Annotated in this window: 54 protein-coding genes (2 of these 54 running past the window's edge); 25 read left to right on the forward strand and 29 right to left on the reverse strand. The window is 51.4% G+C overall.

Features of this window, described 5'->3' with window-relative positions:
* From pepT to SH449x_RS26455, 8 genes are all read right to left on the reverse strand, one after another.
* Window positions 1-445, reverse strand: partial view of a peptidase T gene (gene pepT / locus SH449x_RS26420; RefSeq protein ID WP_482379076.1) — the beginning only. It extends 782 nt beyond the left edge of the window; the window shows 445 of its 1,227 coding nt (coding positions 1-445); its start codon is at window positions 443-445; the stop codon falls past the left edge of the window.
* Entirely contained in the window at window positions 442-756 is a 315-nt protein-coding gene (locus tag SH449x_RS26425; protein ID WP_482379077.1) for a hypothetical protein, read from the reverse strand. Before SH449x_RS26425 ends, pepT begins: the two co-directional genes overlap by 4 nt.
* A gap of 120 nt (window positions 757-876) precedes the next feature.
* Window positions 877-2,166 carry an MFS transporter gene (locus tag SH449x_RS26430; RefSeq protein ID WP_482379078.1) on the reverse strand — a complete coding sequence of 430 codons (1,290 nt, stop codon included), beginning with the start codon at window positions 2,164-2,166 and terminating at the stop codon, window positions 877-879.
* Window positions 2,163-3,086 (reverse strand): dihydrodipicolinate synthase family protein, encoded by a 924-nt coding sequence (locus SH449x_RS26435; protein WP_482379079.1) that lies wholly within the window; start codon window positions 3,084-3,086, stop codon window positions 2,163-2,165. The genes SH449x_RS26430 and SH449x_RS26435 overlap by 4 nt, the downstream gene beginning before the upstream one ends.
* Complete coding sequence (locus tag SH449x_RS26440; RefSeq protein WP_482379080.1) at window positions 3,070-4,506, reverse strand: neutral/alkaline non-lysosomal ceramidase N-terminal domain-containing protein; 1,437 nt, start codon at window positions 4,504-4,506, stop codon at window positions 3,070-3,072. The genes SH449x_RS26435 and SH449x_RS26440 overlap by 17 nt, the downstream gene beginning before the upstream one ends.
* Complete coding sequence (gene dgoD / locus SH449x_RS26445) at window positions 4,469-5,647, reverse strand: galactonate dehydratase (RefSeq protein ID WP_482379081.1); 1,179 nt, start codon at window positions 5,645-5,647, stop codon at window positions 4,469-4,471. Before dgoD ends, SH449x_RS26440 begins: the two co-directional genes overlap by 38 nt.
* A 155-nt stretch (window positions 5,648-5,802) precedes the next feature.
* Window positions 5,803-7,230, reverse strand: coding sequence for a DUF1501 domain-containing protein (locus SH449x_RS26450; RefSeq protein ID WP_482379082.1), 1,428 nt, complete (start codon window positions 7,228-7,230; stop codon window positions 5,803-5,805).
* 27 nt (window positions 7,231-7,257) lie between these two features.
* Window positions 7,258-10,239 (reverse strand): PSD1 and planctomycete cytochrome C domain-containing protein, encoded by a 2,982-nt coding sequence (locus SH449x_RS26455; protein ID WP_482379083.1) that lies wholly within the window; start codon window positions 10,237-10,239, stop codon window positions 7,258-7,260.
* Between the two features lie 316 nt (window positions 10,240-10,555).
* Here SH449x_RS26455 and SH449x_RS26460 point away from each other — a divergent pair, with 316 nt between their 5' ends.
* From SH449x_RS26460 to SH449x_RS26490, 7 genes are all read left to right on the forward strand, one after another.
* On the forward strand, window positions 10,556-11,710 hold the full coding sequence (locus SH449x_RS26460; RefSeq protein ID WP_482379084.1) for a Re/Si-specific NAD(P)(+) transhydrogenase subunit alpha: 1,155 nt from the start codon (window positions 10,556-10,558) through the stop codon (window positions 11,708-11,710).
* An 88-nt stretch (window positions 11,711-11,798) separates the two neighbouring features.
* On the forward strand, window positions 11,799-12,290 hold the full coding sequence (locus SH449x_RS26465) for an NAD(P) transhydrogenase subunit alpha part 2 (protein WP_482379085.1): 492 nt from the start codon (window positions 11,799-11,801) through the stop codon (window positions 12,288-12,290).
* A 60-nt stretch (window positions 12,291-12,350) separates the two neighbouring features.
* Window positions 12,351-13,733: an NAD(P)(+) transhydrogenase (Re/Si-specific) subunit beta gene (locus tag SH449x_RS26470; RefSeq protein WP_482379086.1), complete on the forward strand. Its 1,383-nt coding sequence runs from the start codon at window positions 12,351-12,353 to the stop codon at window positions 13,731-13,733.
* Window positions 13,734-13,875: 142 nt separating this feature from the next.
* Window positions 13,876-14,607 carry a hypothetical protein gene (locus tag SH449x_RS26475; RefSeq protein ID WP_482379087.1) on the forward strand — a complete coding sequence of 244 codons (732 nt, stop codon included), beginning with the start codon at window positions 13,876-13,878 and terminating at the stop codon, window positions 14,605-14,607.
* Between the two features lie 175 nt (window positions 14,608-14,782).
* Window positions 14,783-15,970, forward strand: coding sequence for a BtaA family protein (locus tag SH449x_RS26480; protein ID WP_482379088.1), 1,188 nt, complete (start codon window positions 14,783-14,785; stop codon window positions 15,968-15,970).
* A gap of 68 nt (window positions 15,971-16,038) precedes the next feature.
* On the forward strand, window positions 16,039-17,244 hold the full coding sequence (argJ, locus tag SH449x_RS26485; RefSeq protein ID WP_482379089.1) for a bifunctional glutamate N-acetyltransferase/amino-acid acetyltransferase ArgJ: 1,206 nt from the start codon (window positions 16,039-16,041) through the stop codon (window positions 17,242-17,244).
* A 362-nt stretch (window positions 17,245-17,606) separates the two neighbouring features.
* Window positions 17,607-18,308, forward strand: coding sequence for a DedA family protein (locus SH449x_RS26490; RefSeq protein WP_482379090.1), 702 nt, complete (start codon window positions 17,607-17,609; stop codon window positions 18,306-18,308).
* 11 nt (window positions 18,309-18,319) lie between these two features.
* On the opposite strand, the gene SH449x_RS26495 is transcribed toward SH449x_RS26490, so the two are convergent.
* A complete protein-coding gene (locus SH449x_RS26495; protein ID WP_482379091.1) occupies window positions 18,320-19,177 on the reverse strand; it encodes an ABC transporter permease in 858 nt (285 codons plus the stop codon).
* Window positions 19,178-19,179: 2 nt separating this feature from the next.
* Window positions 19,180-20,190 (reverse strand): ABC transporter ATP-binding protein, encoded by a 1,011-nt coding sequence (locus SH449x_RS26500; protein ID WP_482379092.1) that lies wholly within the window; start codon window positions 20,188-20,190, stop codon window positions 19,180-19,182.
* Window positions 20,191-20,244: 54 nt separating this feature from the next.
* Here SH449x_RS26500 and queC point away from each other — a divergent pair, with 54 nt between their 5' ends.
* Window positions 20,245-20,937: a 7-cyano-7-deazaguanine synthase QueC gene (gene queC, locus SH449x_RS26505; protein WP_482379093.1), complete on the forward strand. Its 693-nt coding sequence runs from the start codon at window positions 20,245-20,247 to the stop codon at window positions 20,935-20,937.
* Between the two features lie 35 nt (window positions 20,938-20,972).
* Here queC and SH449x_RS26510 read toward each other — a convergent pair whose 3' ends face one another.
* Window positions 20,973-21,995 carry a type IV pilus twitching motility protein PilT gene (locus SH449x_RS26510; protein WP_482379094.1) on the reverse strand — a complete coding sequence of 341 codons (1,023 nt, stop codon included), beginning with the start codon at window positions 21,993-21,995 and terminating at the stop codon, window positions 20,973-20,975.
* 137 nt (window positions 21,996-22,132) lie between these two features.
* Between SH449x_RS26510 and SH449x_RS26515 the strand changes: the two genes are divergently transcribed.
* Entirely contained in the window at window positions 22,133-22,612 is a 480-nt protein-coding gene (locus SH449x_RS26515) for a DUF1569 domain-containing protein (RefSeq protein ID WP_482379095.1), read from the forward strand.
* Here SH449x_RS26515 and SH449x_RS26520 read toward each other — a convergent pair.
* Entirely contained in the window at window positions 22,609-22,872 is a 264-nt protein-coding gene (locus tag SH449x_RS26520) for a DNA-directed RNA polymerase subunit alpha C-terminal domain-containing protein (RefSeq protein ID WP_482379096.1), read from the reverse strand. The genes SH449x_RS26515 and SH449x_RS26520 overlap by 4 nt on opposite strands.
* 340 nt (window positions 22,873-23,212) lie before the next feature.
* Here SH449x_RS26520 and SH449x_RS26525 point away from each other — a divergent pair, with 340 nt between their 5' ends.
* The gene (locus tag SH449x_RS26525) at window positions 23,213-23,524 is read left to right on the forward strand and encodes a hypothetical protein (RefSeq protein ID WP_482379097.1); all 312 of its coding nucleotides are present in this window, start codon (window positions 23,213-23,215) and stop codon (window positions 23,522-23,524) included.
* A 605-nt stretch (window positions 23,525-24,129) separates the two neighbouring features.
* Here SH449x_RS26525 and SH449x_RS26530 read toward each other — a convergent pair.
* From SH449x_RS26530 to SH449x_RS26540, 3 genes are all read right to left on the reverse strand, one after another.
* Window positions 24,130-25,332: an outer membrane protein assembly factor BamB family protein gene (locus tag SH449x_RS26530; protein ID WP_482379098.1), complete on the reverse strand. Its 1,203-nt coding sequence runs from the start codon at window positions 25,330-25,332 to the stop codon at window positions 24,130-24,132.
* Between the two features lie 58 nt (window positions 25,333-25,390).
* On the reverse strand, window positions 25,391-26,842 hold the full coding sequence (pyk, locus tag SH449x_RS26535) for a pyruvate kinase (protein WP_482379099.1): 1,452 nt from the start codon (window positions 26,840-26,842) through the stop codon (window positions 25,391-25,393).
* Window positions 26,843-26,937: 95 nt separating this feature from the next.
* Entirely contained in the window at window positions 26,938-27,930 is a 993-nt protein-coding gene (locus SH449x_RS26540; protein ID WP_482379100.1) for an NADPH:quinone reductase, read from the reverse strand.
* 126 nt (window positions 27,931-28,056) lie between these two features.
* Between SH449x_RS26540 and SH449x_RS26545 the strand changes: the two genes are divergently transcribed.
* Genes SH449x_RS26545 through SH449x_RS26560 form a run of 4 tightly spaced genes read left to right on the forward strand, consistent with a single transcriptional unit; the run spans window position 28,057 to window position 34,282 of the window.
* Entirely contained in the window at window positions 28,057-29,301 is a 1,245-nt protein-coding gene (locus SH449x_RS26545) for a hypothetical protein (RefSeq protein ID WP_482379101.1), read from the forward strand.
* A 14-nt stretch (window positions 29,302-29,315) separates the two neighbouring features.
* The gene (locus tag SH449x_RS26550) at window positions 29,316-31,175 is read left to right on the forward strand and encodes a S1C family serine protease (protein WP_482379102.1); all 1,860 of its coding nucleotides are present in this window, start codon (window positions 29,316-29,318) and stop codon (window positions 31,173-31,175) included.
* Entirely contained in the window at window positions 31,175-32,272 is a 1,098-nt protein-coding gene (locus SH449x_RS26555) for a S1C family serine protease (protein ID WP_482379103.1), read from the forward strand. The genes SH449x_RS26550 and SH449x_RS26555 overlap by 1 nt, the downstream gene beginning before the upstream one ends.
* Window positions 32,273-32,296: 24 nt before the next feature.
* Window positions 32,297-34,282 (forward strand): S1C family serine protease, encoded by a 1,986-nt coding sequence (locus SH449x_RS26560; RefSeq protein ID WP_482379104.1) that lies wholly within the window; start codon window positions 32,297-32,299, stop codon window positions 34,280-34,282.
* Here SH449x_RS26560 and SH449x_RS26565 read toward each other — a convergent pair.
* Window positions 34,267-35,679 carry a TIGR01777 family oxidoreductase gene (locus SH449x_RS26565; protein ID WP_482379105.1) on the reverse strand — a complete coding sequence of 471 codons (1,413 nt, stop codon included), beginning with the start codon at window positions 35,677-35,679 and terminating at the stop codon, window positions 34,267-34,269. The two genes, SH449x_RS26560 and SH449x_RS26565, sit on opposite strands and share 16 nt — an antisense overlap.
* Window positions 35,679-36,812, reverse strand: a complete 1,134-nt coding sequence (locus SH449x_RS26570) for a sigma-70 family RNA polymerase sigma factor (RefSeq protein WP_482379106.1) — start codon at window positions 36,810-36,812, stop codon at window positions 35,679-35,681. Before SH449x_RS26570 ends, SH449x_RS26565 begins: the two co-directional genes overlap by 1 nt.
* A gap of 242 nt (window positions 36,813-37,054) precedes the next feature.
* Here SH449x_RS26570 and SH449x_RS26575 point away from each other — a divergent pair, with 242 nt between their 5' ends.
* Both SH449x_RS26575 and rplS read left to right on the forward strand, forming a co-directional pair.
* Window positions 37,055-38,059, forward strand: a complete 1,005-nt coding sequence (locus SH449x_RS26575) for a helix-turn-helix domain-containing protein (protein WP_482379107.1) — start codon at window positions 37,055-37,057, stop codon at window positions 38,057-38,059.
* A 143-nt stretch (window positions 38,060-38,202) separates the two neighbouring features.
* Window positions 38,203-38,553 (forward strand): 50S ribosomal protein L19, encoded by a 351-nt coding sequence (rplS, locus tag SH449x_RS26580; RefSeq protein WP_482379108.1) that lies wholly within the window; start codon window positions 38,203-38,205, stop codon window positions 38,551-38,553.
* 219 nt (window positions 38,554-38,772) lie between these two features.
* On the opposite strand, the gene SH449x_RS26585 is transcribed toward rplS, so the two are convergent.
* From SH449x_RS26585 to SH449x_RS26610, 6 genes are all read right to left on the reverse strand, one after another.
* On the reverse strand, window positions 38,773-39,123 hold the full coding sequence (locus SH449x_RS26585; protein WP_482381856.1) for a DUF2752 domain-containing protein: 351 nt from the start codon (window positions 39,121-39,123) through the stop codon (window positions 38,773-38,775).
* A 91-nt stretch (window positions 39,124-39,214) separates the two neighbouring features.
* Window positions 39,215-39,529 (reverse strand): CD225/dispanin family protein, encoded by a 315-nt coding sequence (locus SH449x_RS26590; RefSeq protein WP_482379109.1) that lies wholly within the window; start codon window positions 39,527-39,529, stop codon window positions 39,215-39,217.
* Between the two features lie 368 nt (window positions 39,530-39,897).
* Window positions 39,898-40,800: a hypothetical protein gene (locus SH449x_RS26595; protein WP_482379110.1), complete on the reverse strand. Its 903-nt coding sequence runs from the start codon at window positions 40,798-40,800 to the stop codon at window positions 39,898-39,900.
* A gap of 173 nt (window positions 40,801-40,973) precedes the next feature.
* Entirely contained in the window at window positions 40,974-41,903 is a 930-nt protein-coding gene (locus SH449x_RS26600) for a sugar phosphate isomerase/epimerase family protein (RefSeq protein WP_482379111.1), read from the reverse strand.
* A gap of 225 nt (window positions 41,904-42,128) precedes the next feature.
* On the reverse strand, window positions 42,129-42,905 hold the full coding sequence (locus SH449x_RS26605) for a TatD family hydrolase (RefSeq protein ID WP_482379112.1): 777 nt from the start codon (window positions 42,903-42,905) through the stop codon (window positions 42,129-42,131).
* A gap of 40 nt (window positions 42,906-42,945) precedes the next feature.
* Entirely contained in the window at window positions 42,946-44,133 is a 1,188-nt protein-coding gene (locus tag SH449x_RS26610) for a phosphatidate cytidylyltransferase (RefSeq protein ID WP_482379113.1), read from the reverse strand.
* Window positions 44,134-44,253: 120 nt separating this feature from the next.
* Between SH449x_RS26610 and hemC the strand changes: the two genes are divergently transcribed.
* The 5 genes from hemC (at window position 44,254) to SH449x_RS26635 (ending at window position 48,279) form a co-directional block, all read left to right on the forward strand.
* Window positions 44,254-45,180, forward strand: a complete 927-nt coding sequence (gene hemC, locus SH449x_RS26615; RefSeq protein WP_482379114.1) for a hydroxymethylbilane synthase — start codon at window positions 44,254-44,256, stop codon at window positions 45,178-45,180.
* A gap of 159 nt (window positions 45,181-45,339) precedes the next feature.
* Window positions 45,340-45,594, forward strand: coding sequence for a hypothetical protein (locus tag SH449x_RS26620; protein ID WP_482379115.1), 255 nt, complete (start codon window positions 45,340-45,342; stop codon window positions 45,592-45,594).
* A 19-nt stretch (window positions 45,595-45,613) separates the two neighbouring features.
* Entirely contained in the window at window positions 45,614-46,351 is a 738-nt protein-coding gene (gene hisA / locus SH449x_RS26625) for a 1-(5-phosphoribosyl)-5-[(5-phosphoribosylamino)methylideneamino]imidazole-4-carboxamide isomerase (protein WP_482379116.1), read from the forward strand.
* Between the two features lie 229 nt (window positions 46,352-46,580).
* Entirely contained in the window at window positions 46,581-46,736 is a 156-nt protein-coding gene (locus SH449x_RS26630) for a hypothetical protein (RefSeq protein WP_482379117.1), read from the forward strand.
* A 163-nt stretch (window positions 46,737-46,899) separates the two neighbouring features.
* A complete protein-coding gene (locus tag SH449x_RS26635) occupies window positions 46,900-48,279 on the forward strand; it encodes a phospholipase D-like domain-containing protein (RefSeq protein WP_482379118.1) in 1,380 nt (459 codons plus the stop codon).
* 82 nt (window positions 48,280-48,361) lie between these two features.
* Here the strand turns inward: SH449x_RS26635 and trhA are convergent, their stop codons facing one another.
* From trhA to SH449x_RS26650, 3 genes are all read right to left on the reverse strand, one after another.
* Window positions 48,362-49,009 (reverse strand): PAQR family membrane homeostasis protein TrhA, encoded by a 648-nt coding sequence (gene trhA / locus SH449x_RS26640; RefSeq protein ID WP_482379119.1) that lies wholly within the window; start codon window positions 49,007-49,009, stop codon window positions 48,362-48,364.
* A 99-nt stretch (window positions 49,010-49,108) separates the two neighbouring features.
* The gene (locus SH449x_RS26645; RefSeq protein WP_482379120.1) at window positions 49,109-50,278 is read right to left on the reverse strand and encodes a glycosyltransferase family 4 protein; all 1,170 of its coding nucleotides are present in this window, start codon (window positions 50,276-50,278) and stop codon (window positions 49,109-49,111) included.
* Window positions 50,275-51,342 carry a DMT family transporter gene (locus SH449x_RS26650; protein WP_482379121.1) on the reverse strand — a complete coding sequence of 356 codons (1,068 nt, stop codon included), beginning with the start codon at window positions 51,340-51,342 and terminating at the stop codon, window positions 50,275-50,277. The genes SH449x_RS26645 and SH449x_RS26650 overlap by 4 nt, the downstream gene beginning before the upstream one ends.
* A 206-nt stretch (window positions 51,343-51,548) precedes the next feature.
* Here SH449x_RS26650 and SH449x_RS26655 point away from each other — a divergent pair, with 206 nt between their 5' ends.
* The gene (locus tag SH449x_RS26655; RefSeq protein ID WP_482379122.1) at window positions 51,549-52,736 is read left to right on the forward strand and encodes an iron-containing alcohol dehydrogenase; all 1,188 of its coding nucleotides are present in this window, start codon (window positions 51,549-51,551) and stop codon (window positions 52,734-52,736) included.
* Window positions 52,737-52,746: 10 nt separating this feature from the next.
* On the opposite strand, the gene SH449x_RS26660 is transcribed toward SH449x_RS26655, so the two are convergent.
* A complete protein-coding gene (locus SH449x_RS26660; RefSeq protein ID WP_482379123.1) occupies window positions 52,747-53,043 on the reverse strand; it encodes a hypothetical protein in 297 nt (98 codons plus the stop codon).
* Window positions 53,044-53,217: 174 nt separating this feature from the next.
* Here SH449x_RS26660 and efp point away from each other — a divergent pair, with 174 nt between their 5' ends.
* From efp to SH449x_RS26675, 3 genes are read left to right on the forward strand one after another with little or no spacing between them, the layout of a single operon-like run.
* Window positions 53,218-53,790: an elongation factor P gene (gene efp, locus SH449x_RS26665; protein ID WP_482379124.1), complete on the forward strand. Its 573-nt coding sequence runs from the start codon at window positions 53,218-53,220 to the stop codon at window positions 53,788-53,790.
* The gene (locus SH449x_RS26670) at window positions 53,790-54,509 is read left to right on the forward strand and encodes a hypothetical protein (RefSeq protein WP_482379125.1); all 720 of its coding nucleotides are present in this window, start codon (window positions 53,790-53,792) and stop codon (window positions 54,507-54,509) included. Before efp ends, SH449x_RS26670 begins: the two co-directional genes overlap by 1 nt.
* Window positions 54,510-54,552: 43 nt before the next feature.
* Window positions 54,553-55,362, forward strand: coding sequence for a PspA/IM30 family protein (locus tag SH449x_RS26675; protein ID WP_482379126.1), 810 nt, complete (start codon window positions 54,553-54,555; stop codon window positions 55,360-55,362).
* Between the two features lie 4 nt (window positions 55,363-55,366).
* Here the strand turns inward: SH449x_RS26675 and SH449x_RS26680 are convergent, their stop codons facing one another.
* A complete protein-coding gene (locus tag SH449x_RS26680) occupies window positions 55,367-56,542 on the reverse strand; it encodes an HD-GYP domain-containing protein (RefSeq protein WP_482379127.1) in 1,176 nt (391 codons plus the stop codon).
* A 378-nt stretch (window positions 56,543-56,920) separates the two neighbouring features.
* Window positions 56,921-57,492 carry the 3' portion of a peptide chain release factor N(5)-glutamine methyltransferase gene (gene prmC / locus SH449x_RS26685; RefSeq protein ID WP_482379128.1) on the reverse strand. Its footprint extends 334 nt past the window's final position, so the window shows 572 of its 906 coding nt (coding positions 335-906); its start codon lies off the right edge, out of view; it ends in the stop codon at window positions 56,921-56,923.

Raw genomic sequence — 57,492 nt, forward strand, 5'->3', positions numbered from 1 at the left:
TGACCGCGATACCCGCTTTGTCGTCGGCTCCGAGGAGAGTCGTCCCATCGGTGGTGACTAGCGTGTGCCCGATTAAGTTCTCGAGCTCGGGCGAATCGACAGGATCTATAACGAGCCCCTCTCGCAGGTGGATAGGGCCTCCTTGGTATGCTTTGATCACTTGCGGATTGCAATGTTCCCCTGGTGCCTCGGGAGACGTATCGAGGTGAGCATTGAGCAGAACAGCAGGGGCAGACAAGTTGGTAGGATTGATGGTTGCCCAAACCAATCCGAACGCATCGTGCTCCACCTCGGTTGCTCCCATGGCTAACAATTCCTCGGCGAGCAGCTTTCCAAGTACCAATTGCCCAGGCGAGCTAGGATAGGTGTTCGACTGAGGATCAGCCGCAGTGCCAAATCTTACGTAAGTTAGGAACCGTTCCAGCAATCTCTCGCGGTTGATCATTTGCCGATCTCCGCCAGTAGTTCACCCATTTCGGCAGCAGCGTGATGATCGTTTTGCGACCGAGCTTCTTCGATGCCATCCCGCAAAAAGGTTCGAGCCTCCTCAATCCTATCATGCTCTACTAACTGCTGGGCGGCCATGAAAAACGCAGGTACATATTTAGGTGTGGCTTGGTAAGCAAGCTCTTGCAACAGTCCGATACTTCTCTCCGCCTCTCCCGCCTTGCGATATTCCATGGCTAAGGTGTATCTTAAAAACGTATCGTTGGGCTCCGACTCAAGCATCGCAAGAATCTTTTCAAGTCTGGTCATATCAGAGTCTACTTAATCAACAGAGGATGATAGGTGGCAAAGGAACTGAGCGAGCATAATCAGATTGTCTTAGGAGTCTAGAAAAAAGGCAACCGCTGACTAAGCAAAAGGTGAGCTCCTTTAAGCTTGGTATGCACGCGGTGATATCATGCACCAACACAAAGCACCCAGCGCGTAAACCCCTGCAAATAAACCTAACACTAAATCCCAATTCCCTGTCCAACCCACAAGTTTAGCTACCACGATAGGGCAAGCGGTTGCGGCAAAATTTCCGCACATATTCATAACACCAAAAACTCTCGGTACGCGTGGACCAGCAATGTCGATAGCGGTCGCAAATGCGCATGGACCAGCGAACGCCGCGCACAATGCACCTGCCGAAAGTACTCCCACCGCCAGATTGACATCTTCGATAAGCCACGCGATCAAGACGAGCAACGAACACAACGCCAACGAGATTCCTCCGACCCCACTGCGGCTGGCCCGCAAGCTCTTGGTACGCTGCCATACCCAGTCGGTGACGTATCCTCCAAGAAGACTACCAACTAGGCTTCCTCCCAAAACGAGACCTTGCAATACTCCTGATTGGGCTACTGAAACACCGCGAGTTTCTTGCAAATAGGTTGGGAACCAGCTTGAAAAGAACATGTAGCCTGCTGCTCGAAAAATTTGTTGTCCACACAGGAACCACAAAGTGGCACTCGACCACAATCCATGCGAATCGGAGTGGGGACAGGCTTCAACTATCTGGGATTTCTCGCTGAGATTGTCTGCTTGCCCAGTATCTTGAGCCCCACGAATCGTCTCTCTTTCAGCATCATTCACCCTAGGATCCTCGTGGGGAGTATTGCGAAATCGCCACGCAAATCCGATGGCCCAAAGGAAACCAGGAATCGCGAAGCAAACGAATACCCATCGCCAACCGATGACAGCCAGCAGTAGGCCGGCAACTGCGCTGGAAAGAATGGCTCCTAATTGCATTCCCGAAGCAATCAGCCCGCACGAAAACGAACGTCGTGACATCGGCATCCAGACTCCGATCGCTTTACACGAAGCCGGAAATATTCCTGCCTGTGCGATCCCCATCAGCAGTTGCATGGTGAGCAACACAAAAAATACCGCGCTCGCGGCTATCCCCAGAGTCGCTAGTGACCAGCCCACTGCGAACAAAGCTAACGCCCAACGAATGCCAATCTTCTCACTGCACCACCCACTGGGGACTTGAAACAAACCATAGGTCAGAAAGAAAGTGCCCATGAACCAAGCAGACTGATCCTTGGTCCAACCCAGATCGGTTCGAATGGAGCTTTCTGCAACGCTGACGACGTTCCTGCAAAGATAAGACAGGGCGGCTGCTGTGATCAGCCAAGCCATCACCTTGTAACGAACGTTCGTCGGCTGTTCGCTCATGCCGCTAGTGCCGCCATGAGTCTCGCAAAGAGACGGTCCACCTCGAGCTGAGTCTCGTCATCCATGACCCAACCCACCGGCTGCCGCTGCAAAGTGTTTCGAAAAATACCTCGCTTCTGCAACAAATACTTTTCTATTGCCAAGAACCCGTCCAATCCCGCTTGTAATTGCAAGGCGACGACGGCGCTGATGGGAAACGCAATCTCGTAAATCCGTTCATCATCGTTCGCTTCGAGCGCATTCCACAACGCGACAATTCCATCCAGCAGATCGGTGCCGGGCATCGTGCCTACAATGCCACGGCGATAGCAATCGACCAAACAAATCCCACCAGAACCTTCGAGGACTTTTGCTTGCCCACCGGTCGCCACTCTCAATCGACTCAGGTTCGGTCCTAAGGGACTCGCCTCCGGTTTGAAAAGTATCTTCTCTGGTCCGAACCGTTGCAGCAATTGGATATAAACATCCAGATCGATACTAGCTCCCACATAGCTCGAGGCATCTTGAACCACCAAAGCAATGTCAATTTCAGACGCGATAGCAGAGAAGTAATCTATCGTAGCCCGCGAACCAAGCCTGGTCGCGATCGGTGGAATAGCCATCACGGCGGTCGCGCCGAGCGCCTCAGCATGGCGAGCGTAATCAATGGCGTCGCGAATGCTCTCAGCTCCCACGCTAATGATGATCGCCCCATGTCCTTTTGCCAATTCACAAATCCGTCCTGCTAACTCTAACCGACCATGATGTCCGAGTCGCAAAACTTCACTGACCATGGCCATGACCACTCCGTTGGCTCCTACGGAGAAAGCCCAGTCGATCTCTTTGCGGAGTACCTCTACGTCGATGTCGCCACTCGCTGTAAATGGCGTATGCAAAACCGGCAATACGCCTGATATAGGAAAATCAATCTTGGACGACATGAGAAATCAGCTCCGACATGGCTTCAAGTGTTTTTTCAAAGCTACCCCGATCAAACGGAGTTTGCCAAACAGGATAGACATCGAGATCGTACATCTCCGTTGGCGGTAAATAACCAATCGAACCGTTGATCAAATTCATACAAACGAGGGTTCGATCTACGAATCTCCGACGCAACTCTTGCTGCAACTCCGAGTAGGGTTCACAGCAACTGCCTACAATGATCGCATCCCCTAAACGCCAAACATAAATGGGTAACGCAAAGGTGTTTGCATCACCGATGCCACGGCGAATATCTCGCTTGCGTCTTAAACGCTCCTCTATTGCGCGATCCTCGCATGCCGCACGTTCCTGTTCCAAGACTTCCGCACTCGGCCAGTCTTTGATCGGCAGTTCTACCTGCGTGCATGCCGATCTTATGATGGTCGATGGTTCGACGGAAAAATGTTTCCAAACAGCCAACGGAGCCCCCGACTCGACGGTTTCCGCGTACCGCAAGGCTGTTCCTGCTGGTTCCATTTGCTCGAGTACGGACAATGTCGCATAAGCTAACTGTCTGCCGTGCCGGTCCGCCACCTCGAGATCGCCGACATATTGCAGGCGTGGAGCTAGGTCGCCGCATGCCCCTAGCATAAATAGTGAGGGCGAGTGAGTTACGGCCTCGACTGTCGCCCGCATCGCGCCGATGTAATCGGGCGAGATGGCAGAATTGTCCCAAGCCAACGTAGTCGGATGACAAGCGTAATTGGTCAGTGTGCCCCTAATGCGGCCACTCTCGTCACTAATCCGACCGACCACCAATGTGTCGTCTGCGGGGTTTTCCGGGTTTAGCCCACAAATGACACGCGACGATCCATAGCTGGGGTCTGGCAAGTCGCGATTCGCAGCCAACATGCAATGTCCAACCCCCCATTCGAGCAATCCATCAAAGAGAAGTTGCTGAGCCTCTGAAACTACAGAAACCGCTCTTTCTAAGAGCTGCTCCATCCACGCGTTCAGAAGATCGCTTCCAGGCAATTCCGCTTCGGCTTGCATAAGAGGCGGCCCTGCATGAGTATGGCTCAAGGCAAAGATCACGTGGTGTTCGGCGAACCCGCAACGTTCTTTAAGACGCCCCATAAACTGTTGATAGGTTTGAGGGGTTTTCCACCAACCCAGATCTGCATCGAGATAGAAAAGTAGGGGTGAGTTGTCGTCACCTACAACGACCAAGGCTGTCAACGTGAGAGGTCGATGAATGGAAGTCGCCGTATCATGGAGGGCCGCGCCCCAGTTCCTGGAATAAATTCCGAGGGGAGGAGTAATGTCCACTCTCGCGATGCCGAACCTCGCTCGTAAGGCATTTCTCTGAGATAGAAATTGTAAGGCAGAAGACTCTTTCATATCACCAATCTCCAACACTACCGTCGCCGTAGAATACATGTTGCAAAACCTCTTGTTGGAAAGGATGTTTGCGAACTTCTTCCTCGTTGACTTCGACCCCAAGTCCCGGTTTCTGATTAGGCTGAACCGTACGTGTTGCGGGATCAACGACGTAGCCTTCCTGTACAATGTCGCTTCTCCACGGAACATCATTGTGCACCGATTCGCAGATGATGTAGCTCGGCTGAGAGAAACCGAACTCCAGAGAAGCTGCAGTACTGATGGGGCCTTGAGGGTTATGCGGAGCTAACGCGATGCGGTGTGCATCGGCTAAAGCTGCAATACGGCGAGCTTCGGTGAATCCGCCACAATGCGTCAGATCCAATTGGCATATCTCACAGCCTCGCGCGGTGAATAAATCTCGAAACGCAGACAGATGAGTCAGGCGTTCTCCGGTTGCGATGGGCGTGGAAACGGAGCGATTGATGGCTGCTAAACTTTCGATACTCTCAGGCCAGCAAGGCTCTTCAAGGAAATAGAGGCCGTAAGGTTCGAGTGCCTTGGCGAACTGCATGCCCATCGCAGGTGACGGTCGTGCATGACAATCGACCATGATGTCGACATTGTCACCGACCGCGTTCCGCATTGCCTCGACACAGGCTTCGGCAGCTTTGACTCCCTTTCGGCCTTCGATAGGCATCGTCGGAGGGACCGCCATCGACTTGAATGCTGAGAAACCTTCCGCGACAGCTTGCTGAGCCAGATCCGCAAATTGCTTAGCATTGTCGACGGGTGTTTCGTAGAAATGCTCTAGATTGCCTCCACCGAGATGGCAATAGAGTCGCACAAAATCCCGGACGCGACCACCAAAAAGTTGGTGGCAGGGGACATTGAGAACTTTGCCCAGGATATCCCACAAAGCGAGATCAATTCCTGCGATGGCGGTGGACCGCGTGATACCGCTACCGTGCCAAAAGTGTTGTCGCCACATCGTTTGCCAAAGGTGTTCGATTCGCGTCGGATCTTGGCCAATCAGCAGTTGAGACAGATCCTCTATGGTACCGACGATCCCTCGCGTATGCCATTCTAGGGTCGCTTCTCCCCAGCCGAATAGACCAGGCTGATCTGTGAGAACTTTTACGAAAACCCAATTCCGCATGCGAGCGTGACATACCAATGTTTCAATTGCGGTGATCTTCATTTTGATAGAGGATTCATTCCTGTACTACGCGAATTCTTCGGTTAGCTCGGTTTTTGAAATGCATCGTTACTAGCCTAACGGGAGAGGATTATAGCTACATAACGTCTTTTGGGTAACGGACCACAGGCGGTGACCATAGCAACCGGGATCCGATTTCAACGCAATATGTCATGGATCACGCGACCGTGAACGTCCGTGAGTCGTCGATCAATTCCGTTCTGTCGAACACTAAGTCGCAGATGGTCGATCCCCAATAAATGCAAAACCGTGGCATGCAAATCGTAACACCATGTTTTGTTTTCTACCGCTTGATAGCCCCAGTCGTCACTTCGACCATAGGAAACTCCCGGCTTGATGCCTGCTCCCCAAAGCCACGTAACAAAGCTACCTCCATTATGATCTCGCCCTAGTCCGCCTTGAGCAAACGGGGTTCGACCAAACTCAGTCGTCCATATCACGAGCGTATCGGAATCGAGGCCGCGAGCTTTCAAGTCCTTTAATAGGGCTGCAATCGGGCGGTCGACACTCTGAGTCATCGGCGGCAGTTCGGTTTGAATGTTGCCGTGGTTATCCCAATTGTTGGTCGCTCCTTGGGGGCCACTCCAGACCTGGACAAACCGCACACCACGTTCCACGAGTCGTCTAGCCAACAGGCAGCGTCTGCCAAAGTCGTCCGTGGCTGCCGTTCCTATACCGTACTCGCTGAGGGTATGCTCCGTTTCTCTGGTTAAATCCAATGCTTCCGGCGCGGAGAGTTGCATCTTGGCAGCTAGCTCGTAGCTGGCTATCCGTGCCTCGAATCGCGAGTCACCTGGGTACTTCTGGCTATGCTCTTTGTTTAGCAAACGCAATAAGGCTTGGCCATCCTGATCGGCATCCGAGTTGGCGAAGGAATAACGAGAATTCGGCATCAGGTCGGGAATGGTCACAGGATCGTTAGCCTGCAAGACAACTCCCTCGTGCACGGTCGGAAGAAAACCGGCGCTAAAACAACCTTGCTGGTTATACGGCAAGCCACGAGCATCGGGGAGGACAACAAAGGTTGGTAAGTTGTCCGTTAGATTGCCGAGGGCGTAGGATATCCATGCTCCCATGCAAGGAAAGCCCGGCAGCAAAAAACCAGAATTCATCATGTAGGTCCCTGGACCATGCACATTTGTCTTGGTCGTCATCGCCATGAGGAACGCCATTTCGTCCACCAATTTGGCTTGTTCAGGGAATAGCTCGCTCACCCAGCGACCTGAGTCACCATGCTGTGCAAATCGGTACGGACTTTTCATCAATGCTCCAGCCGGCGCTGTAAACCCCTCCGGCTTTTCTTTAGGACCTAGCATTTGACCGTGCAAGCGATCGAGCTCTGGCTTGTAGTCGAACAAATCCATCGGGCTTGCACCACCGGTCATAAATAGCTGGATGATACGCTTGACCTTTGCGGGATGATGTTCGATCGGAGCTGTGTTCGGCTCAGTGCTCCTTTTTTGTTCGCCGTGTGCTTCACGCTCGAGCAATTGTGCCAGAGCCAGGGCAGCAAACCCACCCCCCGATTGCATCAGCAACTGTCGTCGATTCGATAGATTGTCCATGGTCAATCGCCGATCTTACCAAGCGGGTTAAGGGAGGAATAAAAACTCGTTGGAGTTGAAAACGATTCTGCACAAAGCAGCCAAGCCATGGTTCTCAGCGTAAAGTCTCATGGCAGCGCCCTCGCTGGTATCTGGTTCACGTTGATATGCCCATCGTGTCAACAAGCGAATCTGTTCCTCGAGATCGGCGCTTTCATGACCAAGTCGTTCGGCAGTCTGCTGCGCATGGTATAGCACGAACGAATTGTTAAGAAGCGCGAGAGCCTGCAAGGGAGATGCGGAGTTCGTCCTGGTAGGAGCCAAAAGGCCCAAGTCAGGAAAATCCATGGCCGACATGAGAGGGTCGGGAATTCCTCGCCACACATAACGGTAAATGCTGCGGCGGTTCGAGTGAGGGGTGGACCAATCGTAGGCGGCATAATCCAGTTTGGGAGTCGACTGTGGACCAGGTTGCTGTTTAAAGTGCTGGATCGCGGACCCTCCTTTCGCTAGGTCTAGCCGACCGGAAATAGATAGTACGTAATCCCGAAAGGCATCAGCATCAAGCCGTAAGCGATTTTGTTTCCAAAGAAGGCGGTTTTGGGCATCGACAGATTGGGCTTCGTTGCGATCCTCAGAGGATTGTTGATAAGTTTGACTGGTGACGATAAGCCGATGAAGCTTTTTGAGTGATCCTCCGGCGTCATCGCGAAACCAAATTGCCAACCAATCGATCAATTCTGGGTGCGATGGAACGCCACCCATGCGACCGAGATCGCTCGGGGTGTCGCACAGCCCCTGACCAAAATGGTAGTGCCAAACTCGGTTGACCGCGCTACGCCAAGTCAGCACATTGTCGGGATGCGCCAACCAGTTGGCGAGGGCGGCTCTCCGTTGAGGCTCGCTATCTAGATTAATCGATTCGAAACGTGCAGGGGAGTGAGTCAGTACGGAGAGTGCTCCGGGCAGAACCTGTTGGCGGGGCTTTGAGATTTCACCACGCTCGAGCAGGTGGACTTGTTTGGGAGCCACGATCGAGGCTGCTTGATAGGTCCCATTTCCCGCAGGAATGGAAACATGGGGGCCAGCAGCATATACCAGTTGCTGAGCTGGCAGCATCGCGAGCTCTCGGTCTGCGGCTTGTTCGGCGAAATACGCCGACAACGTCAGGTGTTGTTCTGGAGAACGTTGTGCCTCAGCTACTTTCAACGCATGCTCGACTTCTTTCGGAAATGCAACGGTGCGTTCGGGTGGAGCATCGGTGACGCTGAGACGAAAGGCTCCGATTAAATGAGAGCCGCCATGCAACTGCTTCAAGGTAATCGTGAGTAAGCTGTGCTCGTCGACCGGTAGCGGTTCTGCGAAATCAAAGACGGCATGATGCGGTTTTCCTACTTCAGGATAAATCCCCCAAGCAGTTCGCGAGTCTCCGTCAATTGCTCTTTCGATACCCCAATCCGCTTGATTGAAATCCGCACTAGCGCGGACGATAGGAACCTTTTTGCCCATAGGCTGATCGGGATGAAAAAGTGAGATGGATACTTCGGAGAGGTGCAGGTTACCATTTTCGCAGCGGCCCGGTCCTTTCATTGGCAGCGAATCATGCGGTAGAACGTCCAACCTGAGTGCAGTGACCTGTTGCAGCGAGAGGTGTGAACTCAGCACATATGTATCTGTCGCAGGTGACACTCCTGATACCGCGTAGGTATGTTCCCCCTCTTTGGTAATCGTTGCCCCTTCGAGAGAAAGGTACGAGTCGAACTCGAGAGGCGTCCACGTGGCTAGCTCTTGCTGATGTTCAATCTCACTGCGAATAAGCTGCCTGGTAAAATCGCTTGCGAGGATGAGTGGGTTGCGATTTTGTGCTGCTTGCTTGATTTCTAAAAGCTGCTTTCGTTTTGCGGCGGTGGCTGGATCGGAATCATAAGTGATATTCCCTTTGATGATGCCCGAAAAAACCGCTTGCAAAGCGTAGTAGTCCTCTTGAGTGATGGGATCGAACTTATGAGCATGACACCGCGCGCAGTTGGCTGTCGCGCTGACAAAAGCAGCCATGGTCTGGGTGAGCATATCATCGCGATCGAGGTAATCAAAAGTGATCGGCCCAGTGGAATAGGTGCTCAAGTCAAATGTGCCGGCCCCGAGAAAACCCAAAGCAGGAATCAGATTGGTCGCCTCGGGCTCGAATACAACTACTGCAATCTGTTGGCGAATAAACCGATCCCAGCGGGTATCGCTGTTCAATGCTTGTATAACATAATCGCGATAGGGCCAGGCGTTATCGCGTCCGACATCATGTTCGTATCCGTGAGAATCGGCAAAATGAATTGTATCGAGCCAATGCCTGGCCCAGCGCTCGCCATACTGCGGCGAATTTAGTAGGTGATCCACAATACGAAGATAATTCTCTTCGCTTGGAGTTCTCAGAAACTCTTGAGTTTCATCCAGATCAGGAGGCAATCCGACAAGATCGTAGTAGAGGCGACGGATTCGTTCGCGCGGGGTGGCAATGGTAGAACGTTCAAGACCGCTTGAGTGGAGTTGGGCATAGATAAATGCGTCGATGGGATTGGGGCGGTCTAACGGTATAGGTGGGGCGACGAGTGGTTTCAAGGACCACCAATCCAAAGGATCGACTGATTCCGGTTGAACATGTCTATCATCGTAAGCTCCATGTTGGACCCAATCTCTAAGGATCTGGATTTCTTGGGGCGAAAGCTTTTCTTCCGGCATCATCAAGTCGGGATCCGAATGCTCCACTGCACGAATGAGGAGGCTTTCATCAGGCCGAGAAGGGATGATTGCCGGGCCGCGACTACCTCCCTGAGCCCATCCGCTTTTCCAATCGAGAACCAATCCCCCTTCCATTTGACCACTGCCGTGCGAATGACACGCGTAGCAATGTGCTCTCAAAAGAGGTTCCACTTTTTCTGTAAAGAAGTCCTTGGCATCATCCGCGCGAATGATACCGAGAGGGGGGATGCACGCGGTGGCAATGATAAAGCATAGAATGCGGAGTTCGGCAAACATGAGGCTTCGAAAGCTCAAGCTAGGTAAGTCGGGAATCGAGGGGGCGACTCCACGTGTCTAGGTGGGGATTAGTTATCTAGGTGGGAAGTTAGTTATTTAGGTGGGAAGGAGGAGCGAGATGACTTGCTCATTGTAACCGATTTGAGAGTTATGATCTTTCCATTTGCCCAAGCCATCTACCTAATTTTTATAGATGCTCGAGCCTTAGTCCTACACTTCGAGACCTCTTCTTTTCAGGACCCCTGGTTCTTTCAGCCGCTAAACAACGCTACAATACACAATAGTCTCTATATCTTTCGCACGTAGTGAGGGTGCTATGCGGATCGGAGTGGTGAAGGAATTGTTGCCGGGTGAGCGACGAGTCTCCTTGGTGCCGAAGAGTGTGGAAACTCTTCGCAAGGCTGGACTTCAAGTCACTGTGGAATCCGGTTGTGGCACTGAGGCGGGCTTTCCTGACAGTCTTTACATCGATGCCGGGGCTGAGGTAGCTGAGAATCGCAGCCAAGTTTACGGGGCGGATATTATCCTGCAAGTTCGTGGTTGCGGAGCGCAGCGAGCGACTGAAAGCCCGGATCTGAATCTATTGGGGCCTGAAAAAACTCTCATTGCAATGCTGGATCCCTTAGGTGAGCCGGGTATCCTCAGCGAATATGCCAAAACAGGAGCCAGTCTATTTTCTCTCGAATTGATCCCTCGGATTACTCGAGCTCAGAGCATGGATATTCTATCGTCTCAAGCCACTATTGCGGGGTATCGCGCCGTGCTGATGGCAGCGAACGAGTTGCCCAAGTTGTTTCCTATGATGATGACCGCCGCCGGGACCTTGGCGGCAGCGAGGGTGTTCGTTATTGGCGTGGGAGTCGCGGGACTTCAAGCGATCGCGACCGCAAGAAAACTGGGAGCGATAGTTCATGCGTATGATGTCCGGCCCGCATGCCGAGAGCAGGTCGAGAGTTTAGGTGGCAAGTTTGTGGAGCTCCAACTAGAAAACCAGTCCTCGGAAGACAAAGGCGGCTATGCAAAAGCTATGGATGAGGAATTTTATCGCAAACAAAGAGAGTTGCTAACGAGCGTCGTGAGGCAGAGCGACGTTGTCATAACGACCGCCGCCATCCCCGGCAAAAAGTCACCACTACTCGTTACTGCAGAGGCAGTGGAATCCATGGTTCCCGGTTCTGTGATTGTTGATCTTGGAGCCGAGCGCGGTGGCAACTGTGAATTAACCCAGCCCGACCACAGAGCCATGGTAAATGGTGTTTGCATTCTGGGCCCAACCAACATTTCTGCCGAGATTCCTCACCATGCTAGTCAGATGTATTCCAATAACGTGACGAAGTTTCTTTTGAATATGATCAAGTCTGGGAGGCTCGAACTCAACCTAGATGACGAAATTGTCCGTGAAACCCTTGTGGCACGCGATGGCCAGATCACCAATGCGCGGGTCGCAGACCTGTTGGCACCTGCCGCATAACAACTAATTGCTTGTCCTATTCCGAAGCCGAGTTCCATTGGGAAACTTGGCGAATCCCTCCAAGCCACTAGAAAGCAAAGATCGCAAAATGTTGCCACCACTTCAAGGCAAGATGGGTAGGTTCGCGAAATCGATTCTCGGTTGTCTCGTGTTGTTTTTTATCGTAGGTGAATTACCTGTTCGAGGACAACCTGCCGCTTTACCGGACGATCCAGCAGCATCGGCCAGGAGTTTGGCGGAATCGCAATTAGCCTCAGAGACTGCAGCGAAGAGTTCAGGTTGGACGCGTCTACAAGTGTTAGCTGGCAGCATGACCGTCTTCGTCCTTGCCGTGTTTATTGGCTTTGAAGTCATCTCAAAGGTCCCTCCGACGTTACATACACCATTGATGTCTGGATCCAATGCTATCAGCGGCATCACCGTGGTGGGGGCCATTATCGCAGCGGGCCAAGTTGGCAGTATGGCGGGCAATTATCTTGGGCTGCTGGGAATTTGTCTGGCGACGGCGAATGTCGTCGGAGGATTTTACGTCACGCATCGCATGCTGAAGATGTTCAAAAGCAAATCTCGGGCAGCTTGATCTTAATTCCGGGGTGATTGGTAAGGGCTCCTTAGTGTTTTTCCAAAAACGATTGTTATCATGACCGCAATTCTCGCTTTCGCCTATCTGATCTCGGCCATTCTGTTCATTCTTGGTCTCAAGAAAATGTCTTCTCCGCGCACAGCGGTTACGGGCAATATTTTGGGGGCGTCAGGGATGACGGTTGCGATTGCGGCTTCGTTGCTGGAGCCGAGTATGACTGGCTATCTGCTAGTAGCTCTAGGAATTTTGGTCGGGGGCTCGGTCGGGTTGTATTTGGCCATTACGGTCAAGATGACCGGTATGCCTCAATTAGTGGGAATTCTCAACGGGTTGGGGGGAGGTGCCTCGACCTGCGTTGCTGCGGCAGCTCTGTTTCACGACTTTGATCAGCCGCTCGATTCTTTAATTGCGATAGGGCTAGCTGCTTTTATTGGCTCAGTAACGTTTACGGGAAGCTTCATTGCTTACGCAAAGCTCGAAGAATGGAAGCGATTCAAGAAGCCGATGAGCGTCTCCTATCAGCAGACTGTAAACGTAATTTTGTTGGTGCTAGCTGGCTTTCTTATTTACTCCCTAACTGCGTCTGAATCCACAGTTTCGTCGGTTCTGTTCTTCATCGCGATAGTGATCATCGCTGGGGTGTTGGGGGTGTTCTTGGTGAATCCGATCGGTGGTGCCGACATGCCCGTGGTCATCTCGCTTATGAACTCCTATTCCGGTCTAGCAGGGGCCGCTTCCGGATTTGTGATCAACAATCATGCGCTCATTATCACAGGTTCTCTCGTGGGAGCATCTGGTATGATTCTGACCAAAATCATGTGCAAAGCCATGAATCGGTCACTTGGCAATGTACTCTTTGGTGTCATGGCAGCTGGGAGCGATAGCCGTTCGGCCGATGATGTCTATGTGAATGTGCGAAGTACGACAGCGGATGATATTGCCATGATATTGGATGGAGTTCAACGCGTTGTGATTGTGCCAGGGTATGGAATGGCCGTTGCTCAAGCGCAGCATGCCGTTAGAGATCTGAGCAAGCTTCTCGAATCCAAAGGTACCAAGGTGGAGTATGCCATTCATCCGGTTGCAGGCAGAATGCCTGGGCACATGAACGTGTTGCTAGCAGAAGCCGACATAGATTATGCCAAGCTGAAAGAGATGGACGAAATCAATCCGACTATGGAGACTGTCGATGTCGCGATCGTCATTGGTGCGAACGACGTCGTGAATCCGGTCGCCAGAACCGATCCAAAGAGTCCGATCGCCGGCATGCCAATCATTGACGTTGATAAGAGCAGAACCGTTATCGTTATCAAGCGAAGCCTAAGCCCAGGATTTGCTGGCATACCCAACCCACTGTTTGCAATGCCTAACACGTTAATGTTTTACTCAGACGGACAAGCTGCCGTGATGGAGATCGTGAAGGCCTTTAAATCGCTGTAATCATGCAGATCCGACATCAAAAACATTCAGAACCTCTCACCGAGTGGGGAAAACCGCGATATAATCAAGAGAAGGTTGAGGGTCAGAAGGTCGTAGTTACGCGTTCCTACTAGTGGAATCCAGAAAATAAGGACACATGGTTATGAGTCAACTGCCAATGATGGAGTCGGAGGACGGAGCTGTTTGCTGCCGCTGGTCGCGCCGATGGTCACAAGCAATGTTAGGCTTTGGTGCGGGAGTCGCTGTTGCTGTCGTAGCTCTGGTTGGCTACGTCGCAGGAACCTGGAGCAGCGATTCATCGAGCATGAGTCGCGAGAGAGACTCTATTCCACCAATTCCACAGGAATTTCTAAGGGCGGCCGCTACTCACGGTTCCTCTAACCTAGCAGTTTGCACCGGGCAGGTCGACGATGAGGCAGAGGGGTTCTTCACGCTCGATTTTCTCACGGGAGAGTTAAAAGGTTGGGTTTACTACCCACGCTATGCAAGACTAGGTGGTTTCTTTGTTACCAATGTGCAGCCTTTTCTGGGAGTGAGTAAGAATCCCGAATATCTCTTAGTCACGGGGAATGCAATTACGGTCGGGCAATCCTCGAACGCTCGTCCCGCGCAGACCATGGTTTATGTCGTTGATGCCAAGAGTGGTTACTTCGCAACATTTACCCTTCCATGGAATCGTCCGGCGGCAAATTCTGGTACCCCTCAGAATGGAACCTTTGTTTTCGTGGATGGCGGGCAGGTTCGTGAACCGCAGGCCGGGGCAAAGAAACCCATTAATCCACCTGCTGCTCCCGGGGGAGCACCTGGAGCAGCACCTGGGGCAGCCCCAGGAAATCCTGGCGTTGGAGCACCCGGGCCTGGCCAGCAAAAATAAAGTCGGGGGGCTGCTTTCGCGCAAGTGAATTGCAAACGAGTGAATATTTCGCAAAATCACTCTTAGTCCGATTAAAAGAAAACGCGTGCGAGATTAGAATCTCCCGCGTTGGGTGGCGGACTATGCAAAAGGTTTGCCGAACGTTTTCAGCTTCGAACAAATCCGAATTTCTAATATGGCCATCAGCGAATGGGTAAGTGGACGCGTTTTTCAGTTTGTCCACGGAAACAACCTCGTCTACAATACGTGTTGGGAAGACCCACGGTTAGACAGGGAGGCGTTACAGCTCACCAATCAGGATACCGTCCTCGTTATTACCTCTGCGGGTTGCAACGCGCTTGACTACTTGTTAGCTGGTGCGGGCTCGGTGCATGCTGTCGACATGAATCCTCGGCAGAACGCGCTACTGGAACTGAAGGCGTCGGCGATTAGAAACCTCGATTACTCCAGGTTTTTCCAGATGTTCGGGCAAGGTCGGTTGCCGGACGTTGAAACCGTTTATGTGAATCATTTACGCAAATCTCTGACAAAACGTTCTCAAAAATACTGGGACCGTTGGATTCGTTTTTTTGATCATCCCACGAAATCCTTTTTCTTCAGAGGGACTTCGGGCGCATTTGCTAAGATGATCGGCTCCTATATGACTAAGGTTGCACGGTGCAAATCAGATGTTATCCAACTCCTCGATGCACCGAGTCTCGAGGAGCAACAGCGAATCTACAAAAAGGTGCATCCCAAGATTTGGTCAAAATCGCTTCGATTTGCCATGAATCGAGATACAACACTTAGCATGTTAGGTGTTCCGAAGGCGCAGCGTCGGCAAATCGATCAACAGTACCCTGGTGGAATCGTGAAGTTCGTTGAAGATTCGCTCGAGGCTGTCTTCGCAAAACTCCCGATCCAGGACAATTATTTTTGGAGGGCTTACGTCACGGGTTCGTACACGCCAACATGCTGCCCTGAGTACCTCAAGGAAGAGAACTTTCAATTGCTAAAGTCAGGCCTCCTGGATCGACTGAGAGTTCACACCCACTCAGTACAAGGGTTTCTGGAGCGATACGAAGGGACGATCAACCGATTCGTGCTGCTAGATCATATGGATTGGCTCAGCGATCACTTTTTTCCTTGGTTGGAATCCGAGTGGCAAGCGATTCTGATGCGCGCAGCGCCCAACACGCGAATCCTGTGGCGTTCTGGTGGCTTGCGAACCGATTTTATCAATGATGTTTTCGTAACCCACGGCGGGGAAAAAGTTCGCTTGAACGATCTTCTCTCTTATGACGTCGATACCGCAGAGCGGCTACATCAATTGGATCGAGTCCACACGTACGGTTCGTTCTATATTGCCGATCTTAAGATCTAAACAGGTTCGGCTTAGTTGCTTAGTACACATACTTCCTTAGTACACATATCTCCTACACTGGCATTGCAATGGTTCATCTACCAGTTGGCTTCAGGTTTGCTGGCGTTTCTGCGGGTATCAAGACAAAGCCAAACACCAAGGATGTTACGCTGATCGTGTCCGACAGCCCTTGTGTTGCTGCGGGCGTCTACACGACCAACAAGATCGTGGCTGCACCTGTCGTGTTGTCACGCACTCGAACTCCATCGAATTCCTTTCGTGGTATCGTCGTGAACAGCGGAAATGCGAACGCTTGTACTGGCGAGCAAGGGTTTCGGGATGCTGTTCGCATGGCGGAGCTAGCAGCCTCTTCCGTTCAGTCGGATGGTTCGGTTCGGAGCGAGCAGTTTCTCGTTATGAGCACCGGTGTCATTGGTCGTTTTTTGCCCATGGATAAGATCGAACGAGGGATTAAACAGGCGTCAACAGAGTTGCAGTCAAGCGATCAGGCCTTTCTTAACGCATGCGATGGAATTCTAACGACTGACATAGGACGCAAAATTTCAGAGCGGACGTTCCAGCTCCGAGGAAAGGAAACGCACATTGTTGGGATGTGCAAAGGAGCCGGCATGATTGGTCCCAAGATGGCGACTATGCTGGCGATCGTTATAACCGATGCTCCGCTCAAGGAGTCGCAAGCCCAGCGGCTGTTGCAAGATGCAGCTAACAAATCTTTTAATTGTATTAGTGTCGAGGGGCACATGAGTACCAACGACTCCATGGTGCTGCTGGCGGCTCAACCTACAGAAAGTCATCCTGCGCTGGCGGGCGAACAAGAATCGGAGTTTGCGGCTCAGCTAACCTCGTTATCGATCGAACTCGCCAAGAAAATTCCGGACGATGGAGAGGGGGCAACCCATCTGATCGAGATTTCGATCACCGGAGCCAACAATGATCACGACGCCGACGCAGTCGCTCGCAGTATCGCGCTGAGCAATCTGGTCAAAACCGCGATCACCGGCGGCGACCCCAACTGGGGCCGCATCGTTTCAGCAGCAGGTTATGCTGGAGTGCCTATACGTCCGGAATACACGTCGCTTGCGATCAACGATTTACCCCTTTTCCAAAACGGAGAACCACTACCTTTTGATGCAGTGGTTGTAAGCAACTCCATCAAGGGTCAGAAGCTCACAAGGATCCATCTCCAAGTCGGGATGGGGCCTGGAACGGCTATGCACTGGACCACGGACTTGAATACCGAATACGTGCGATTCAATTCCGAATATACCACCTAGGGGGCTTGGTGCGAATTTTCCGTGCAACAAATTGGTAGCGTTTTCGCTTTGAGGACCTGGTTAGAGTAAGTCGGAAATATACTTGCCGACTCCCCTACGCCTAGGGTAGTGGACGAGGCAACGAGTCCTGCGCATCCGTGGTAGTGGACGAGGCAACGAGTCCTGCGCATCCGTGGTAGTGGACGAGGCAACGAGTCCTGCGCATCCGTGGTAGTGGACGAGGCAACGAGTCCTGCGCAGCGGGTCTCGTTGCCTCGCCCACTACGAAGTGATTACCTGATCCTGCGTTTTTAAGCTTGACCCATATTTCGCCTTTGCAGCGAACAACTTTGTTCGATCCTATAACACAAGCCTAACCTGTCATGTCATTGACCGATATCGTTGACTGGATTCTTCATCTCGATCGGCATTTGAACGAATTGATCGTTGCGATTGGGCCGTTTTGGGTTTATCTCGTTGTGTTCGCGATTGTCTTCTGCGAGACAGGCCTCGTTATTTTCCCGTTTTTGCCTGGCGATTCCCTTTTGTTTGCGCTCGGGGCTCTAGCCGCTAACTCCGAGTTGAGCCTATCGGTGCTGCTCCCCATTCTGCTGATCGCAGCGATCGCGGGAGATGCATTAAACTACTGGATCGGTGCCTTCATTGGTCCCAAGGTTTTCAAGTACGAAGACTCTTGGTGGCTCAATAAAGCTCACTTGATCCGGGCACAAAAGTTCTACGAAAAGTATGGTGCCAAGGCGATCGTGCTTGCCCGTTTTGTCCCCATCGTTCGCACCTTTGCTCCGTTTGTAGCCGGTATTGGTAGAATGAATTTTTTCAAGTTTTGGTTGTACAACATCCTCGGAGGAACGATTTGGGTCGTTGGTTTCCTGGTCGCTGGTTACTGGTTCGGTAATTGGAAGATCGTAAAAGACAATTTCTCCCTTGTTACACTTGGAATTATTCTCGTCAGCATCCTACCGATCGCCTATGAGCTTTGGGCGCACCGACGGGAAAAGAAATTATTGGTCAAGTCCGGTGAAGAATCTGAATCTTCTGAACCGAGTGGTGCACCGAAGACATAGCGGCAGTTGACCTAGCCGCCGTAGCCGCTGTAGCGTTGCAGGCCCCTGGCCCAGAGAAAGCGGCTAAGCCCAAAGAAGAAGACCACCCAAAAGATTAGCATTCCAAATTCGATGAGGAGCTTTGTGCCTGTGATTTTTCCAAGCAGCACCGCAGCGGGAAAGTAGGCCAAATACTTTACGGGGAGATAGCCTACGATCTGGGCCCATGGAGAAGGCAAAATATCAAGAGGGAACATGTGTCCAGACAAGAAGAACTGAAACAGCATGTAGACAAACAGAAGGGATGAGACTTCGAGCATCCAGAAGCCAACTAGCCCCAAACAAGTCTCGAGATAGAAACCAAGGGCGAAACTCAGCGGCAGAGACAAAAAGAACACTGCCCAAGACGTCGGGGAAATACTCAGTCCGGTAAAAAAGTCTCGGCAAAGAAAAAACACGAGTGCAAAGGGAAGAATTGCTACGGTGTAGTAGGCCAGTTTGTGAGCCACGCGAGACCAGAATAGAAACGACAAAAAGTCGACGGGCTGGACGAGGAACTTTTTGACCTCGCCGTCGCGAATTCTAGTAGCGACATAGGAAGACAAGCCAGGCATCGACGAAAACGCACGGCCCACCGTGGTCAACAGATAATAGGCAACCATATCGCGAAAGCTATAGCCACTGATCGTGCCACCGCTCGGGGAATTCTCTGTGTTGGCTTCCCCATTTCCCGCCTCGATCGACTGAAAGATTGCCCACCAAAGAAAAATCTGCGTGATCAGCGGCAAAAACCGCATCAGGGTGCCGATCGCGAAATCTCCTCGGTAAGCCAATCTCTCTGCCAACGCCGTCTTCAAAATCGTAAGTCGCAGTTCCATTCCGGGGCTCATGATTAGAATTCCCCTTTGCTAAAGCTACCAGCAGGCGTTGCAACTCGGGAATAGAGATGAGCAATAACTTCTTCGAGCGGAGGGTCCTCCACGGCAACGTCAGCCACGGTGTATTCATTAAGAATGCGAGTCAGGATTTGCGAGACCCGATTTCGCTCACATCGCAAAGAAACCTTAGGCAGGTTTTTCGTTTGGATCGTACCGAATCGCTCTAATCCAGCGTCCGTCTGTCCCTCCTCCAACTCGAGGGTCACGATTTTTTCCTTGGAGAAGACATCGATGATACCGGCCAGCGATCCGTCGTATTGGACAGATCCCTCGGCGATGACAACGACTCGTTTGCAAAGTGCTGCGACATCTTTCATGTAATGGCTGGTCAAAAGTATCGTGATGCCCCGTTCCTCTTGATACTGCTTGAGGAACTGTTGGATCTTGTGCTGAGCAACGACATCCAGCCCGATCGTCGGTTCGTCTAGGAAGAGCACCTCCGGGTTGTGGAGCAACGCCGCGATAAGCTCCATCTTCATCCGTTCCCCTAACGAAAGTTCCCGAACGGGCCGCCCCAGCAGTCGTTTCACGTCGAGCAAACTGGTTAGCCGATCGAGCGTCTCCTCAAACTGTTGTGTGTCCAGGCGATAGATCTTTTGGTTTAATCGAAAGGACTCCTGGGCCGGTAAATCCCACCATAGCTGATTCTTTTGTCCCATCACCAACGCGAAACGACGGCGATACTCCAGGCTACGTTCCCACGGGACATAACCCATAACGGTTGCCGTCCCTGAGGTCGGGTAGATAACGCCCGAAAGCAGTTTGAGGGTAGTCGTCTTGCCGGCGCCGTTTGGACCTAAAAACGCAACGAATTCGCCCCGTTCCACTGTTAGATCGACGCATTTGACTGCCTCGATCGTTTTGTACTCGCGGCGAAAGAGTCCTCGAAACGCTTCGCCAAGACCTTCTTTCTTTTGGTAGACTCGGTACGATTTGGCCAGGTTTTGGATTTCGATAATTGACATGCCGCGAGATTATAGTCGGTCGAGACACTCTTCCTAGGAAGGAAACATACGAGTATGCAAAATTCAGGCCAGCGTGCCGTGATACTTCTTAGCGGAGGTTTGGATTCGGCAACTTGTTTGGCGCTTGCCAAAAGCCAGGGGTTTGCTCCCTATGCCATAAGCTTTCGCTATGGGCAACGCCATGGGATAGAACTCGAGCGTGCGGCATGGGTCGCAGCCCATCTTGGCGCTATGGAACACATCATCATCGACATCGACCTTGCAAAGCTTGGTGGCAGTGCACTGACCGATCGCAAAATTGCCGTTCCCAAACACCAAACGGTAGAGCAAATTGGTAGCGATATTCCCTTGACCTATGTGCCTGCTCGGAACACCGTTTTCCTGTCTTACGCCCTGGCGTGGGCCGAGGTTTTGGAGTCCAAGGATATCTTTATCGGTGTTAACGCGTTGGATTACAGTGGCTACCCCGATTGCCGACCGGAATACATCGAGGCTTTTGAGACGATGGCCAATCTCGCTACGAAGAGGGGCGTTGAGGGGAATCGACTTACCATTCACTCCCCTTTGATCCATCTCACCAAAGCTGAGATCATCAAAAAAGGGCTCGCACTGGGAGTTGATTACGGGCTTACTATTTCCTGCTATGACCCTGCTTCAGACGGGACTCCCTGCGGTCGATGCGACTCGTGTTTATTGCGTGCCAAGGGATTCACTGAAGCGGGGAGCGGCGATCCTGCGCTAAGATAAATTGCAGTGGAGGATCGGGAATGAACTATTCGGGTTTAGTTTCTGTTGATTCGCCTCAACGACTCGTCCATCGTGATCATTCCCTCGCTACGACCTGTCAGGATGTAATTGTCGATCGATTCGAGTTTTCCAAGCCGGATCGCGGCTGCAATAGGCGGAATGTTGTACATGATTTCTAAAGCTAAGTCTTGAGGCTCATCGGGAATCGGGCTGGGAATGAGTTTCTGGCAAACAATCGCCCTTAGATTGGCAGCCAGCATGGAACGAGCCTCTTGCTGAAGCGTTGATGGGAACAAATCGGTGTATCGCGATATGGCACCCTTGGCATCTCGGGTATGCATCGTGGACAGAACCAAGTGACCGGTTTCTGCAGCGGTCAGCGCCAGCCTAGCGGTTTCGGAGTCCCGAATTTCCCCGAGCAAAATGATATCGGGATCTTGCCTTAAGCAGTACTTGAGGCCATCTGCGAAACAGTCCAGATCGCTACCTATCTCGCGCTGAGTTACCACGGAGCCGTTTTTAGCTGGAAGTTGAAATTCGATTGGATCCTCGATCGTGACAATCCGCTTGCCTCCTTGCTGGCTAAATCGGTCCACCAACATCGCCAGTGTTGTGCTTTTTCCTGAGCCTGTGATACCGGTGCAGAGAATCAAGCCGTCAGAGAACGAACATAGCTTGTTAGCGGTTTCGATTGGAAACGACGACCACGCATAGTCAGGGATCTGGTCGGGAATAATCCGAATGCAAGCCCCGAGCTGTCCTTGGCTTAGAAATAGGTTAATGCGAAGACGATAAACCAACCCCAGAACCTGGACGCTTACCGCGAGATCTGCGTTCTTTTGCTGGTGAAACGTTTCCAAAATCTCGAATGAAACGAAATCTTGAATCAACGATCGAATGTCCGGCTCGCTTAAAGGAGGATGGTTCAAAAAGCTCATCCGTCCTTGTTGGCGTATGACGGGCGCAAAGCCAGCAACGAGATGCAAATCCGATGCCTTTTTGGCCGTAATCTGCTCCAGCCAATCGCGCATGGTGTCGTTTAAGGGTTGGTGCATCATGGGGGGCGGCAGGTTAGAATAAAGAGGTTCCGACGAGGAGCGTTGGACTTTGCTGTGAAGCTTGCAAACCCACACAGATTGGGATGGTTTCCCAAAAAGCTTCAAGTTTTCTTGGCTTTACGAGAATGAGTTGGGGCATGGTAACTAGGCAAAACGACCTCAAGTTTAGCAGTCTGGAAGAAGTAGATAGCTATATTAGAAAGCTGGAACGCGATGGCTACGTTTCCAATGGCAATTGGAACCTCGGTCAGATATGCGAACACTTAAGGGACTGGATGCTTTACCCGATCCATGGTTTTCCAAAAAGTGGCGTCCTTATTGGGGCCGTGCTGTTTTGTATGAGGAAGACCGTCGGGAAAAGAATGTTTCATGCCGTTTCCACGACCCAGCGCATGAAACCTAGTCAGCCAACCATCCCTGTTACGGTACACAAAAATGATATCGCTGAGTCGCAGGCTGTCGAACGCCTTGCGAACGCAATTCGCGAGCTAAAAGATTTTCGAGGAGAGCTCCATCCGTCTCCTCTGTTTGGCAAGCTGACGCACGCGGAGTACGTCAGCCTGCATCTAGCCCACTGTGCGCATCATTTATCGTTCCTCACGCCAAGGACACCCTAGCGGGGTTTTCGCCAAGGTCGGTGGTAGCCGATTTTCTCCAGTGCGACGTAGACTTCTTCGAGAGTCTTCTCGCCAAAATTTGCGATGCTGAGCAAGGTGTCTGGCGAGCTGTTTAGCAAATCGCGAACGGTGAATATTCCCTTCTCTTCCAGGCAGTTCGTCGTTCGAACTTGTAGGCCGATTTGGGCGGTGCTCAGATCCAACCGCTCTCGCAAAATCCTAGCTTGTTCGTCGGCTTGGCTAATGGGTACACGAGTCATGGTTTCACTTCTCCGAGGTCATTGGACATTCCTGTCCGAGTTAAAGAAACGCAAATCATTCGCCATCGATAACGGCCACACCAGCCGCTTCGAAGTAGTGATGTCGGGAATATACCAAAAAGCGGGATTGTGACAGCAACTTTTGAAAATTTTTTTGATTGCTGTTTGCTAGCACATGCGATCGTGAGGCCACTCAATCGCCCGGGTCTCTTTCTTTTTTGCTGACCCAGGCTTTTTCTTTTTTGCTCGTGACCAGACGTGTCACTGTGCTGCTGATGATGGGTGCATGCGGGTAACGGAGCCCGCAGAAAGCCGACCCAAGAAACGGAGAAAAGCAATCATGTCAGCCGCCACTTTGACCGCTCCTCAGTATGTCCAAACTCAATTCCGATGGGACGAGGATCGGGTTGTGACAGTTAAAGAGAATACCGTTAACCTGGCTCCAGAAAGGCAGTCTGCGGTCTCTTGCCCACCACGAACTATTCCGAACGGATCCGAGACTGTTCAGACTTCGGCTAGGAATCCAAAGCAACGCTCGGGTGGCTGCGTACACGTCGGAGCACCGCTGGTGAGCGTATTGAACAAATACGGCTTTAGCCTCGACGATCTACTTGTTGAAATCGAACGGCAAAAGATGGCGGTTGTTAAGTGATGTTGCGTAAGTCAGGGGATTTCGCAAAAAAGGGAGGTCCTGTATGAGTCGCATCATCATCGCAAACATCATCGAATGGGTGAGACTCCTGAACCCATTCTCGATGAAAGGGGGGAAATGGTGTCAGCCACAAACGTCCATCATAGGAGTGCGTGAACACGCCCTTGGTTCCTCAGAGCGTGCTACCCGGAGCAGTGATGGTTGATCAAGAGCGTCGTCTATAATAAGAAATCATCGCAATTGTCGCGATACAACTTACGACTGAAGCAACCAACGGTGCGTAACCAAAGAAGACCGAATCAATCGCTTTCGATGTTGGACCTCCATGCTTTTCTATGTAGGAAAAGAGGACGAAAGTCGTTATACCGTGACAAAACAAGCAGCACATGAAACCTAGAACGATCATGAAAAGGCTTGGCAGCGGTTCGTCTGGTATTCGCGAGTCTTCGCCTATAGGCGCTGGCGGATCATATGGTCGTGGTAGTGATTCTTCAGTTGATTCTGTCATTCTTGGGATTTTGTCATGTACGAGCCTAAATCTAGTTTAGAACTGTATAGATAGGATTCGACAGCATTTTCGATCCTGCGTTGTCTAGCTATAAACTCTAGGGCTTCCCCCCGAAACAAACGACTAAACCCTTTTCCGTCGCGATGACCAACTTGCCCTCAGATGCTGCAGGAGAAGCCAAGATTTGACCAGTAAGCTGGTAAGACCAGACTTCATTGCCGGTTGCCAAGTCTAGACTAGAAACTTTACCGTCCGACGCTCCCAGCCACACCCTCTCACCGCTGATCACAGGTGAGCTGTCGGACCGTTTGCGAAGTACCGACTCCCACTTTAGCTGACCATTCGCCGCATCGAGGGCTATCAGTCTTCGGTTGCGACTTGGTACCACCACTGTCCCTTTTAAACTCTCTCCATCAGGTTCAGCCAGAGTTGCCGGTGAACTGCGAACGTCGAGTCCCAACGAGCTGTCGGGTGTGTAACTCCAGACTTGCTCCCCTGTGGCTACACGAACTGCGTAAACCGTACCAGGTTGTGTCGGGATGATGACAGTGTCACCAACGACATTCGGAGTGCACAATGTGGGGGCCATCAAGGGGATAGGCGTTCCCTCGGATTCGCCCGACGAGAGATTCACTTTGTGCAACTGGCTGTCGCAACCTCCGAGAAAGGATAGATTCTTCCAGACTGCGGGAGACGATTTCAGCTGATCCCCTGTTTCATAAACCCACTTTTCTTTACCTGATTCGAGGTCTAGGCATACCATCGCACCATAATCGCTGGCGTACAAGACATCGTTGCCAAGAATGAGAGCACCATTCGCCATAGGCTGTTCGGTTTCCCTGGACCATACTTCCTTGCCTGCGAGGTCTAGGCAGTAAATGTTGCTGTCGAAATCACCAACAATGATACGATCCGATCCGCAGGCGGCTGGCACAACTACGCCCTGTTTGAGCTTGTGCTTCCAAGCTAATTTGCCAGTGGCTAGTTCTATCGCATAGAGGGTCCCCTTAAAGTCCCCAATGATGACTAGTCCGTTAAAGATAACCGGTGTGGCTTCAAAACCTTCGTCAGGCTTTTCCGTTTTGAATTCCCATATTACTGAGGGATTTTCTGGAATTGCCTTGTCCGCAACCCCCGTTCCGCTGATGTTGCCACGAACGAACGGCCAATCCGCCCAAGCGTTCTGGCTTACGATGATTCCCGCAACAGAAATCAAACTAACCGCCAATGCGATCGCAAACGATTTTAAACTTCGATGCCTTGTTAAGACGCTTAGACTTCGGCACAGTTGCTTGTTCATAGTTCGGTTGGAATCACGATGAAGGATTTCGAAATCAAGTCCCAGGGCAAGGAAGTCACTAGAATTTAATGGGCGGCACTTCATGCACCACCAACAGGTTATGAGTGTTCACCAAAACTCCAGTTCCCGTGACGTACACCACTCGGTCACCCGGTACTAGCATGCCTCGTGCGACACCCCATTGGGTAACTTTTTCAATCAGCTTTTCCGGGTTTTCCAAATTTTCCACATGGTGAGGCATGATTCCCCAGAAAAGGGTCATCCGTCGCAGTACCGAATCGGAGTCACTCACGCCGACGGTTGGGATGTAGTTCCGCTGCTTCGCCTTGACCCAAGCCGTTCCGCCAGTGTGACTAACCACTACAACAAGCTTCGCGTCGATCGCTTCGGCTATGTTGGCTGCGTTGTGGGTCACAGCGGAAGTTACCGGGTGGACGCGACTGGAGAAGCGGGTCTTGGACTCGACCGGTTGCGATTTAAGAAGTTCTTCGGTACGAATCATGATGCGGTTCATAGTTTCTACCGCCAAAACAGGGTGGTCCCCAATGGCAGTTTCGCCACTGAGCATGCATGCGTCGGCCCCGTCGAGAATCGCGTTCGCCACGTCGCTAGCCTCTGCTCGCGTGGGGCGGCGATTGTGGTGCATGCTTTCCAGCATCTGAGTTGCTACGATGACTGGCTTTAACTTTTCACGGCAAATCCGAATGATATGCTTTTGTGCGACGGGCGTATCTGCCACGTCGATCTCAACGCCGAGATCCCCTCGGGCGACCATCACGCCGTCCGCTGCGTCTACGATCGCCTCCAGCTGTTCGAGGGCTTCTCGTTTCTCGATTTTGGCGATCACCAATGCGGAAGCGTCCATCGAGGCAAGCAGGTTTTTTAACGATAGAACGTCCTGCGCTGAACGCACAAAAGATAAGCTGATGAAGTCGATTTTGTGTCGAGCAGCCCAGAGTGCGTTGTCGACATCCTCAGGCCTCATGGACGAAACAGAAAGGGAAGTGCCTGGCAGATTGATACCTTGCTTGGATCGGATGGTTCCCTTTACCAAGATTTCACAGCGAACCGAATCTCGCTGCTTTTCCACTACGTGCATGCTGATCATGCCATCGGCCAGCATGACTCGATCCCCTAGCGACAATTCATCGATGAGACGGGTGTAGTTGCTGGTCAGTTCTCGCTCGCTACTGGGGCTTTCGCCACGAACAAATGTTACGAAATCGCCAATATCTACCTCGAGCGGTGTCTCGGTAAACAGTTTGCCTAGCCGAATCTTGGGACCAGCCAAATCGAGAAGAACCCCTACATGAAAGCCAGTCATCTCGCGAGCACGAACAACTTTGTTGTACATTCTCTCAAAGTCAGCTTGCGTTCCGTGCGCCGCATTAATTCGGAATATATCGACACCATGCTCGATCATTTCGGCTAGAGTGGCTTCGTCCTCGCAAGCAGGGCCGATCGTGGCCACAATTTTCGTGCGTGCTTCATTGAGGGAGTTGCGTGTCATCGATTACCTACGTTCTTCGTTAACGAGTAGAAAAGATCAACGTTTTTCGCTGAAATTTTGGGTGAAAATTATGTTGAAAAGGGAACAAAACCGCATCACGGAACCAAGACCAGTTTCCCGGCCAAGGCACCGCTCTTTTGTATGGTGTTTGACTCTTGTAGTTCGTGAGCTTGTCGTGCTTCGGAAAACGGAAGCACTCGATCGATCTGAGCCTTTAGTGCTCCTGTGCGAAGCCAATGATTTAAATCGGAAGAGGCTACGGATTGTTTCTCTGGCGGTTCATTAAACATAGCAAACCCGTACAACGAACATCCCTTGACGTAGAACGGACCAACGGGGAAAGCTGGTCTCGCGTCTCGACCCGCCATGAGAATCATCCGCCCCCCCATCGCCATCGACTGCACGGCCTGATCAAAATCGGGATCTCGCAAAGTCTCCCAATAGACATTTAGGCCAGTTGGGGCCAGTTTTGTTAGTTCTTCGGTCACGTCTTGGAATCGATAATTAATGACATGATCTGCCCCAAGTTCGCGACATCGCTCTGCTTTCCGTGAGTCGCCAGCCGTCGTGATCACTGTCGCATTCATAGCTTTCGCGATCTGCAAGACCATGGCCCCGACACCTCCGCTCCCACCTCGAACAAATATGGTCTCGCCAGGTTGAAGCTGGGCTTTCGAAACTAGGCCTATGTGTGCCGTAATGCCAACCAAGGCGATTGCAGCCAAATCACGATCCGAAACATTCTCCGGAGCAGGGTAAACCCACTTGGCGTCCACGGATATCTTCTCGGCAAAAGTGCCCTGCCGGCCCATGAGGCCCTGATTTGACCCCCAAACCCGTTGCCCCTTTTGAAGTCCGCGGACCTCGTTTCCAACCTCCACAATAACACCTGCAAAATCACATCCAATTATGTAAGGCTTGGGTAAATCCCAAAAGTTTGCCCCGTTACGGATGTAAGTGTCGATCGGGTTAACGGATACTGCCGCAACCTCGATCATCACTTGGTTGGGACCACAAGTTGGCTCCGGCAAGTCGTTGTATTGGATCACATTTGGCGATCCGGTGGCTTCGATATAGACAGCTTTCATGGTTTTTCGTCGAGTAAGCTTTCGTTCCTTCGTGACCGAGTTTCGGGTATACTACCAAAAGATGGGGCTGCTTGTCTTGTCGACTCACGGATAATTCTCGAGAGGAGTTTGTTAAGGGTGTATCGAATGAATCGATTGGGAATGGTCGTACGGATCGTGGTTACCAGCCTCCTTTCTGTTTTTTTTGTTGCCCACGAAAGTAAGGAAACTTGGGCCGAATCTCCAGTCACCGTCTCCTATTTGGATGGTCGTAACGTAACCGGTTCGCTGGTGTCGCTCGGACCAACTGACGTGATTGTGGAGATCGCAGGAAAAAAAGAGACAATCAGTAACGCGGCTATCGCCAATGTGAGTTTCACCAAAAACGCCGGTTCAACTGCGGGCGACAGTCTGCAATTGGAGCTCGTCGATGGATCCAAACTCTTCGGTTCCAAGTTTCTAGGGAAAGGTAACTCGTGGAAACTCGAATCAACCGCTTTTGGCACCGTTGATATTCCCGCGACAAGCCTGCGTCACTTGCTCATAAAACAACACGTCGACAGTGCGCAAGAGTCGGAGTGGAGTGAGGCCTTGAGCGAAGAGGGAAACAACGATGCTTTAATCGTAGTGCGTGCGACCGGCGAATTGGTACGAGTCGGCGGAACCATTCGTGAAGCAAAACCCGAGCAAATCAGTTTCGATTTCGATGACCAACGACTAGACATGCCACTTGAACGACTAAAGGGATTGACTTGGTTTCAATCCGAAAAGCCACGTGCGGGCACCGCCGTTGCCGTATTGCTAACGAACAATTCGTTGTTACAGACGAATGCGATCGAACTAGCGGACAACAATTTTTCATTGACACTTCGGTCGGGTAGCAAGTTGAGTGTTCCTGCAAGCAGCATTTCGGCCATTCAGTTTTCCGCTGCCAACGTTCGCTGGATTGCGGAATTGCCTGTCCTGGAATCGGGAGTGCAAGAGCCCAGTCCTTGGGCATTTTCGCTCCCGGCTTCGAAGTCGGCGTTGCTCCCTCGTTTCGTGCGCTTTCGAACAACGATAGGCTCCACTCGTGAGATACTGCCGGTTTCGGAACAAGATCTTCTGTTCGTTGCCACTGGTCAATACGTTTTTCGAATGCCGGCAGGATTCCGGAAACTTCAAGCGACCGTGGAGCGTCCAACATTGGCTGATTTTCGCTCCGATCTATTAATTGAAGTTTGGCAGGAGGATGAAAAACTGTTCTCGAAGACTTTGACCGACTCAGAGGACTCGATGGAGGTAAACGTCGATGTCATTCCCGAGAAGAGGACCAAGCTGTCGGTGATGGCAACAGGAAAATCTCCCCTTGGGACGGAAGTTCAATGGAAGCAAGTGCGAGCGCTGCGTTAAGGGAAATACGAGCAATGATGATACAAAGTACCGTTCGGCAAAAGAATTGGAACCTCTCTGGTTTCGCAACCTATGTGTTCTCGTCGAGCGTGTCGGCAACTCTTGGTGCGTTGGCATTTCTGGCCTCTCCTCACAGCATGGCGCAGGAATCTACAGAGCAAACCATCGCTCCCCCAATCCCACCACAACAAGTTATCCAAGCTCAGCAGGCTCGGATCGAGGCCATGAAGCGAGCTGCCTACGCCACGGTGGCAGTGCATAGCAAGGATGGCGAGGGTGGTGGATCGGGTGTTTGCATATCGCCGGATGGCTATGTTCTTACAAATTTCCACGTGTCGAGTCCTTTCGGGCATCGCATGAAGTGTGGCCTCAATGATGGCAAGATGTATGACTGCGTCGTCGCAGGAATCGATCCGACAGGGGACTTGGCCGTTCTTAAAATGTATGGGAGGGATGATTTTCCTGTAGCAACCATCGGAGATAGTGATGCCGTGCGAGCTGGCCATTGGTGTTTTGCTGCTGGCAATCCGTTTGTACTGGCCACCAACCTTCAGCCAACGATAACGTTCGGCATCGTTAGCGGTGTGCGACGATATCAGTATCCGAGCGGCACATTTCTGGAATACAGCGACTGCATTCAGACCGATGCCGCGATTAACCCTGGCAATTCGGGGGGCCCGCTATTCAACATAAGAGGTGAGTTGATCGGAATAAATGGGCGGTGCTCGTTTGAAAAACGAGGTCGCGTGAATGTTGGGGTTGGGTATGCCATTTCAATCAAGCAGGCGATGAATTTTTATTGGCAGCTCCGATCAGGCCGCGTCGTCGACCATGCAACACTTGGGTTCACGGTCGCGACCGATACCAAAGGTAAAGTCACGGTCAGCAATATCCTCGAATCCAGCGATGCTTTTCGAAGAGGGATCCGTTACGGCGATGAGATACTCAGAGTGGGGGATCGCGATATAGCGACCACGAACCAGCTTAAGAATATCGTAGGCATCTACCCTGACAATTGGCGAATCCCCATCCGATATCGTAACACGGACGGTGTCGTCGATACCTTTATAAGACTCCCCAGCTTGCATCTGGCCAGTGAACTGGAAGAGATTGTGCAAGGTGAAAGTCCTCGCCCTAGGCGAGCACCTAATCCCAAACCAAAAGAGTCTCCGGACGATCCATCTGACAAAGATGCAGCAAAGAACATTGCAGTGTCCCCGACGGACATCGACCCTCTGGCGGACAAGTTCGAAGCCAGACGCGGTTTTTCCAACTACTACTTTAACCGTTTGGAGAAAGATCGAATCGTTGGAATGCTTCGGGAATACTCGAAGCCCTTTGATCCGGCAATGTCGTTTCGATGGTCGGGTACTATTCCTGCCGACGGTCAATCCTTTACAGGCGAATCCTCCGAATCAGGTGTTACGATGCGATTCGGAGATGAGGCGCAAACGCTTCAGCCCGCTCAAGGTTGGTTGCCACAAATACGTAGCAAGTCAAGCAATTGCATAGGCATGGGGCTTCGAATCTGGCACCTGTGGAACACGATTGGTCCAGACAAAATGGGGGATGCGGTTTACCTGGGAAGAAACCCGATTGTTGGCTCGGACGTATTTTATGATACGACTAGACTCACTACCGGAGAAGTCAATTGCTTGGTCTATACCAATCCTGACAACGGCTCGCTTCGGCTCATCGAGTTGTTCGCAGACAATCAATCGGATCCCGCCGAGGTTTACTTCGATTCTTACTTGAGCGAATCGGAACCAAAGGCACCTGGTGTCATCCGATTGCAATTCGGTTTGGAACTGCACACTTTAGTGCGACTCGCAGAAACCAAGATCATTGAACCAACCACGGAGGCAGGTCTGTAATGCTAAGGCGTTCTCAATGTGGTTCCTGCTTTCTTGCCGATGGCGGTTTTGCGGCGTGCAAGTTTTGGGCATGCTTATTGTCGGTGTGCTTGGTATTGGCATCTATAGTTTCAGCTCCAAGGTCCCATGCTGAAGACGCCAAAGACATACCCTACTCGGACTTGTTAACGCAGCAAGATCTACTTGTCGATCGTGTTCAAGAGAAGATGGTCAAGATCTTTGGGGCCGGAGGAGCACGCGGGCTGGAAAGTTACCAAAGTGGAATTTGGATCGGCAACGAAGGCTTGATTTTGACCAGTTGGTCCACTGTTCTGGATGTGTCCAAGTTAAGAGTGGTGGCTAGCGACGGGAGGCGTTTCGACGCGGAGATCGCGAGCTTTGACCCGGCCACGGAGTTGGCTTTGCTCAAGGTGGAGGGGGCCCAAATCAAGGGCTTCGAGCTTGATCCCAAGGTACCAGTACGAACGGGGCAACGCGTTTTTGCGGTGAGCAATCTCTTCAAGATCGCAACCGGTGACGAATATTGCAGCGTCCAACAAGGGGTTATCATGGCGATTTCGTCGTTGACGCAAAAACGGGGGACGACCAAGGAGATGTCGCTCGGCAAGGTCTACATCTTAGACGTAATGACCAATAACCCAGGTGCAACAGGCGGGGCGCTCATCGACATCCGAGGCCGTTTGATCGGGCTATTAGGAAAAGAGAGTCGAGATTCGCAAACAGGTATTTGGGTCAACTATGCTTTGCCCCTTGAGGTTGTTCAAGCTTCGATTGACCGGATGAAAGGTGGGCTGGTTGCCTCGCCAACGACGGAACTGGCCGTCGCCGAAAAACCACACAGGATTTCAGACCTCGGCGTAACGCTCATTCCTGACGTGTTACCGAAAACCCCGGTCTTTATCGACGAAATCCGTGCAGGCTCGATTGCGGAACTTTCAGGTCTCAAAGCAAACGATCTTGTACTGCTCCTGAATGACCAACGGATCGACTCACGACGAAACTTTGAACGTTTACTAAGCACGTTAAATAGGGCAGACTCGTTTGAATTGCTTGTTCAACGAGGCCAGGAATTGATTCGGATCCAAATTAGGCCATAGCCTTTCCTTCTACAGAACTTTGGAATGAGACCACATCTCTTTAAATTCACGGCCTACCATCTGGCGGTTGCACTATTGCTCGTGATGCCCCGGGGCTCGATAGCGGTCGCATGGCAATCGCTGGATGAACTGGAGGAACAAGCGTTCCAGGTCGCAGCAGACTTTGCCCAAGACTATACCGTTCAAGTCGAAGCGTTCGGCGGTCAGGAATTCGTCAATCGCCAGGCCATTGCGAGTGGTCCTTCGACGGGAACCATTCTGACACCCGACGGTTGGATCGCTTCGAGTACGTTTTACTTTCGAGGGCAACCCGCTTCGATAACGGTATTGTTGCCTAATGGAGATCGCAAACCAGCCAAGCTGGTGGCTCGCGACTACAACCGAGAAATAGCCATCCTTAAGATTGAAACCGACAAACCTCTGCGTGCCGCATTACCTAGCCGGCCGAGCGACTGGCAAATCGGGCAGTGGACCATCGCTTTGGGAAAGACATTCGATATTAGGACAGCGAGCCGCTCGGTTGGGATTCTTTCTGCGGTTGGCAGAGTCTTTGATAAAGCCATTCAGACCGACTGCAAGATCTCCCCCCAGAATTATGGCGGTCCGTTAATCAACCTCAAGGGGGAGACGCTCGGCGTGCTGACCCTGCTCAATCCCGCAATCGCGACTGAGGGAGAAGTCGAGCAATGGTACGATTCCGGAATCGGTTTCGCCATACCGCTGCAAGACATTCTCGATCGATTACCTGTATTACAATCTGGCACGGATATTTATCCCGGAAAGATCGGCGTACGAACTCAAGGCAAGGATGAGTTCAAGGAAGGGATCACGTTAATCGGCGTTAGTCCAGGTGGGCCAGCTGCTAAAGCCGGGTTGCGATCCGGTGATAAAATTCGGAAGGTCGGTCGAGATCTAGCCAACTTGAAACCTGTCGCAACTTACATGCAGTTTCGGCATGCTATAAATCCCATAGATGCGGATCAAGCAGTCGCGATCGAGGTGGACCGAGAAGGTCAGGTTGTGCAATTCGAAATGCAGATGGTCAAGGAACTGCCTGAGTATAAAGAGCCTTACTTGGGGATTGCGACTGTTAAAGAACCAGACTTTTCCGAGCGGATTTTGTACGTCGCCGAGGGCAGCCCGGCCGCCATGGCTGGAGTTTCAGCAGGTGATGTCGTTACCAAATGGTTCGGAATGCCGCTCCTGAAGGACAAAGACCTGCAACAACATCTTTGGTTTCATGACTTTCGCACTCCTGTCGAACTAACGGTCAAATCCGAAGCTGGTGAGGAACGAATCGTGTCGATCCTAGCTTCATCCCGACCAACAGGAGATTTCAGCTTCCCAGCGATTCCCTATCCAGCGAGTGAGACCACGGAGGCTGCTCCAGAAACCAATGTTCAGCAATTCCCCATGGGAGATGTCAAGAATCGTGCGTTCGCCATCGTTCCTAACACCTACAGGAGTAACATCCCTCACGGGTTGCTTGTGCTCTTTTCTGACGCAGGTCCTTCCGAACCCAAGACATGGCTGGCGCAATGGGAAAAGTTTGCGGCTGCTCACAGATGGATCGTCGTGGTTCTCCAAAGCGCTGATGAACAAGAGTGGACGTTCGAGGAGTTGGAGATCGCAGCTCGAGCGAAGGCACACGCTCTTAATAATTACACGATCGATACACGACGCACACTGGTCGGCGGTATTGCATCCGGGGCCATTTTAGGAATTGTCACTGCGGTTCAAAAACCAGGCGAATACGCAGGACTAATCGTGAGCAATGCAAAGCTTCGCGCTCGAATCCGACTTTCGCCACCTGAGCCAGGCGAGTCGTTGAAGATGTTTGTTAATGGGACCGATCCGTCGGTGAAAACATTAGCGGACTCTGCAACGAAAGCTGGCTACAGCGCGAGCTTTTATGATCAGGACTTAGAAGAGTCCAAGAACGGTGAGCCGAAGACCGATCTGGTGTTGGAGAAGCTGCAACGCTGGCTTCAATTTCAAGAAATCTTTTGAGGCAAGAGGGTCTCGTATGCCTGCTTCAACGACGATGCCCGAAACGGAAAGGATTCTTGCTCTAGACGAGTTGGGACCGCCCGAGTGCTGGCGAGCAACAGTTCATCCGCCATCTGCCCCACCATCATTCTCAACCCAAAATCAGGGGCTGGTAAACAAGCCCAGCGATTCAGCTGCCTAGCGGTTATATCCGTGAAATCGCTATTGGTGCACGGCTCAGGCGAACTGATGTTGTAAACGCCCGCGCTGCCAGCGTTTAGCGCAATATGCACAAACGCGGCTGCCGCATCGTCGATGTGGATCCAGCTCCAATATTGCTTTCCATCGCCAATTCTGCCTCCGAGTCCCAGCTTGAACAGCGGCATCATTTTGGCAAGTGCTCCTTGTAAGGGATGCAGCACCATGGCTAGCCTGCCAATGCAAACGGTACCAACATCGCTAAACAACCTTGCCGCTCCTTCCCAGTCACGACTCACTTCCTCCAGGAATGAGGCACCTCTGAAAGCAGCCGCGTCGGGATCAGAGTCGGAACAGACGGCGTCACCTCGGTCCCCATAAGCACCTATGCCAGATGCACAAACAAATTTCCTGGGAGGTCGCTTGAGTTTACGAAGCCCGTCAACTAGTGATTTTGTGCTCTCCACGCGACTCTCTTTTATCTTTTTCTTGGTAGCTGCAGTCCATCGGCTCTCCGCGATTCCGTAGCCTCCCAAGTGAATAACGGCATCGAGCCCTTCCATGAGGTCTGGGTTAGAAAACGTTCCCGACTCGAAAACAACCTCCGAGCCACATGGAATTTCTGGATCATTGCGTGTTGAGCCAGGTCTGAGGATCCTAACGACATCGATACCGCATACGGAAGCGATCGCACAGATTCTCCTGCCAATCATGCCACTAGAACCGGATACCGCGACCCGAGTCGTCTTGTTTGGCTCATGCACCGAATCCATGTATTGAGCGAAATGCAGGTCCTCCTTTGTGATTCGATGACGATACTCAAACATAGACGAAAGCTGGCGTTTAACCCAGTTTGAGGCCACATTGCTCAGTGGTGCAAGTGGCAATTGGTACTGGACAGAGTCAATCAGCCTGCACGACGACTCAGAGGTCGGTTCAAAGATGTGGTCGTGTATCCATGACTGAAACGGGCCGCTGATTTGCTCATCACGGAACCGATGGGGCGGATCGTAGACGGTATGTCTCGCCAGCCAATCTTTTTTGATGGGCCCGATTGATTGCCGAAGAATGACTTCGGCACCAACCTCGAGAGACGTGCTACGCTTTACCAAGCGGACTCTTTCCCAAGGAGGAATAAGTCGGTCAATTGCTCCCGGTCGGCAGTGGTAATTGAAGACCGACTGCTGCGAGAAGGGAAGTTCCGTGGCTTTGTTGAACACTAAATATCCGAATCAGGCAGTATAGGGGCTGCTTCAGTCATGCCTCGGAGTTTTTCCAAGGCTCGCTTTTCGAGTTGGCGAATTCTTTCCTTCGATACCCCAAGCACATCGGCAAGGCGTTGCAGCGTCTGCACTTTACGGTGTCCACCAAGAGAGAATCTCGCGCGGATGATAAACTTTTCACGTCGGTCTAAGTGATCAAGCATTAACGCCAAGCGGTTGCGGAGTGCATGCCATCTTTCCTCGCTCATGGACGATTCTTTTTGATCATCACTAAAGTCGAGACCGTTTTCGCTTAGGCTAGCGATGTTCTTCTGGCGTTCCTTTTGCTTTTCCATCACTTTACGATAAGTGTTGCGTCTCACAACCTGCGTGGCATAAGTACTGAAGCGAAAGCCCAACGCTACATCGAATTTATCGACAGCGCGGATCACTGCAACAATGCCATCGCTCAAGAGGTCATCAAATCCGTTGTGTTGATTCACGAATTTTTTGATGATGGAAATCACCAATCGCATGTTGGATTTGACGATGCAATCTCGGTGCCAATCTGCCGCTTTTACCAAACCGTCAATCCTACGAAGCAACCAATCATCCGGCTTGGAGATATCTACCAAAGAGCGGAGTTGCAACGCCTTGTACTTCAGATAATTCATGCGAAAAAAGAGTGTCTTCTCTTCTTCTGGCGTCAACAATCGCGTTTCACATAAACGGGCCAAGTGGACCGGCAGATCTGCCAACTTGGCCGATTTTTTTGCTGGTTCGGTATTCATCTCAGCGAGGAGATTCTGCCCGAGAATATCTGACTCCGCAGAGTCGATTTGGAAAGATTCAGGGGACCCGATAAACGCGATTTCCGTAGCCGCGATTCGCTTTGCCCGGAGGAATAGTTCGGCCGCGTCCCTCACTTCTGGAAAGGACATTTGAACGTACGAAACAAATGATCCTTCTAGCGTTTTGTCCGAAAAGGTGGGTGCGAGCTTTTTCTTTGCTCGGATCTTCCCCAGCCTGTTAGCTCCGCCGTCGGTTTCGGCTACGGAAACAGTTTCGCTTTTCCTGGAGCCCATCTTTTCACGAACAGTTTCGGTTTTTGTGGACTTCGCCGCACGCTTCTTTGTAACTTGAGCAACCATAATTTCCTTTACCCTAAGTCTCTTGCTGCCAATTCGTCCAAATCGTTCATATCGATCTTTATAGAACGAATTCGTGAACGATTCAAGAGGCTAGCAACCGGAATAGACGAATTTAATTCATCATTCTTTTCAAGCTTTTTGGGAAAAATCCCGTGATGCCTTGAAAAACTCCCGTGCAAGGCCCTATACTCTGAGTGGACGATTTGAACGATTTTGAAGCCGCTTAAAGGACGATTTGTACCGTGGAAGAGACTTTTACTCCTAAGCAGATAGCTCAGGCACTACAGGTGAGCGAATCATCTGTAAAGCGGTGGTGCGATCGTGGAGTGATCCAGACGCACAGAACACTGGGGGGGCATCGACGCATATCGCTCGCTCAACTGATGGAGTTTTTGGAGTCGACCAACCGCAAGGTGATCGATCCCAATGCGATTGGGACCACCGAACTGTCTCCTTCTGTTCACGAAAGCTATTCGTCCCCCGCTTCCTTGGGCACGCAGGGGTACCACCATACCAGCCCAACGGTCGAGGGGGAGGGGAAGACGCAAACATCGGAAAGTTCGCAGATAATCCCGTTCGATAACGCCACACAAGCCGCGTTGCGAGAGACTTTTTTGAGGGCCATCATTTCCGGAGATGAAAACGAGGCTCGTAAGATCGTGAGCCGTTGGTACGCGGCGGGGCACGGAATCGTGTCGGTGGCAGACCAGTTGATCGGTCCTACTTTTCGTTCCATCGGTGACTCCTGGGCATGTGGAGATATGGAGATTTATCAGGAGCGGCGAGGATGCGAGATTTGCATCCGGTTGATTCACGAACTGAGGCGGTTGCAACCAGACCCCTTGGGTTCGTCGCCTCTAGCAATGGGTGGGACGGCAAGTGGTGATCAGTACCAATTGCCGAACCTCTTGGTGGAAATGGTTTTCCGCGAAAGTGGTTGGCGATCCATAAACTTGGGAAACAACCTGCCTTTTACCAGTTTGTTGTCTGCTGCCCGAAAGCACATGCCCAAGATTTTTTGGCTCAGTGTGTCCTATGTCCCGGACGAGGAGCGATTTGTGGCTGACTGCACGCACTTTGCTCAAAGCTTGCCGAAAGGGGTGGTCTTCGTCGTCGGGGGAGGGGGAATCTATGAAGAATTGCGGCGCAGGATCGCGTATTCTTCGTACTGTGACAATATGGCACAGCTTGCTAATCTTGCGAGAACCATCAAGGCTGGTGTTGGAAGTACGTTTAAGACGATATGATCAAGACCTCGAGATTAGCCGGTGTTTACCAGGATTTTCCTGGAAAAAGACGCTTTGGCCTTTCCAAATAGCCGATGGATCGTCATGATATCGAGCTTCAAATTCACTACTTCTGTCCACGTTTTTTGTTGTAAATAGGAATCATGAGCCAAAACTTGCTCCAACTGGTAGAACAGTCGTCGCTTAAGGAAAACGTGGATGCCTTTGACATTGGTGACACCGTTGACGTTCACACCAAGATTCAAGAAGGTAACAAGGAACGAATTCAAATTTTCAATGGTACCGTGATCGCAAAGAGCGGCTCGGGTACTCGCGAAATGTTTGTGGTCCGTCGGATCGTAGCTGGCGAAGGTGTCGAGCGTAAATTCCCTCTACACTCGCCAAAGATCGAAAAGATCGAGGTCAAGCGTCGGTCGGTGGTAAGGCGTGCCAAGCTGTACTTTTTGCGAGATCGGACCGGCAAGGCTGTTCGGCTCAAGGAACGACGAGTCTAGTCGCCTGAACAAGAGCGTTGCCAACTTAAAAGCTTCAAGTGCCTTCTCCTCTCGAGAAGGCATTTTTGTTTTCTGGGGTAGCCAGCTACGCCCACCGACTGGCCTCGGCATCCGGCACATGCGATCCCAGCAAATGCAATCCAGCGAACGGTTGCTTTGTTAGCTGAACAATCTGATGTTTTCGCGATGCAAAAGACCGGTTTCCTGGTCAACTCTGGGCTAGTCGGATTTTCGTAAAGAGGTAGGGGCGAAAGGGCTGGTACTCGGTGACGGGATGTTTCTGGCGATAAAGAAAGCGCAGAAGATAAAGGCAATTAGCCAGCCTAGCACCGGATAGTAACGACTTTTGTCCGACAGCCAACATCGACGCAGTGCCATGGCCATGATAAAGACAGGCAGCCCGATAATCAGCAGCGGGTTCCAATAAACGGCGGCCAGCACATCCCCGTGTGACAAGCTTGTCATTGCTCTCGTACCGCCGCATCCAGGGCAGTGCAAGCCGGTCAGCTCATGAAGCCAACATTTGGGATACCACCAATTTGATTGAGGTGGAAACCAACGAACTATCATGAGAAGACCGGCGAACAATAGCCCGCAGACGGCAACCCATGCGAACGGTTGCTTGCGAGGTTTTGATTTGTTAGGAACGGAAGTCAATTTTCTAGAACTGGGTATTGGCCGCTGCCCCCAATACCATCAAACCGATGTACACCACTGTTCCTAGAAGCCCCAAGCCAACAGAGACGAGTGTCAAGGTTTTGGCGGTATTCGCTGCTTTTAATGCCCCCGCGTAGTCACCACTGGCGTACTTGGAATCCACCTGAGCCGCGAATACGATCGCAGCGATTCCTAGTGGCAGGCAGCAAAACAATGTCGACAAAATGGATTCTATCAACCAATTCTTAGGCTTAGGCATTGTAGGCTGCCCCGGAACGTTATGGGGCGAAGCAGAATAGGGGTTAAAATCGGTTGACATGTCAGCGGCAGCTCCTTGAGTTGCAAAAAATGGCGTAATCAGTAACCCGGCGTTGCCACTGAATATAGTCAGGCAGCGAAATAAAGGGGTCCTGGGATGGCAACCGAGAAAAAAATTTTGAAAATCAATGTTCTCCCGGTACCCATAAAATTCTCCCATAGGTAGAGGCGGGTGGCTTCACCCTCTGGACCATCGCTCTCAGCTCATTGCCAAACGCAAAGAGCTCGCAGCCTAAAGATCGGCAGCATCCTGCGTGATTCATGCCGCGAGCCAGGATTCTACAAGTCTTGTTGGTTGAATGGCAAGCGTCGCTGACCACTCGCAATGGATCTCGCGTTTTAGGTGACAATTTCAAGCACCTCTTCGACTCAGTTGGCTTTTTCGAACGATGCGAAAAAATCATCTGGTGCATCTTTTTGATTTTGCTGTTGTGGGCTGTACCGAGACTTTCGTCCTTGAATGGCCAAGAACTCATCTCCTGGTATATACATTAATATGAGGGCTTTGTTTCCTGTTTGATAGATCTCACCAATATGTGGCGGCGAGCTAGCCAGATTGCTTTTAAAACGATAACGAATCCCTTCGAGCTCCAGCTTTCGTATCGAAGCCACCTCGGTTATCTTGCCAAATTTTCGTAGGTTGTTGAGATATCCATCCAGGTCGACTATCGTTCCGGGAGGGAAGTCTCGCGTCACGATGAGGAAGCCCGACTTCGTAAATGGATTTTCGACTGCGACGGTTCTGCGATCTCCATCATTTTTCTCCATTCTACGCGATCCGTTTGCAGTGGCTTTGTAACCATCTAGCACTAACTCCGTCGAACCTCCGAAGATTATGAGGGCGACAACGAGCCCCAGGGCTGCTAAGACTCCTAGTGCTCCCACGATAGAAGCTAACACGAAACACCCTGACAAGCCGTTGCTGGAATTGCCTCGCCTTTTGGGTGGTCTATAACCGTTGGCTTTCGCCGGTCTTGTATTTGCCGACGTTCTAGCCTCCTCGCGTTGCCTTTGCTGCTCCGCATCCAAAAACTGCTCGGATGCTTCTCGCCATACGTGCCCTCCTTGTTGTGTCGCATGTGCTGACGGCATGGCAGGCGGTGGCAAGGATTCCCATGTCGACTGCGATGAGGTCGTTTTTGAGGGTAATGCAGGGCCAATATTGACGGTGAGTGGTGCCTGGCAAGACGGGCACAAAAAAGTTCCCCCTTTGGTGCCGGGAGGCAGTCGCATCGCTCCTTGGCACTTAGGACACTTGATTACTTGGCTCAAAACGAAACTCCTCTACCAGCGAACTCGATGCTTAACTCCTCAGTCTATACACGTGACTCCCAAAGAACTGACTCAAAAAGTCCGTAAAAAAAGCAGGCCCGCGAAAATTTAAGCGAGCCTGCCGATATGACTGAAAGCCAAACCGAGTCGAAATTCATCAGTCTTGTGATGAACTACGCCTCAAGGCCGATGTCTTCCGAGATATGAGCAGTCGATTCGACAATCATCTCTGGTCGTCGAGTGAAGGTTGGTAGGCCAGCACTCGCCAATACGTTGTCGAGAGCATCCTGGCTCTTTGCAACGATCGAGTCACGAGTCATGTTCTCAAAGTTGCTCGCATGAGCGAAGGAAGTAATCGGGCCTTCGTATCCGGCTTTGCTGAGCATGGAAACAAAGCGGACATTGTCAATCACGCCGGTTGTCCCAGGCATTTGACGCATCTTGAGGCTGGCGTCTTCCAAGGTAGGAAGCGTTTCAGCATCCACCAACCTAAGTGCCGCTACACGGTTGCCAGGAATCGTTGCCAACTGATCAAAGGTTCCACCGCCAACCGTCCAATTGAAAGTATCGATGACAAGTCCAACGCTTTCCGATGTGCAGCCCTTGAAAAATGCAAGGAAGCTCTCCACGTCCTGGACAAACTTGAACTGGCGATCTTCCCGGCTCTCTTGAGCGGCCGAGAAATAAAGACCGAGGAGCACATTGTTCTTTTCGAAAATGGCGGCAATCTGCTCAACCCGTTTGCGAAGAACTTCAAAGTACTCATGAAAAGGAAGCCGATCGGTGGCAGCTGGTAACCTCAGAAAACCAGCCCTTGCCCCAACCTTACCAGCGATTTCTACCGTCAAATGCAGGGATGCCAGAGACTTTGCAAAGGATCCGTCGTCCGTGTCCAAATCGATCGGGGTTTCAAAGCCACTGACATGCATTTTCGAGCTTAGCAAGTATCGCGACGCCTTATCGAACTCACTGCGTTGAGTTCGTTTCACTAGATCAACAATGTCGATGTCCAGGCCTTTGAACCCGTAGGTCATTGCCAGCTCAATCAATTCGCTCTGCCGCCCAGAAACTCCCAGAACGGTCGCGTTTAAGTTTTTGTACATTGCATACCTCTCATCATTAAATTGAGCCAAAGGAAGAAAGTTAACCTTTAGCTGCCAACACGTTGTCATGGCGGTGGCGTAACCTCCATGGTCATTAATATCCCCTTGCAACCCCACCGTTCGGGTGGGTTACCGCTGCGAGAGTTCTTCATCCATTTTTCAAAGTATCTCAGAAAGAGAAAATCTTCCAAGTCGAAACATCGATTTGGGGCCCATTCGCCGCACCTACCACCGTGAAAAGAGACGCAGCGTGTTGTCTCTTGCTAAAGCCCTAAATTCTTGCAGGCTCATATTTTGCGCTTTCGCTACGATTTGTGCCGTCTGCACAACACGGCACGGTTCATTCGGGCGTTTGCCTCGAAAGGGCTCGGGCGAGAGGTAGGGGGAATCCGTCTCGACAAGCAGCCGGTCGGAGGGGAGTTTCGATGCCACAGTCCTCAATTCCACTGACTTTTTAAAGGTCACCATCCCGGCGAAACTGATATAAAGTCCCAATTCCACGCACTCTAGAGCGGCGTCTAAACTGCCGGTAAACGAGTGCATCACCCCTCTAAGCTCACCGTTCCGCCTCTCTTCACGCAGCACCTGTAGCATTTCCGGTTCGCAATCTCTCATGTGAATGATCACCGGCAATCCACTGGAACGACTCAAGCACCAGTGGGCCCTAAAGTTTTCAAGCTGCCGCTCAAAGGGGCAGTCATCCCAGTACAAATCCAAACCGGTCTCTCCAATCGCCACAATGCGGGAATGCTCAGAGAGTTCCTGGATCGACCGCCAGTCCGACTCGCATGCCTGATGAGCATAGTTGGGATGGATCCCCGCTGAAGCTCGCAGCATCGGGTATCTTTCCGCCAACTCCACGGAACCTTTCGAGGTTGCTCCATCCACCGCGACACACAGAATTCCCTCGAGATCTGCAGCTTGAGCTCTGGCGAGTACGTCGTCCAATTGCTCTAGCAAACTCGGGTCGTTGAGGTGTGCGTGGGTATCGATCCAGCCCATTTAGAACTCCTCTGCTCGGCTTATCCAATCAACGGTCCAATCAGAATTGGCTAAAGAATAAGCGTGTCAAGTGATAGAATATGGGAGCTGAAAAGCAAAGTGTGTCGATTCGATCAAGCACTCCGGCGTGCCCCACCACGAGCGATCCATAGTCGTGAACCCCGCGATCCCGTTTTATGGCACTCATCGTAATGCCGCCTGCAAAGCCCATGAATGCTACAGTGATCGATATTGCCGCTGCCTCCCAAGGAGAAAACGGGGTTACCCAAAACAGCAATGCGCCAACCACACCTGTCGACAAAGCGCCGCCAACTAGCCCCTCCCAAGTCCGAGAACTGCTGACATCCCTGGCGATGATCTTGGTCCCGTGGATATGGTTCCAAGCCCACGAGAAAACATCTGATATCTGAGTAATAAACACGAAAAAGAACAAAAGGCCTGCATTGCTGCCTTGCCAAGACGTTCCCGCGGTCGTTTTCAGTCGCAAGTCGAGCAAAGCTGGTGCAAACGACAAACAATAGACGCACACCAATAGACCCGCTTGAATTTGAGCAGACCGCTCCAGGAAACGCTTGTGATCCCCAGCAATTGCGATGCGGGCTGGAATAAACAACGAGGCGTAAACCGGGATCATAATACTGTAAATTCCGTACAAATCCGCCCCAGAAACCCATCGGGTATGGGATAAACCAATCAGTACGTACTGGAGCGGCGTAAAGCATACCAAGCTCCAGAACAAAGCTCGATGGTCCCCCCGTCTCGTCGGGGTCATTGTGATAAACTCTCGGAACGCCCACCAGGAAACCATTCCGAAAAGAAATATCGTGCCGGCTCGGTGAAACAAAAGCCCTACGATCAGAATCCCAAACATGAGCCACCATGCCCAAAGTCGATGCACAAATCGCCTCACCAAAGCAGGATTGATAAAGGTCGACTGCTGCTTTGTTAAATAATGGGTGATCGATGACGCAATCCCTAGAATCACCAAGACGATCGACGCCATGATAAGCCAATCAAGTGGCCCGGCAGACTCTCCCGCCCGCGTCGCAGACTCCACAAGTTGCCCAACCGGCTTCCCCAAGCTGGGGGCAACGTCGGCGACATCTGGGGCATTGCTGAAATCGACAGCATTGCTCGAATTGACGGCTTCCCCTGCACCGGTCCCTTCGGCAACGCTCCCTTCGATGTCGCTGCCGGTCTGGGCTAAAAAGAGATTTGGAATTAGCATCTGTTCCTGCTGAATGCGGTTCTTATCTTAATGGCCGCTATGGTAACAGGAAATCCGCACCTGCCGAGACGTTTCCGAGAACTTTCCCGTCCCCTAAACCCGCTACCGAGTAACTGTTTTATGCGCATTCGACTGGGAACCCGCCAAAGTCCTCTCGCGATGTGGCAAGCCAACCACATTACAGCCCTCCTCCAGAACGCGGGGCACGACGTGGAAATCGTGAAGATCGTAACGACCGGCGACGTTTCAACCCTCCCGCTCGGATCCGGAGGTGGCGTGGGACTATTCACCAAGGAAATCCAGAAAGCCCTCCTGGATCAGCGTTGCGATTTAGCAGTCCATAGTCTCAAGGATCTGCCCACGGAACCGGTCCCGGGATTACATCTGGCCGCCGTACCGGAACGAGAACGGGCGTCGGATTGCTTCCTTTCCAAAGCCTATGCAAATCTTAGCGATTTGCCCTCGCAAGCCACCATCGGTACCGGCTCGCCTCGCCGACGAGCGCAAATCCTGCGGTTGCGTCCCGATCTGAAAGTGGTTGAGATTCGCGGAAACGTGGATACTCGCCTCAAAAAACTAGATTCGGGAGAGTATGACGGGGTCGTCTTGGCCTTTGCGGGCTTGCATCGCCTGGGGTTGATCGAGCACGTTAGCCACGAGTTCAGTTATGAAGAGATGCTGCCAGCAGTTGGGCAGGCTGCTTTGGGACTGGAGACTCGTGCTGATGATGTCGAGACCATCGCCGCGATCGCTTCGATCAATCATCCGACGACCCAGCTTTGCGTTTCCATCGAGCGGTCTATTCTGCGAACGATGCGGGCCGGTTGTTTGGCCCCTTTGGCTGTTCATGCTGCGTTTGAGGCGGACCGGGTTCGCGCTTCCTGCCGTGTCTTTTCGAGTGACTTTTCGGAAATGATCGAACAACATTGGGCTTGGCCTGTCAGTGAGGTGACCACCGTGGAGCAAGCAGTTCAAAAGGGAGTTGATGCATCTAAAGATCTTTCCGAGCTGGGTGCTGATGAACTGATTCATCCGTCCGAATCATAATCCTCAGTGTTTTCATACCCTGTTAGCAACTGATTTTTCATTTGTCTGGACAATCACTTAAAGGGGTGTATGTTTGTGCTCGATGGAGGAAAAAACGCACGGTTCCAACTCCAGTCGAACTGTGTTTTTCCCACCACCCATGTTTCGGAGGATACGATTATGAGAGTTAAGTTACTTAAAGGAGCAATGGTATTGGCTTCGGTCGTAGCAGCCATGGCGACCTCGTCTCAAGCCGATGCAGCTCAGCACACCCAAATCGTTAACGGCAGAGAAGTGGTTGTGCATACCAATCCCATTCCAGTAGTTCTGCACAGGCTAGTTCCTCCTCAGCATGGGCGACATGTCACTGCGAGGGAAATCAATTCAGGCAATGTCCCTACGACGGGACGTGTTTTCGGACAGCGTAGAAAGTAACCAGTAGAAAGTAACACACGTGGAGATTTGGCCAGCTATCGACTTGCTCGGAGGAAATTGTGTTCGTCTCCAACAGGGGGACTATAACCGCGACACGGTTTTCTCAGATGATCCAGGAGCAACAGCCGGCCAGTGGTTCCGTGCGGGTGCAGAATGCCTTCACTGTGTCGATTTGGATGGAGCCAAGTCGGGGAGCATTGTAAATGAGGCTGCGATTCGAGCTATCGTTGCAGCCGCTGAGGGACGCCCCGTCCAATTGGGAGGTGGAGTCCGGAACCAAGCGACTATCGAACGTCTCCTTGGATTAGGAGTTGCTCGATTGGTGGCTGGAACTGCTGCGCTGAAAGATCCTGAATGGTTCGCCAGTATGTGTGAGCAATTCCCAGGGCATATGGTTCTGGGGCTGGACGCATGGAACGGTAAAGTCGCCACTGAGGGGTGGTTGAAAACCTCGGAGACTTCGGCATCTGACCTGGTCCAGCAAATTGGAAGCCTCACGCAGAAGTGCGTTGCGGTTGTCTACACTGACATTGCTAAAGACGGCATGCTCGAGGGACCGAATTTCAATTCGCTGGCTGATTTAGAATCCGCAAGCCCCTTTCCTGTTATTTGCTCCGGGGGAGTGACGACGATCGAGGATATCCAGCGGCTAGTGAATCAAGGGACCCATGGAGCTATCGTCGGCCGAGCTCTCTACGAAGGCCGACTCAATCTACCTGAAGTGCTCAAGGCTGCTCGCTTACGCTGCAAATTATAGATCGACCGGTCGCGACGTGCTAGTTACCTGCGGATTCCTCGGGGAGCGAAATGCTGTCTCAGAATACTTGCTCCATACCTTTTTCTGCCAATACGACAGCCAAATCCGCGTGGAAAAGCTAGCACGGATGTCCCGGCTTTACCCCTCTGGCCGTTTTGCTTCAGAACCGATGTTTTTTTTGACGATGGATTCGAAGTAAAAATCTACCACTTACCCGAAGCAACCCATTATGAAAACATTGTTCAACAGCGACAACGGTCCGAGTCCTGTAGAGTACTCGGTATTGGTCACAATTCTGGTCGTCATCTGCTTGACAGGCATTAGCTACGTTCAGAAATCGACACCTCCCTATCTTACCCAAATCCCCGCAACGACAATTCGTTAGTGAATCGGCATCTGTTCCGATTCTAGGGAGCAGGCACAGAATTGTCGGTTATCCGATCGCTACCGCAGGTTATTTCCATAATATTTTGTCACCTTCGCCAGCAATGAAGCATTAGTAGCAGGCAGAATACTCCAGGGAAGCTTAGTTCGTCCATGGAGCGGAAATGCTGATGCCTATCTTTGGTGTGCGGGATAACTTACGACGTGTTGCGAGTATCTTGTGGCTGCTCGTCTTCGCAGTCCTAGTCGGACAAACTGCGCACAGTTCCGATAACGTTCGCTTTCTAGTAAGCGAAACCGAGGCGTTGGCGACTCGCCTCATGTTGATCGAGAACGCTTCGGCGTCGATTCGCATTGCATCATACCAAATCCGCGATGACAACAGCGGAGGTCAGTTGCTTGCAGCTCTCCTATCGGCGGCGGAGCGCGGGGTTATGGTTCGCGTCATGGTAGACGCACATCCCAACAGCAACAATCTCCCAAAGCCATTGATCCGTTTTCTTGTAGAACGCGGAGTCGAGATTCGCGAACGGCCTTTCGATGCACGCTCCAAACTTGAGATCGGTCGACCGCGTTTGCATGACAAACTGTTCGCTGTGGATTCGACCCATCTCATCATGGGTGGTCGCAATCTCGAACAGGATTACTTCGGATTGGGAAATCGTCGGTACATCGATTTTGATGTTCTTGCCAACGGCGAAATCGCCTGCGCAGCAGAACGTTATTTCGATGAGCGTTGGCAGGAACGCGTGACCGCGGTCCCGAGGTTAACTGGGCTCGAACAAGCCAAAATGCTTAAGAAGCAGGTTCATGCCGAATGGAATGGTCAAACCTATTGCACTGTGGTTCCACAGATTGAACAGTGGCTAAACGAACTACGAACAAGCGAGTTGCAAGCCGCCGATCTACCGTGCCGCTTATCAACCGATTTTCGAGATCATCAACCTTGCCATATTGAGTTCCTCCGGGATTACACCAACATGACCAAACAGGCTCCTAACTCCATCTCATCACGAATCCTACAAGAGATAGAATCCGCCCGAAGCAGTTTGATCATCTCCACGCCATACTTTGTAATACCTATTTCTCTTCGCGACGCCTTGATACGGGCTGTCAAACGAGGTGTGTCGGTAACGATCCTCACGAACTCGCTCGAATCGACAGACCAAGTCATCGTACATGCTGAATACGTAAATGTTCGTCGAGCTTTGGTTCGGCACGGTATCATAGTTCGGGAGATGCAAGGTACCAATCCGTTGCACACGAAGCTAATCGTGATTGACGGTTACAAGACAATTGTCGGCAGCCACAATTTAGATATGTTGTCTATGAAGCGAAACTCTGAGGTGGGGTTGCTAGTGACGAGCTCTGAATTTGCCGAAGAGGCTTTACTTTTGTTTAGCTCTCTCACTCAACGCGCAAAGGTAGTCAATCAAACACGGCTCCTGCGCTATGAAGCTCGCGAGAGTCATGCATCCCAGGAAAAAATTTCGCAGTATCAACGACTACGAACGGTTGCTCCGCTTATCAGGCGTTACCTGTAGATCTCGCGTTACTTGTAGATCCCGGCGAGCGATGAATCCCCGAGCGATGAATCCCCCCTTGTAATCCAGGGTAGAAAAGACTCTATCGGTCCCAATGCAAAACCGCAAACATCGCGATCCCTGCATAATGAGTTGCACTCGCAAGAATCACCATAATGTGCCAGATGGGATGGAAGTGTCGTGATTTATGGTCGTTTTGTAGAAAGAGCACACCGAGCGTGTAAATCAAACCACCCAAAAGCATAGTTAGAAAGCAAGTCGTAGAAACGAAAAAGAAAAGGATCATGGCAGGTACCCAGCCGAGCGAAATACACCAAAGTGGATTGAGGACATCATCTCGATTCTTGCTAATGACCTTGGTAAAAAAACCGAGACCAGCTGCGACCCAAACGGCTGACAAGAGTCCTAACCTACTCCAGCCCTCCATGTTGCTCCAGATAAAAGGAGTGAACGTACCCGCGATCAAAGTGTAAATGACTCCTTGATCAAAGAGCCTCATACGAAGTCGATCATTGGGGTTCTTTACGGCATGCGATAGCGTGGAGAACAAGAACATGGCTGACAGGCTGCAGGCGTATAACAGGCAGGCCAAGCAAACTCCTTGATCCTGCTTGGACGCAAGCAGGGTTAGAAAAATGGCAGCCGGAATGCTCAACGCAAATCCAAGGCCATGTATGAATGTATTGACTCTTTCTTCGGCGGCGTACTCAGGTGCCCAGTGTTTCGGCATAGGTTCATCAACGAATGGTGTAATTAGGCCTCCCTGTTGTACGGCGTGCCTATCCTGGGCACACCGGAATTCTACCGTAAGCTTCGCGTCCTTGCTCCCTCAAATTTTTTCACTTCGTTCCATGATTTTCTTATAGAGTTCCCGAATGCGGCGGGTCATGGATTCATGTCGAAATTGGTCAGTGAACCGTCTTGCCCCTTCCTGTCCGTAGCGAGCCCGCAAATCGGCGTGGCACCCCAACTCGATCATTGCACGTGTCAAAGCTGGCACATCTTTAGCCGGCACCAAACAGCCAGTTTTGCCATTGATAACAACCTCTCTGGCCCCATCAACATCGAAACTTATGGCCGGTTTTCCTGATATGAGAGCCTGTGGCAATGCCCGAGCTAGCCCTTCACGAAGTGATGCATGCACGAGCACATCCATTGCACTGATGTACGCTGGAATTTCTGACGGTGCAACCAATCCCGCAAACACAAAACGTCCGTCGAGCGATGTGCCGCGAATCTTGTCCTTGATCGATTCCATTAAAAGTCCGTCCCCCACGAACAGGAACTTTGCCGTGGGAACCGATGCGACCGTTTCCATTGCGGCAGCCACAACGTATTCGTGTCCCTTTAAATGAAACAATCTGGCAATCTTACCAAACACGATATCGTCAGCGGCGAATCCAAGTTTGGCTCGCATCCGTTCCCGATGAATGGAGCTATGCAAAAACGGCTCCACATACATACCGCTCGAGATGGTTGTGAATTTATCAGCCTTTGCCACGCCAGATTGAACCATAAGATCAGTCATAGCGTCGGCGACAGAAATCAAGTGGTGGCAGCGTTTCGCAGCCCATCGTTCACACCAGATAAAAAAACGACGACTTAAGGGATTTTGGAAGGGATGAAACGGAGCGCCATGCACTGTGTGAATGATGCATGGTACCCTCGAGGACCAGCCCGCGGAGCGACCTAGCAGCCCTCCTTTGGCGCTGTGTGTATGGACTACATCGGGCTTCCAGTCTCGAATCAAACGTTTTAGGCTCGATAAAGCTCTCCAGTCATGCCACGGGTGAATGGCTCGAATCAGCGAATCGACTTCGTGTACTGCTAGTCGATTGCTCTGAGATTGCTGGAGCAATTTTCCCTCAGCACCCAACGATGGGCCAGTCACCAAAATGACATCATCCCCGTGTTGATCGATCAGATCCAAGCAGTTGTAGAGGGTATTTTCCTGGGCACCACCTACAATCATGCGAGTGATAATATGCATCACCTTCATAGATGAACCTCGCTTTGCTCTGTCAGGCTCGACTGATCACGGCTCGGCTGATCGCTGACAACGTTAACTTTGTTTGAGTCCTCAGCGCGGAGAGCCTTTCGCTTTAGTGGTCTGGGGATCGATGCGTACCGACTTAGGAGACCTGCTAAAATCAATCCGGCTCCCACCCAAGTCCACCAGCCAGGAGCGACATACTCCGGATCGGACTGGCGAACCAAGTGGACCCAAATAGGGAGTAGCACTGGCTCAAGAAGTGAGATGAGCGCCGCAATGTGGCTGGGCGTGGTCTTTAGTCCATGAGCGAACAGAAAATAAGGCAGACCCATTTGGAAGATACCGAGACAGGCCAATACCCACCAAGCCCCGCCGGACGGCAATGCCATACCGCCAAGAATTACAATCGGACCGACCACCAGAGCGGTTGCTCCGTGGTTGAGCGTAATCAACCATGCTGGATCCTCTTTAGGCATGGCCCGCATCGAAAGAATTACACCGGCATAGGTTATCCCGGAGAGGATGGCTAGAGCCGATGCGTACCAGCGCTGGGTGGCCCGGGCTTCTCCCTGCAAAGATTCCATAAGAAGAATAAAAAGCACTCCAGCCGTGCAAAAGCTCAGCATGAGCCAATCACGAGACGTTGGGCGATCTCCGTAGATCCAAATCGCGCCCAGCATTACCCATGCGGGGGCTAAATACTGCAACCATATCGTGTTGGCGGGAGACCCAACGACAATCGCAGTCAGAAAGCTTATCGTCATGGTCGCAAAACAGACCACCATCGGAATCATGGCCCAACGCCAAGTCACTTTGCGACAAAGTGGGATCAGCAAAAACAATGCAAAAATCGCCCTCCAAAACGCGATGGCAGTCCCCCGTGAATCCTTGTCCCATAGGGCCAATTGCGGCAATTGTGTTAGAAATCCGCTCAGACTCCAAAGAAACGTGGCTGCGACTATGAGCAAGACCCCGTACTTGGTGGGAGATAAACTTTGGCTGCTAATTTCGGGGGCCCTAAACAGTTCTAGAAGTTTCCTGGGGATAATAATCGATTTGGCAAGCAGCAATCATCGCGGCGATCACTTTTTCGACCTGATCAAACCACGCCAGACTACATAATTCAACCAGGAATATGCCGACTCACAACTTACCCTAGGATAGCCGATCAGGCCAACCCCCGCTACGATTGACTCCATTTGCCACCAAACCGAAGACACAATAAAAGCCGTCCCCCGGGCCAACCTTCGCGCTTAATCACCAACCAAAAACCACTATGCAGGAATTCGACTACCAGCTACGGCCACGGATTGTATTCGCAGAGAACGGAATCGATCGGTTGGGAGAACTGACAAGACAAGTTCTGTCTGAGACGGGAGCCAGTTCAAAAAGAATCCTCGTCGTGAGCGATCCAGGTGTCGTTTCGGCTGGGATCTACTCGCGTGGCGCTGACAGCTTGTTCAAGAGTGGCCTAGAAGTCCTCGGGTTTCATGAATTTTCGGAGAATCCTAACACGAGACATGTAGAATTAGGGCTAACTGCTGCAAGGGAGTTTTCCCCGAGCCTCATCGTAGGCTTAGGAGGAGGCTCAAGCATGGATTGTGCAAAAGGTATCAACTTTCTCTTTTCCTGCGGCGGTCGGATGCAGGATTACTGGGGAGTTGGGAAAGCCACTTGTCCCATGCTACCGTTGATTGGTGTCCCCACTACGTCGGGCACGGGAAGTGAGGCACAGTCATTTGCTTTGATAAGCGATGTGGACACGCACGTTAAGATGGCGTGTGGAGACCCCAAGGCATCGTGCCGCATTGCTCTGCTAGATCCGCTGTTGACCAGTACCATGCCGTCGAGAGTTACTGCCTTGACCGGGATCGACGCAATCACGCATACGCTGGAGACGTTTGTTTGCATTAAGAGAAACCCTATGTCTGAGTGTTTTTCCTGGAGCGCTTGGGAGCGATTGGCGGTCGGTTTTTCGCAAGTCATCCAGGATCCGAGCCATGTGATCGGACGCGGTAACATGCAGCTGGGGGCTTGTTTCGCAGGCATGGCGATCGAAGCGTCCATGCTCGGTGCTGCCCACGCGTTAGCGAATCCGTTGACGGCAACTTTGGGAGTAGCCCACGGTCAAGCGGTTGGAATGATGATGCCCCATGTCATTCGATTCAACTCCTCTGTCGTTGGGGATCGCTATCTGCGGTTAGTACGCTTTCTCGATGCTCAGCATGCCAAGGATGAAGAGCAGGCAAGTGACTGGCTGCAAGCTCGAATGAGAGGCTGGCTTGAAGAAGCCGGGCTAGCGACAAGAATAAGAGTTTTGGAGGGCTGGCCAAGCGAGTCGGAAGCAGAAAATCGCTTGCTGGAAACCTTGAGCGAATCAGCAACCAAGCAATGGACAGGGACGTTCAACCCCAGACCCTTGAGTCTAGCCGACTTTCTGGAGCTGTATCGGAACGCTCTGTAGGTACGAGGCCTTAGGCTAGTTCTACAAGAGTGATTTCGTGTTTTACCATCCACTCGAGCCAGCGTTCTTGGTCCTCGGTGAGCTCGATCTCGGCCTTTGATTCAGCATCCAAAGGCGAAACGAGGAAAAAAACGCCATCGTCAAGCCATTCACGCGAGTGCTCGAGCGGAATCCAATACTGATTTTTTCCGCATTGGGGAGCGTTAGGCACATCTGTGGGACTCATAAAGTAGACGATTTCCTTACGAAAACGCTCTGGCATGGCGATGGAGCCTGCTTCGGGACGATCGATTGCGACGATTTGCATGAAAGTTAGGCCAAAACATAGAGGTCAAGTGGACGGGAGGTTCAAGTGATAGGCGTAGCCGTTTCGCACAAAATCGCTTAAACTCTCCCAAAAATAGTGAGGTGCGTGTGGGATTTCGATGCCCCGCATTACACCAAGGTTTCGTTTCTCTTCCCACCCATTAGTGAGTTTTTTGTGGCAACGTACAAGACCAGTGACCTGCGAAAAGGTCTCAAAGTCCAAATCGATGGCGAACCCTACCTGCTGACAAACGTCGACTTCTTTAAGCCAGGTAAAGGAAATGCGCTCTATCGTTGCAAGCTGAAGAATTTGATTCGAAATACGATCTTGGACCGCACACTCAAGGGTGGGGACGAGCTGGAAGCTGCCGATGTCGAGGAAATCGATACGGTTTTTCTCTACAACCAGGCCGGAAGCTTTGTCTTCATGGACAACACCTCGTACGAACAGTACGAACTGACGGCAGAGCAGGTGGATGATTATTGGAAGTACCTTATCGAGCAAATGCCTGTCTCGATGGTGCTTTTCAACGGCAATCCGATCACCATCACCCCGCCTTCACACGTCAATCTCAAAGTAGTCCAGACCGAACCCGGGGTAAAGGGTGACACGGCAACGAACGTGACCAAGCCTGCTAAGGTAGAAACCGGCGGTGAATTCCAGGTACCTGGATTCATCAAAGAGGGGAACGTGATTCGTGTCGATACCCGGACCGGTGACTATGTAGAACGCGTCAGTATGGATTGATGACCGATCTACGCGGTCGCATTTGGCGACGACTCTTCGGATCCAAGAAATTCCTTGTCCCCGCAGCGGTCGCTGTGGGGGCTGCGTGCATTGCTTCTCTCAGCGGCGGGGTTTGGATCTGGGTGGCTATTATTTTTGGACTTCTCGCCATCGGAAGCGTTGCCGTCGAGCTCGCTTCAGGCGCTGAAGGGTTGGAAAAGAAAGCCTTGGAAGAACTAGCAAAAATCCAGCTTGCTAAGGAAGAAGCCCGACTTTCTGAGTTGCAAAATCGACTTCGTACGGACCGGGATCATCGAACCAAAGACAGTTTTGGTCTCGCCAAGCAAGCGAGAGCAGATTTCCATTTCGCCGTAACAAAATCGAATAGTAGTTTTGCGATTTTGCAATTTGGTAAACAATTCGACCAATTGTTTTGGGCAACTATCGAACAGCTCGAGCATTCGGTACAACTGTACGAGCAGGCGGATCGATTGGTCGACGCTCGAAGAGAAAAGATCCTTAAAGAGCGAGAGGCACTGGTTGAGGAAATCAGCCTCGCGGCGGAACGATTGCGCCAGGTTGCAGAAAAAATCCGTACAAAATCAACAAAGGAACGAGATGCCGATATAGGCTCCCTGACGCGAGAACTGGACGAATCCCTAGAAATCGCGAAACGAGTGGACCAGCGCCTAAAGGAGCTGGATAATGGGCCAGATCGAACCGAGTTCTTAAAGCAATAACACCCATCAGCGTCATCCTTTTCCAATTGAGGAGCAATCATTTATGTTCAATGCCATCGGTCGTTTTTTTCGTGCGATCAAATACCTCATCACGGGCAAAGTGGACAACGCCGCCGACGCGATTAGCAAAAACCCCACCGTTATTAAGGCGACCTACGAGAAGGTAATCGAGGAGAAGAAGAGGCGGATCAACGAGTACAAAGATGCTATCAGCTCCATGATCGCGCAAGAAGAAAGCAAAAAGAAACGGCTCCAGGGACTTACGGAAGAAATCGATAAGCTCGAGAAACTCAAGTCCGGTGCTGCAGCTAGGGCCAAAGCGATTGTCGATAAATACAACTGCGACATCGCAGCGGTCAAAGATGATCCTGAGTACAGCAAGTGTCAGTCAGCCTTTAAGGATTTTTCGAGCACACTAGTCGAGAAGCGAGCTAGGGCAACGGAGATTGATGAGGATTTGAAGCAGCTGATCATAAATGTGAATGGTCATAAGACACAGATTCAGTCGTTGATGCGCGATTTGGAAAAGATCAAGGAAGAAAAGCACGATGCTGTAGCGGATATGCTCTCCGCCAAAGAAGAGCGGCAGATTGCTGATATGGTCAATGGAATCTCTAACGATAAAACGACCGAGGAATTGCAGAGACTTCGTGAAATGCGTCAGAAAGCGGTTGCTAACGCGCGAATATCTCGTGAACTGGCAGGGTTCGATGCTAAGAAAGCAGAAAGCGAATTCTTAGAGTATGCCCAGAAAAATGCTTCTGACGATGAATTTGATGCTTTGATCGGCCTATCCGCGAAAAAGGATACCGTGCAACAAACGACGCACGATGCGAGACTTCCAGAATCTTGAGTAGTTATACGTCGCTCGGAATCCACAAAATCCGATCCAGCATAGCCTTGCCAATTCGCTGCCGATTCAGTGTGGTATCTCCCGCTGGGCCGACAATCTGATTGTTGGATATGCTTAAGTCTCGAACTTTGCCGCCTGTTTCGTAAAGCTTGACAATCGGCTGGAAAGGATTAGCAGAATTTGGCTGTACGACAACCGCTAGCTTGTCGTCATCTAACCTGACGAGGCTTCCTATCGGGAACATGGAGAGCGATTTGATCATCGCTCTCAATATGGGACGGTCAATATGCCCAAACGTCATTTGGTGTATTAAGTAGGCCAATGAGTCAGACTCTAGAAACGGTGTTTCGGAAAATAGCGGAGAGCTGAGGGATAGATATATCTCACACATGCTCGTAATTCTTGACTCAATCGACGTTTCCTCTGCTTTTAGACCGTAAGGGAACCCAGTTCCGTCTGCCAATTCATGGGTCTGGCTGACGCAATCGATCAATTGATTATCAAAGGTGTCCAACTGATGAAGGATCCTTCCGCTTTCGACGGGATGATTTCGATACGTCTCGGTTCTAACAACAGAGCCCAATAAGAATTTCTTTTCATCAAACCATTCCGAATGCTTGCCCATCGAAATGTCGGAAAGCATTGAGGTAAGCCCCGTTCGCATGATTACTTCTCTTGCGAGTCCCATCGACGAAGCAATGGTGGTACTCAAGCAGGCGAGGCAAGCAGATCGTTCAGAGATGGCGCGAACTGTTTGAGCGTCTACACTGAGGCTGCGGTGCAGAACGACCGCGAGAAAAGCTGAGGTATCGAGCGCAGCTTGATCAATAAAGGAATCAACGCAATCTACCATCAGTTTGGGCTGGATCCCTTCTCCGTGGATCACCGCTTCAATAGATTTACTCAGTCCCTCGATTCCCTCTTCGAGTTTCGTCGAAATGATCTGGAGTCTCTCAGAATCGAAGAAAGATTCAAAAACCTCGCCGATCTCGCTTTGGGATGACTCACCTCGCACCGTAACCGATGTGACCCCCATCGCCTTTAATCGTTCTAGCAACCGCTCCGTAACAGGCAGGCCTGCTTTGTGAACAATGTTGCCGAAAGGGTCGCGAAGATCGAATGGAAGTGTTGTTCCGATCGCGAGATCCGATGTGAATATTTCGTGGGTAGTATGTGTCATGATTCGCTTACGATCTCATCTTGCAATTGCTCTCCAAAACCGGGGGTCACGGTATAGGGACGACTTACCAGGGTGAAAACCTACCAGGGTGATGAGATAGTGTGGGTTACAGATTAGGGTAGCGAGAATGCATTACTCTGCAAAACCACGTGCGGATTACCACAGGTGCAAACCTTTAGGCTCTTTAACCGTTACAACCGAACCACTAAATGCACTTTATGATCGATGGACTACTCAAAGATGGCCCTTTTGCCTGGGGTGCTTATTTGAGCCGTTAACAAGAAGAGACCGAATTATCGGTAAATCGGGTTTTTCCCCGCGTCGTCGTACACTGGCTAATGAAATATTCTGACTCAGATCCGGTGCTGCCTGCGGCCATTATTCGAGGCCCCTTCGTGCAACAATGAGTCGCTTCAGCCCCGACAGGTCCTTAATGATGGAGGCATCACTCCACTCATTCAAGCTTTCCACGAGCGATAAAGCTCGGTCTGCAATCATGGGGGACAATTCGCAGAGTAACCAGCCACCGGGCTTTAGCTTGCCCGCTCCTTGCATTACCAATTGTTCGATCAGTTCGAGTCCGGTCTCTCCGCTAACCAGTGCCACTTTTGGCTCGTAGTTTTTGACGGTCTTGTCGAGCGTTACAAACTCGCTTTCTGAAACATACGGTGGGTTCGAAACCACAAGGTCCAATGTCCCTGCCTCTATGGAATCGAGAAGATTTCCATGTCTTATATCGATCCGATCTTCTAGTCCATGCAGCGCTACGTTCTCGCGGGCAATGGCGAGTGCACCATCCGAAATGTCTATTGCTGTAACATGTGCACTAGGTAAATGCTTAGCGATAGCGATCGCGACACATCCGCTACCTGTGCAAACATCTGCAATCCAAATCGGGTTCGCTTGACCCGTTTGCTGCATTGCTTTCGCTCGGTCCAAGCATTCCATAA

Source organism: Brakhagea baltica, assembly GCF_052161605.1.
Taxonomy (GTDB): Bacteria; Planctomycetota; Planctomycetia; order Pirellulales; family Pirellulaceae; genus JBKCUI01.

What these genes read in the sequence shown, in the direction of transcription:
- SH449x_RS26425 (WP_482379077.1), bottom strand. Translation starts at nt 756, where the DNA reads ATGACCAGACTTGAAAAGATTCTTGCGATGCTTGAGTCGGAGCCCAAC.
- SH449x_RS26430 (WP_482379078.1), bottom strand. Translation starts at nt 2,166, where the DNA reads ATGAGCGAACAGCCGACGAACGTTCGTTACAAGGTGATGGCTTGGCTG.
- SH449x_RS26435 (WP_482379079.1), bottom strand. Translation starts at nt 3,086, where the DNA reads ATGTCGTCCAAGATTGATTTTCCTATATCAGGCGTATTGCCGGTTTTG.
- SH449x_RS26440 (WP_482379080.1), bottom strand. Translation starts at nt 4,506, where the DNA reads ATGTATTCTACGGCGACGGTAGTGTTGGAGATTGGTGATATGAAAGAG.
- dgoD (WP_482379081.1), bottom strand. Translation starts at nt 5,647, where the DNA reads ATGAAGATCACCGCAATTGAAACATTGGTATGTCACGCTCGCATGCGG.
- SH449x_RS26450 (WP_482379082.1), bottom strand. Translation starts at nt 7,230, where the DNA reads ATGGACAATCTATCGAATCGACGACAGTTGCTGATGCAATCGGGGGGT.
- SH449x_RS26455 (WP_482379083.1), bottom strand. Translation starts at nt 10,239, where the DNA reads ATGTTTGCCGAACTCCGCATTCTATGCTTTATCATTGCCACCGCGTGC.
- SH449x_RS26460 (WP_482379084.1), top strand. Translation starts at nt 10,556, where the DNA reads ATGCGGATCGGAGTGGTGAAGGAATTGTTGCCGGGTGAGCGACGAGTC.
- SH449x_RS26465 (WP_482379085.1), top strand. Translation starts at nt 11,799, where the DNA reads ATGTTGCCACCACTTCAAGGCAAGATGGGTAGGTTCGCGAAATCGATT.
- SH449x_RS26470 (WP_482379086.1), top strand. Translation starts at nt 12,351, where the DNA reads ATGACCGCAATTCTCGCTTTCGCCTATCTGATCTCGGCCATTCTGTTC.
- SH449x_RS26475 (WP_482379087.1), top strand. Translation starts at nt 13,876, where the DNA reads ATGAGTCAACTGCCAATGATGGAGTCGGAGGACGGAGCTGTTTGCTGC.
- SH449x_RS26480 (WP_482379088.1), top strand. Translation starts at nt 14,783, where the DNA reads ATGGCCATCAGCGAATGGGTAAGTGGACGCGTTTTTCAGTTTGTCCAC.
- argJ (WP_482379089.1), top strand. Translation starts at nt 16,039, where the DNA reads ATGGTTCATCTACCAGTTGGCTTCAGGTTTGCTGGCGTTTCTGCGGGT.
- SH449x_RS26490 (WP_482379090.1), top strand. Translation starts at nt 17,607, where the DNA reads ATGTCATTGACCGATATCGTTGACTGGATTCTTCATCTCGATCGGCAT.
- SH449x_RS26495 (WP_482379091.1), bottom strand. Translation starts at nt 19,177, where the DNA reads ATGAGCCCCGGAATGGAACTGCGACTTACGATTTTGAAGACGGCGTTG.
- SH449x_RS26500 (WP_482379092.1), bottom strand. Translation starts at nt 20,190, where the DNA reads ATGTCAATTATCGAAATCCAAAACCTGGCCAAATCGTACCGAGTCTAC.
- queC (WP_482379093.1), top strand. Translation starts at nt 20,245, where the DNA reads ATGCAAAATTCAGGCCAGCGTGCCGTGATACTTCTTAGCGGAGGTTTG.
- SH449x_RS26510 (WP_482379094.1), bottom strand. Translation starts at nt 21,995, where the DNA reads ATGATGCACCAACCCTTAAACGACACCATGCGCGATTGGCTGGAGCAG.
- SH449x_RS26515 (WP_482379095.1), top strand. Translation starts at nt 22,133, where the DNA reads ATGGTAACTAGGCAAAACGACCTCAAGTTTAGCAGTCTGGAAGAAGTA.
- SH449x_RS26520 (WP_482379096.1), bottom strand. Translation starts at nt 22,872, where the DNA reads ATGACTCGTGTACCCATTAGCCAAGCCGACGAACAAGCTAGGATTTTG.
- SH449x_RS26525 (WP_482379097.1), top strand. Translation starts at nt 23,213, where the DNA reads ATGTCAGCCGCCACTTTGACCGCTCCTCAGTATGTCCAAACTCAATTC.
- SH449x_RS26530 (WP_482379098.1), bottom strand. Translation starts at nt 25,332, where the DNA reads ATGAACAAGCAACTGTGCCGAAGTCTAAGCGTCTTAACAAGGCATCGA.
- pyk (WP_482379099.1), bottom strand. Translation starts at nt 26,842, where the DNA reads ATGACACGCAACTCCCTCAATGAAGCACGCACGAAAATTGTGGCCACG.
- SH449x_RS26540 (WP_482379100.1), bottom strand. Translation starts at nt 27,930, where the DNA reads ATGAAAGCTGTCTATATCGAAGCCACCGGATCGCCAAATGTGATCCAA.
- SH449x_RS26545 (WP_482379101.1), top strand. Translation starts at nt 28,057, where the DNA reads ATGAATCGATTGGGAATGGTCGTACGGATCGTGGTTACCAGCCTCCTT.
- SH449x_RS26550 (WP_482379102.1), top strand. Translation starts at nt 29,316, where the DNA reads ATGATGATACAAAGTACCGTTCGGCAAAAGAATTGGAACCTCTCTGGT.
- SH449x_RS26555 (WP_482379103.1), top strand. Translation starts at nt 31,175, where the DNA reads ATGCTAAGGCGTTCTCAATGTGGTTCCTGCTTTCTTGCCGATGGCGGT.
- SH449x_RS26560 (WP_482379104.1), top strand. Translation starts at nt 32,297, where the DNA reads ATGAGACCACATCTCTTTAAATTCACGGCCTACCATCTGGCGGTTGCA.
- SH449x_RS26570 (WP_482379106.1), bottom strand. Translation starts at nt 36,812, where the DNA reads ATGGTTGCTCAAGTTACAAAGAAGCGTGCGGCGAAGTCCACAAAAACC.
- rplS (WP_482379108.1), top strand. Translation starts at nt 38,203, where the DNA reads ATGAGCCAAAACTTGCTCCAACTGGTAGAACAGTCGTCGCTTAAGGAA.
- SH449x_RS26585 (WP_482381856.1), bottom strand. Translation starts at nt 39,123, where the DNA reads ATGATAGTTCGTTGGTTTCCACCTCAATCAAATTGGTGGTATCCCAAA.
- SH449x_RS26590 (WP_482379109.1), bottom strand. Translation starts at nt 39,529, where the DNA reads ATGTCAACCGATTTTAACCCCTATTCTGCTTCGCCCCATAACGTTCCG.
- SH449x_RS26600 (WP_482379111.1), bottom strand. Translation starts at nt 41,903, where the DNA reads ATGTACAAAAACTTAAACGCGACCGTTCTGGGAGTTTCTGGGCGGCAG.
- SH449x_RS26605 (WP_482379112.1), bottom strand. Translation starts at nt 42,905, where the DNA reads ATGGGCTGGATCGATACCCACGCACACCTCAACGACCCGAGTTTGCTA.
- SH449x_RS26610 (WP_482379113.1), bottom strand. Translation starts at nt 44,133, where the DNA reads ATGCTAATTCCAAATCTCTTTTTAGCCCAGACCGGCAGCGACATCGAA.
- hemC (WP_482379114.1), top strand. Translation starts at nt 44,254, where the DNA reads ATGCGCATTCGACTGGGAACCCGCCAAAGTCCTCTCGCGATGTGGCAA.
- SH449x_RS26620 (WP_482379115.1), top strand. Translation starts at nt 45,340, where the DNA reads ATGAGAGTTAAGTTACTTAAAGGAGCAATGGTATTGGCTTCGGTCGTA.
- SH449x_RS26630 (WP_482379117.1), top strand. Translation starts at nt 46,581, where the DNA reads ATGAAAACATTGTTCAACAGCGACAACGGTCCGAGTCCTGTAGAGTAC.
- SH449x_RS26635 (WP_482379118.1), top strand. Translation starts at nt 46,900, where the DNA reads ATGCTGATGCCTATCTTTGGTGTGCGGGATAACTTACGACGTGTTGCG.
- trhA (WP_482379119.1), bottom strand. Translation starts at nt 49,009, where the DNA reads ATGCCGAAACACTGGGCACCTGAGTACGCCGCCGAAGAAAGAGTCAAT.
- SH449x_RS26645 (WP_482379120.1), bottom strand. Translation starts at nt 50,278, where the DNA reads ATGAAGGTGATGCATATTATCACTCGCATGATTGTAGGTGGTGCCCAG.
- SH449x_RS26655 (WP_482379122.1), top strand. Translation starts at nt 51,549, where the DNA reads ATGCAGGAATTCGACTACCAGCTACGGCCACGGATTGTATTCGCAGAG.
- SH449x_RS26660 (WP_482379123.1), bottom strand. Translation starts at nt 53,043, where the DNA reads ATGCAAATCGTCGCAATCGATCGTCCCGAAGCAGGCTCCATCGCCATG.
- SH449x_RS26670 (WP_482379125.1), top strand. Translation starts at nt 53,790, where the DNA reads ATGACCGATCTACGCGGTCGCATTTGGCGACGACTCTTCGGATCCAAG.
- SH449x_RS26675 (WP_482379126.1), top strand. Translation starts at nt 54,553, where the DNA reads ATGTTCAATGCCATCGGTCGTTTTTTTCGTGCGATCAAATACCTCATC.
- SH449x_RS26680 (WP_482379127.1), bottom strand. Translation starts at nt 56,542, where the DNA reads ATGACACATACTACCCACGAAATATTCACATCGGATCTCGCGATCGGA.